The sequence below is a fragment of the Providencia sp. UF-183 genome, from assembly GCF_058246155.1.
Window position 1 is genome coordinate 57,672 of record NZ_JBSICD010000001.1, and the last position, 57,671, is coordinate 115,342.

The 57,671-nt window shown below is 39.4% G+C and carries 51 protein-coding genes (2 of these 51 cut by a window edge); 25 read left to right on the plus strand and 26 right to left on the minus strand.

What is annotated here, in order from left to right:
* The 3 genes from AC4IFT_RS00250 to AC4IFT_RS00260 all read right to left on the minus strand — a co-directional run.
* On the minus strand, positions 1 to 229 hold the beginning of the coding sequence (locus tag AC4IFT_RS00250) for an FTR1 family iron permease (protein ID WP_490734480.1). 620 nt of this gene lie to the left of the window's left edge; 229 of the gene's 849 nt are visible here — the first part of the coding sequence; it begins with the start codon at positions 227 to 229; its stop codon lies off the left edge, out of view.
* A gap of 11 nt (positions 230 to 240) precedes the next feature.
* Complete coding sequence (locus tag AC4IFT_RS00255) at positions 241 to 576, minus strand: cupredoxin domain-containing protein (protein ID WP_490734482.1); 336 nt, start codon at positions 574 to 576, stop codon at positions 241 to 243.
* 94 nt (positions 577 to 670) lie between these two features.
* Complete coding sequence (locus tag AC4IFT_RS00260; RefSeq protein WP_490734484.1) at positions 671 to 1,228, minus strand: iron transporter; 558 nt, start codon at positions 1,226 to 1,228, stop codon at positions 671 to 673.
* Between the two features lie 273 nt (positions 1,229 to 1,501).
* On the opposite strand from AC4IFT_RS00260, the gene AC4IFT_RS00265 reads away from it, so the two are divergent.
* The gene (locus AC4IFT_RS00265) at positions 1,502 to 2,431 is read left to right on the plus strand and encodes a DUF7916 family protein (RefSeq protein ID WP_490750333.1); all 930 of its coding nucleotides are present in this window, start codon (positions 1,502 to 1,504) and stop codon (positions 2,429 to 2,431) included.
* Between the two features lie 224 nt (positions 2,432 to 2,655).
* On the opposite strand, the gene AC4IFT_RS00270 is transcribed toward AC4IFT_RS00265, so the two are convergent.
* Positions 2,656 to 3,606 carry a hypothetical protein gene (locus AC4IFT_RS00270; RefSeq protein ID WP_490750334.1) on the minus strand — a complete coding sequence of 317 codons (951 nt, stop codon included), beginning with the start codon at positions 3,604 to 3,606 and terminating at the stop codon, positions 2,656 to 2,658.
* Positions 3,607 to 3,843: 237 nt separating this feature from the next.
* On the opposite strand from AC4IFT_RS00270, the gene rimO reads away from it, so the two are divergent.
* The gene (gene rimO / locus AC4IFT_RS00275) at positions 3,844 to 5,178 is read left to right on the plus strand and encodes a 30S ribosomal protein S12 methylthiotransferase RimO (protein ID WP_490734488.1); all 1,335 of its coding nucleotides are present in this window, start codon (positions 3,844 to 3,846) and stop codon (positions 5,176 to 5,178) included.
* Between the two features lie 213 nt (positions 5,179 to 5,391).
* Positions 5,392 to 6,030, plus strand: a complete 639-nt coding sequence (locus tag AC4IFT_RS00280; RefSeq protein WP_490734491.1) for a helix-turn-helix domain-containing protein — start codon at positions 5,392 to 5,394, stop codon at positions 6,028 to 6,030.
* A 582-nt stretch (positions 6,031 to 6,612) separates the two neighbouring features.
* Here the strand turns inward: AC4IFT_RS00280 and AC4IFT_RS00285 are convergent.
* A complete protein-coding gene (locus tag AC4IFT_RS00285; RefSeq protein WP_490734493.1) occupies positions 6,613 to 7,242 on the minus strand; it encodes a response regulator transcription factor in 630 nt (209 codons plus the stop codon).
* A 471-nt stretch (positions 7,243 to 7,713) separates the two neighbouring features.
* Here AC4IFT_RS00285 and AC4IFT_RS00290 point away from each other — a divergent pair, with 471 nt between their 5' ends.
* Positions 7,714 to 8,709: a LacI family DNA-binding transcriptional regulator gene (locus tag AC4IFT_RS00290; protein WP_490750335.1), complete on the plus strand. Its 996-nt coding sequence runs from the start codon at positions 7,714 to 7,716 to the stop codon at positions 8,707 to 8,709.
* A gap of 32 nt (positions 8,710 to 8,741) precedes the next feature.
* Here AC4IFT_RS00290 and AC4IFT_RS00295 read toward each other — a convergent pair whose 3' ends face one another.
* A complete protein-coding gene (locus tag AC4IFT_RS00295; RefSeq protein ID WP_490750336.1) occupies positions 8,742 to 10,199 on the minus strand; it encodes a glycoside hydrolase family 32 protein in 1,458 nt (485 codons plus the stop codon).
* A 161-nt stretch (positions 10,200 to 10,360) separates the two neighbouring features.
* Here AC4IFT_RS00295 and AC4IFT_RS00300 point away from each other — a divergent pair, with 161 nt between their 5' ends.
* The 3 genes from AC4IFT_RS00300 to purT all read left to right on the plus strand — a co-directional run bounded on the left by AC4IFT_RS00300 (position 10,361) and on the right by purT (position 13,709).
* Positions 10,361 to 11,308: a PfkB family carbohydrate kinase gene (locus tag AC4IFT_RS00300; RefSeq protein WP_490750337.1), complete on the plus strand. Its 948-nt coding sequence runs from the start codon at positions 10,361 to 10,363 to the stop codon at positions 11,306 to 11,308.
* A gap of 170 nt (positions 11,309 to 11,478) precedes the next feature.
* Positions 11,479 to 12,405: an EamA family transporter RarD gene (gene rarD, locus AC4IFT_RS00305; protein WP_490750338.1), complete on the plus strand. Its 927-nt coding sequence runs from the start codon at positions 11,479 to 11,481 to the stop codon at positions 12,403 to 12,405.
* Between the two features lie 125 nt (positions 12,406 to 12,530).
* Positions 12,531 to 13,709, plus strand: coding sequence for a formate-dependent phosphoribosylglycinamide formyltransferase (gene purT, locus AC4IFT_RS00310; RefSeq protein ID WP_490750339.1), 1,179 nt, complete (start codon positions 12,531 to 12,533; stop codon positions 13,707 to 13,709).
* A gap of 87 nt (positions 13,710 to 13,796) precedes the next feature.
* On the opposite strand, the gene AC4IFT_RS00315 is transcribed toward purT, so the two are convergent.
* The 7 genes from AC4IFT_RS00315 to AC4IFT_RS00345 form a co-directional block, all read right to left on the minus strand.
* A complete protein-coding gene (locus AC4IFT_RS00315; protein ID WP_490750340.1) occupies positions 13,797 to 16,364 on the minus strand; it encodes a fimbria/pilus outer membrane usher protein in 2,568 nt (855 codons plus the stop codon).
* 44 nt (positions 16,365 to 16,408) lie between these two features.
* Positions 16,409 to 17,158, minus strand: coding sequence for a fimbrial biogenesis chaperone (locus AC4IFT_RS00320; protein ID WP_490750341.1), 750 nt, complete (start codon positions 17,156 to 17,158; stop codon positions 16,409 to 16,411).
* Positions 17,145 to 17,873 (minus strand): fimbrial biogenesis chaperone, encoded by a 729-nt coding sequence (locus AC4IFT_RS00325; RefSeq protein ID WP_490734509.1) that lies wholly within the window; start codon positions 17,871 to 17,873, stop codon positions 17,145 to 17,147. Before AC4IFT_RS00325 ends, AC4IFT_RS00320 begins: the two co-directional genes overlap by 14 nt.
* A 21-nt stretch (positions 17,874 to 17,894) precedes the next feature.
* The gene (locus AC4IFT_RS00330; RefSeq protein ID WP_490750342.1) at positions 17,895 to 18,440 is read right to left on the minus strand and encodes a fimbrial protein; all 546 of its coding nucleotides are present in this window, start codon (positions 18,438 to 18,440) and stop codon (positions 17,895 to 17,897) included.
* 5 nt (positions 18,441 to 18,445) lie between these two features.
* Positions 18,446 to 19,000, minus strand: coding sequence for a fimbrial protein (locus tag AC4IFT_RS00335; RefSeq protein ID WP_490750343.1), 555 nt, complete (start codon positions 18,998 to 19,000; stop codon positions 18,446 to 18,448).
* Complete coding sequence (locus AC4IFT_RS00340; protein ID WP_490734519.1) at positions 18,984 to 19,661, minus strand: fimbrial biogenesis chaperone; 678 nt, start codon at positions 19,659 to 19,661, stop codon at positions 18,984 to 18,986. Before AC4IFT_RS00340 ends, AC4IFT_RS00335 begins: the two co-directional genes overlap by 17 nt.
* Before the next feature lie 72 nt (positions 19,662 to 19,733).
* Positions 19,734 to 20,282 (minus strand): fimbrial protein, encoded by a 549-nt coding sequence (locus AC4IFT_RS00345; protein WP_490734520.1) that lies wholly within the window; start codon positions 20,280 to 20,282, stop codon positions 19,734 to 19,736.
* 808 nt (positions 20,283 to 21,090) lie between these two features.
* Between AC4IFT_RS00345 and AC4IFT_RS00350 the strand changes: the two genes are divergently transcribed.
* From AC4IFT_RS00350 to yjiA, 8 genes are all read left to right on the plus strand, one after another.
* Positions 21,091 to 21,771 (plus strand): vWA domain-containing protein, encoded by a 681-nt coding sequence (locus AC4IFT_RS00350; RefSeq protein WP_490734522.1) that lies wholly within the window; start codon positions 21,091 to 21,093, stop codon positions 21,769 to 21,771.
* Between the two features lie 3 nt (positions 21,772 to 21,774).
* A complete protein-coding gene (locus tag AC4IFT_RS00355; protein ID WP_490734523.1) occupies positions 21,775 to 22,527 on the plus strand; it encodes a PP2C family serine/threonine-protein phosphatase in 753 nt (250 codons plus the stop codon).
* Positions 22,527 to 23,963 carry a DNA-binding protein gene (locus AC4IFT_RS00360; RefSeq protein ID WP_490734525.1) on the plus strand — a complete coding sequence of 479 codons (1,437 nt, stop codon included), beginning with the start codon at positions 22,527 to 22,529 and terminating at the stop codon, positions 23,961 to 23,963. Before AC4IFT_RS00355 ends, AC4IFT_RS00360 begins: the two co-directional genes overlap by 1 nt.
* Before the next feature lie 12 nt (positions 23,964 to 23,975).
* Complete coding sequence (locus tag AC4IFT_RS00365; protein ID WP_490750344.1) at positions 23,976 to 26,525, plus strand: TonB family protein; 2,550 nt, start codon at positions 23,976 to 23,978, stop codon at positions 26,523 to 26,525.
* Between the two features lie 13 nt (positions 26,526 to 26,538).
* A complete protein-coding gene (locus tag AC4IFT_RS00370) occupies positions 26,539 to 26,994 on the plus strand; it encodes a WG repeat-containing protein (protein ID WP_490734529.1) in 456 nt (151 codons plus the stop codon).
* Positions 26,995 to 27,414: 420 nt separating this feature from the next.
* Positions 27,415 to 29,568, plus strand: coding sequence for a carbon starvation CstA family protein (locus AC4IFT_RS00375; RefSeq protein WP_490734531.1), 2,154 nt, complete (start codon positions 27,415 to 27,417; stop codon positions 29,566 to 29,568).
* A 101-nt stretch (positions 29,569 to 29,669) separates the two neighbouring features.
* Entirely contained in the window at positions 29,670 to 29,873 is a 204-nt protein-coding gene (locus AC4IFT_RS00380; protein WP_004260586.1) for a YbdD/YjiX family protein, read from the plus strand.
* A 39-nt stretch (positions 29,874 to 29,912) separates the two neighbouring features.
* Entirely contained in the window at positions 29,913 to 30,875 is a 963-nt protein-coding gene (gene yjiA / locus AC4IFT_RS00385; RefSeq protein ID WP_490734533.1) for a GTPase, read from the plus strand.
* A 103-nt stretch (positions 30,876 to 30,978) separates the two neighbouring features.
* Here the strand turns inward: yjiA and AC4IFT_RS00390 are convergent, their stop codons facing one another.
* Together AC4IFT_RS00390 and AC4IFT_RS00395 are read right to left on the minus strand one after the other, a co-directional pair.
* Positions 30,979 to 32,298: an L-cysteine desulfidase family protein gene (locus AC4IFT_RS00390; RefSeq protein ID WP_490734535.1), complete on the minus strand. Its 1,320-nt coding sequence runs from the start codon at positions 32,296 to 32,298 to the stop codon at positions 30,979 to 30,981.
* 208 nt (positions 32,299 to 32,506) lie between these two features.
* On the minus strand, positions 32,507 to 33,853 hold the full coding sequence (locus tag AC4IFT_RS00395; protein ID WP_219246086.1) for an MATE family efflux transporter: 1,347 nt from the start codon (positions 33,851 to 33,853) through the stop codon (positions 32,507 to 32,509).
* A 199-nt stretch (positions 33,854 to 34,052) separates the two neighbouring features.
* Between AC4IFT_RS00395 and AC4IFT_RS00400 the strand changes: the two genes are divergently transcribed.
* The 3 genes from AC4IFT_RS00400 to AC4IFT_RS00410 all read left to right on the plus strand — a co-directional run bounded on the left by AC4IFT_RS00400 (position 34,053) and on the right by AC4IFT_RS00410 (position 36,553).
* On the plus strand, positions 34,053 to 34,949 hold the full coding sequence (locus AC4IFT_RS00400) for a diaminopimelate dehydrogenase (RefSeq protein ID WP_490734537.1): 897 nt from the start codon (positions 34,053 to 34,055) through the stop codon (positions 34,947 to 34,949).
* A gap of 166 nt (positions 34,950 to 35,115) precedes the next feature.
* On the plus strand, positions 35,116 to 35,853 hold the full coding sequence (locus AC4IFT_RS00405) for a hypothetical protein (protein WP_490734539.1): 738 nt from the start codon (positions 35,116 to 35,118) through the stop codon (positions 35,851 to 35,853).
* Between the two features lie 4 nt (positions 35,854 to 35,857).
* Entirely contained in the window at positions 35,858 to 36,553 is a 696-nt protein-coding gene (locus AC4IFT_RS00410; RefSeq protein ID WP_490750345.1) for a hypothetical protein, read from the plus strand.
* A gap of 50 nt (positions 36,554 to 36,603) precedes the next feature.
* On the opposite strand, the gene AC4IFT_RS00415 is transcribed toward AC4IFT_RS00410, so the two are convergent.
* Positions 36,604 to 37,431, minus strand: coding sequence for a phosphoenolpyruvate hydrolase family protein (locus tag AC4IFT_RS00415; RefSeq protein ID WP_490734543.1), 828 nt, complete (start codon positions 37,429 to 37,431; stop codon positions 36,604 to 36,606).
* Between the two features lie 11 nt (positions 37,432 to 37,442).
* Entirely contained in the window at positions 37,443 to 38,663 is a 1,221-nt protein-coding gene (locus AC4IFT_RS00420; RefSeq protein ID WP_490734545.1) for a Tm-1-like ATP-binding domain-containing protein, read from the minus strand.
* A 368-nt stretch (positions 38,664 to 39,031) separates the two neighbouring features.
* Here AC4IFT_RS00420 and AC4IFT_RS00425 point away from each other — a divergent pair, with 368 nt between their 5' ends.
* On the plus strand, positions 39,032 to 39,679 hold the full coding sequence (locus tag AC4IFT_RS00425) for a TetR/AcrR family transcriptional regulator (RefSeq protein WP_490750346.1): 648 nt from the start codon (positions 39,032 to 39,034) through the stop codon (positions 39,677 to 39,679).
* Between the two features lie 120 nt (positions 39,680 to 39,799).
* Entirely contained in the window at positions 39,800 to 40,840 is a 1,041-nt protein-coding gene (locus tag AC4IFT_RS00430) for an AbrB family transcriptional regulator (protein ID WP_490750347.1), read from the plus strand.
* A gap of 68 nt (positions 40,841 to 40,908) precedes the next feature.
* Here AC4IFT_RS00430 and AC4IFT_RS00435 read toward each other — a convergent pair whose 3' ends face one another.
* Complete coding sequence (locus AC4IFT_RS00435) at positions 40,909 to 41,259, minus strand: YacC family pilotin-like protein (RefSeq protein WP_353167189.1); 351 nt, start codon at positions 41,257 to 41,259, stop codon at positions 40,909 to 40,911.
* A 241-nt stretch (positions 41,260 to 41,500) separates the two neighbouring features.
* On the opposite strand from AC4IFT_RS00435, the gene cueO reads away from it, so the two are divergent.
* The 3 genes from cueO (at position 41,501) to AC4IFT_RS00450 (ending at position 45,270) form a co-directional block, all read left to right on the plus strand.
* Positions 41,501 to 43,150 (plus strand): multicopper oxidase CueO, encoded by a 1,650-nt coding sequence (gene cueO, locus AC4IFT_RS00440; RefSeq protein ID WP_490750348.1) that lies wholly within the window; start codon positions 41,501 to 41,503, stop codon positions 43,148 to 43,150.
* A gap of 127 nt (positions 43,151 to 43,277) precedes the next feature.
* Positions 43,278 to 43,814, plus strand: a complete 537-nt coding sequence (hpt, locus tag AC4IFT_RS00445; protein WP_219246096.1) for a hypoxanthine phosphoribosyltransferase — start codon at positions 43,278 to 43,280, stop codon at positions 43,812 to 43,814.
* A gap of 319 nt (positions 43,815 to 44,133) precedes the next feature.
* A complete protein-coding gene (locus AC4IFT_RS00450; protein WP_490734553.1) occupies positions 44,134 to 45,270 on the plus strand; it encodes a hypothetical protein in 1,137 nt (378 codons plus the stop codon).
* Positions 45,271 to 45,405: 135 nt separating this feature from the next.
* On the opposite strand, the gene AC4IFT_RS00455 is transcribed toward AC4IFT_RS00450, so the two are convergent.
* Together AC4IFT_RS00455 and can are read right to left on the minus strand one after the other, a co-directional pair.
* On the minus strand, positions 45,406 to 49,563 hold the full coding sequence (locus AC4IFT_RS00455; RefSeq protein ID WP_490750349.1) for a two-partner secretion domain-containing protein: 4,158 nt from the start codon (positions 49,561 to 49,563) through the stop codon (positions 45,406 to 45,408).
* A gap of 422 nt (positions 49,564 to 49,985) precedes the next feature.
* A complete protein-coding gene (gene can, locus AC4IFT_RS00460; protein ID WP_490734557.1) occupies positions 49,986 to 50,639 on the minus strand; it encodes a carbonate dehydratase in 654 nt (217 codons plus the stop codon).
* 257 nt (positions 50,640 to 50,896) lie between these two features.
* On the opposite strand from can, the gene AC4IFT_RS00465 reads away from it, so the two are divergent.
* Positions 50,897 to 51,835: an ABC transporter ATP-binding protein gene (locus tag AC4IFT_RS00465; RefSeq protein ID WP_490734559.1), complete on the plus strand. Its 939-nt coding sequence runs from the start codon at positions 50,897 to 50,899 to the stop codon at positions 51,833 to 51,835.
* Positions 51,835 to 52,605: an ABC transporter permease gene (locus AC4IFT_RS00470; RefSeq protein WP_490734561.1), complete on the plus strand. Its 771-nt coding sequence runs from the start codon at positions 51,835 to 51,837 to the stop codon at positions 52,603 to 52,605. The genes AC4IFT_RS00465 and AC4IFT_RS00470 overlap by 1 nt, the downstream gene beginning before the upstream one ends.
* A gap of 109 nt (positions 52,606 to 52,714) precedes the next feature.
* Here AC4IFT_RS00470 and panD read toward each other — a convergent pair whose 3' ends face one another.
* The 6 genes from panD to dksA form a co-directional block, all read right to left on the minus strand.
* Positions 52,715 to 53,095, minus strand: coding sequence for an aspartate 1-decarboxylase (gene panD, locus AC4IFT_RS00475; RefSeq protein ID WP_490734563.1), 381 nt, complete (start codon positions 53,093 to 53,095; stop codon positions 52,715 to 52,717).
* A 214-nt stretch (positions 53,096 to 53,309) separates the two neighbouring features.
* On the minus strand, positions 53,310 to 54,173 hold the full coding sequence (panC, locus tag AC4IFT_RS00480) for a pantoate--beta-alanine ligase (protein ID WP_490734565.1): 864 nt from the start codon (positions 54,171 to 54,173) through the stop codon (positions 53,310 to 53,312).
* Positions 54,174 to 54,200: 27 nt separating this feature from the next.
* Positions 54,201 to 54,992 carry a 3-methyl-2-oxobutanoate hydroxymethyltransferase gene (gene panB, locus AC4IFT_RS00485; protein WP_490734567.1) on the minus strand — a complete coding sequence of 264 codons (792 nt, stop codon included), beginning with the start codon at positions 54,990 to 54,992 and terminating at the stop codon, positions 54,201 to 54,203.
* A gap of 58 nt (positions 54,993 to 55,050) precedes the next feature.
* Positions 55,051 to 55,542: a 2-amino-4-hydroxy-6-hydroxymethyldihydropteridine diphosphokinase gene (gene folK, locus AC4IFT_RS00490; protein WP_490734569.1), complete on the minus strand. Its 492-nt coding sequence runs from the start codon at positions 55,540 to 55,542 to the stop codon at positions 55,051 to 55,053.
* Positions 55,543 to 55,556: 14 nt separating this feature from the next.
* Complete coding sequence (pcnB, locus tag AC4IFT_RS00495) at positions 55,557 to 57,179, minus strand: polynucleotide adenylyltransferase PcnB (RefSeq protein ID WP_490750350.1); 1,623 nt, start codon at positions 57,177 to 57,179, stop codon at positions 55,557 to 55,559.
* A gap of 453 nt (positions 57,180 to 57,632) precedes the next feature.
* Positions 57,633 to 57,671, minus strand: partial view of an RNA polymerase-binding protein DksA gene (gene dksA / locus AC4IFT_RS00500; RefSeq protein WP_004260494.1) — the 3' portion only. The gene runs 417 nt beyond the window's last position; 39 of the gene's 456 nt are visible here — the last part of the coding sequence; its start codon lies beyond the right edge, outside the window; the stop codon is at positions 57,633 to 57,635.

Genomic DNA, 57,671 nt, shown 5'->3' on the forward strand with positions numbered 1-57,671 from the left:
CCATGAAAATCATGAATAACGATTGGCCTGTATCATCAAGAACATTAAACACGCCATAGATAAGCAGGGCGAGTAAGATAGAGGTGATAACACCAAGCGCAACACCACCCCATAGAAATTTCATGCCATTACGCGCATCTGGGTGGCGTTTTATCCACGCATAGATAATCCCGATAACCAGTAGTGCCTCAAAACTTTCTCGCCAGACAACAAACAGAACTTGTCCCATATTTAACTCTTCTATTTAGCTACAATTTCGCCTTTAGGGCTAGAAAGATGGAAATCATCAAAGAAGGTATAGGTACCTGGTTTGAGAGGTGCAATGACAACTACAGAGCTGGCTCCCGGCGCTAACACTTTTTCTTTACGCAGTTGGATGCTTTCAAATTCGGCGGGTTCAGTCCCTGTATTGGTAATTTTAATTCTAATGATTGTTTTAGCGGGAACTTCAAGTACTCGCGGAATTAAATCGCCATTTTTCATTTCTAATTCAACGGTGTATTTTTCCGCCGCAAAAACAGATTGAGGTAAGAAAGCACAGGTGAAAACCAATAAAAAGCTCAGTAATATTTTCATTTTGGCTCAAGTCGTCCATTTATCAGCGCAAACAGAAAAAGGGCTTGTAGTGGGTTAGTATTGCCACAAAGCCCTTAACTCACATTAGATAAAACTAGTAGCTTCCTTTACGCCCTACACCTGCGTAGTCAAAGTCCCAAGAAACTTCAAACGGTTGGAACCAAGGTGCAACACCCGTTTCTTTATCAATGTGACGACCAAAGGCAACATCTTTATTATGTGAAGGTGGGTAAATTTTATAGGTCACACGATATTTACCATTACCATCTAACTTGATGTTTTCCCCATAATGAGGACCATCACTAGCTACCATAGGCATGAAAGTGCCTGTTTGAGTTTGTGGTTTATCGCCTAATTTCGTTACGGAGTATTCGATAGTGAGGTAAGGGATCCAATCGCCTTCCGCGAAGCCATTTGGATTATCCTCAACGGCATGGATGTCGGCTTCTAAGTGGACATCGGCTTTATCTGCCGCTAAGTGGGCCATCTTATGATGCCCTTCTTCAGTATCCATTGTAATGGGTTGTAAATAAACTCCTTGGATTTCCATTCCATTTTTAATGACTGGGTGGCCAAGCGGATATTCTTGAGAAAATGCAGAAATTGAAAACAACGCGAGACCCGAAACAGCAGCTTTGTAGGCGAGTTTCATTATTACGTCCTTACCATTATTTAAGTTAGAGTTGTAATGATAATCATTACTATTGCAGAATTACAAGAGGGTATTTCCGATAAGTCGTATTTTAAATATACGAACTGACTATTTTTTAATAAAAATCTAGGTGTTAGATAAAGTTATTATTCTTTAAAAAATAACTTTGCGCAGAATGTGCACTGTGAAGCGGTTTATTATTTATGACATGATATATTTCATTAAAGGAAATTATTTTACTGAGAAATCTGTTGATAAATAAAGGTGTTGCAAATGCAAAAACGTTATCTTGATTGTTCAGCTTCAGAGATTACAAATTTAAGTAAAAAGAATCTGTTGGAAGCAATAAAAGCCAGTGAAGGGCGATTACTTGTTTCTGAAACCATTGGAACTATACAGCCTGTGTTAATGACGGTAACGAATGCAGAACTTGCGGCCAGCCAAGGTGCGGATATTTTGCTGTTAAATGTTTTCGATGTTAATCAGCCAATTATGCAAGGTTTACCACAAGGGATCGCACCAGAAGAGATTATCCGCACATTGAAACATTTAACAGGGCGAGCAATAGGCGTTAATTTAGAACCTGTCCCTGCGGGGTTTAATAACCCAACACAAGATGCGCAGTGGAAAATGTCTGAAGGGCGTTTAGCCACTGTCAAAAATGCAATGAAATTAAAAGAAATGGGCGTGGATATTATTGTTCTGACGGGGAATCCGGGCAATGGTGTGACCAACCAAGAAATTAATCAAAGTTTAAAAGAATTAAAAGCGGTTGTAGGTAATGATGTCATTTTGATTACAGGAAAAATGCATGCTGCAGGTGTGTTAAATGCTTCAGCGGAGCAGCTTATTACTGAGGATGATATTCGCGCATTTATTGCCAGTGGTGCAGATATTATCTTGTTACCTGCACCTGGTACGGTTCCAGGAATTTCGTTGGAGTTTATCCAAAAAATGGTGAGCTATTGTCATTCCCAAGGAGTGATGACAATGACGGCGATTGGCACCTCACAAGAAGGTGCGGATATACAGACAATTCGTCAAATTGCCCTGATGTGTAAAATGGCAGGCACTGATTTGCATCATATTGGTGACTCTGGGTATAACGGAATTGCCTTACCTGAAAATATTTTGAATTATGGCATCGTCATTCGCGGTGTACGCCATACTTACGCACGAATTGCGCGCTCGATTAACCGCTAGATCCCTTTTTATTTCCGAGCAAATAAATGCTTATTTTTTTTGCTCGGAAAATCATTTTTATCGACAAAAATTTATACAATTCCCGCAATTCTTCAGGTAAAATTTCGCCCATTTTTTAAAACAATAAAAGAAGTGAGTTATGTCGCAAAATACTAATCCGGTGCCAAAAATTGGCTTCGTTTCACTCGGCTGCCCAAATGATGGAAATGCTACAGTTAAGATGATTATTTATTAATATCATCGGCATAGCTGATATTACCCTCGAATTCTGGATAAAGCCAAGTAAAGAATAGAATTAACCCAATGGCGATAACAAAAGTTGAAGTTATTAACAAAACTAAAGCCCATGAAGGCGGTAGAATTGTGGCCCAAAATGGCCATGACATAAATAAAATTCCTAAAATGGTGATTGTCAAAATAATGCCATATGTGTTTTCTGACCTTCTCTTTGATGGTGCAAATTCAAATGTTTTTGGATCTATATCGAGTTTAGTAAATACATGTTGGTTGATTTTTATGTCAGGAATTCTCGCGAGTCCTTTAAGAATTGCTTTGAGCATTAATTTTCTTTTTTCTACAGGAGTGAACGGGGAATAGTTAAGCCAGTTCTCGATGGGCAATTTATACTCTTCACTCTCATTTAAGGCGTTTTTATATTGAAAAACAAGACAGGCAGGCCGATATCTACCGCCTGTTTCAATATGAACAACGTACCCAGAACAAACATTTTCCCAGTATATTTCAACGTTCATGTTTGGATATGGGGCACAAGAAACGCGAAATCCGTCATCATCGACAGATAAATAACCAACAGTTTTATTAAATCGTTTTAGTAGAGTATAAAATGAAACTAATAGTGTGATCTCTATAGTAACAAAAAGAAACTTTCCAGAAATAACATTCCATAGGACAAGAGAAGTAAATGCACATATCAAAGTACAAAATAACCATATAAAATAGGTAAATGCTTGATTTCCATGTCCAATGACCGATTCTATAGGAAGCTTTAATTCATTAGGTAATGGATAGGTAATTGTTTCGAAGTGGATATAAGGACGACTATTGTTGCTAATACTATTATCACTTAGGCTATTAGTACTAAAAATAGTCCTGTCGTAGTTATAGTGGTTTCTATTTCTAGGTTTGTTTTTGTTTTTGCTCTTGTTTTTTTTCATTTTCTAAATGGCAAGTCGTTGTAATTAACTATTTTCAGTGTTTTTAAATGTTAACATAAGTTAAATTTTCTGGCTATAAAGACTAAAGTTGCTCATGATTTTGGCTTGAAATCTGCAAAAATCGAAAGATATAAATCGTTTAATTAAAATCATTTTTATCGACAAAAATTTATACAATTCCCGCAATTCTTCAGGTAAAATTTCGCCCATTTTTTAAAACAATAAAAGAAGTGAGTTATGTCGCAAAATACTAATCCGGTGCCAAAAATTGGCTTCGTTTCACTCGGCTGCCCAAAAAATCTGGTGGACTCAGAACGTATCTTAACTGAACTACGTACTGATGGTTATCAAGTTGTTCCAAGCTACGATGATGCTGATTTGGTCATTGTAAACACCTGTGGTTTTATCGATAGCGCGGTACAAGAATCGTTAGAAGCGATTGGCGAAGCGTTAAACGAAAACGGTAAAGTCATTGTGACAGGATGCCTGGGTGCAAAAGAGAATCAAATTCGTGAAGTTCATCCGAAAGTTTTGGAAATTACGGGGCCACACAGTTATGAGCAAGTGTTAAGCCATGTTCATCATTATGTTCCAAAACCTGAACATGATCCTTTTTTTAGTTTAGTGCCTGAGCAGGGCGTTAAGTTAACACCAAAACATTACGCTTATTTAAAAATATCAGAGGGTTGTAACCATCGTTGTACCTTCTGCATTATCCCTTCGATGCGGGGTGATTTGGATAGTCGCCCAATCGGCGATGTGTTAAATGAAGCGAAACGTTTAGTGGCTTCTGGCGTGAAGGAACTCTTGGTTATTTCACAAGATACCTCTGCTTATGGTGTAGACGTTAAGCATCGCACGGGTTTTTGGGATGGTCAGCCAGTAAAAACAAGCATGGTTGGTTTATGTGAGCAACTCGCTTCTATGGGGGTTTGGGTGCGTTTACATTATGTCTATCCTTATCCACATGTGGATGATGTTATTCCACTTATGGCAGAAGGTAAGGTTTTACCTTATTTAGACATTCCTTTGCAGCACGCAAGTCCAAAAATTTTAAAACTGATGAAACGCCCTGGGGCGGTGGAAAGAACGTTAGAGCGTATTAAGCGTTGGCGTGAAATTTGCCCTGAGTTAACACTGCGTTCTACCTTTATTGTGGGCTTTCCAGGTGAAACAGAAGAAGATTTCCAAATGTTGCTCGATTTCTTGACTGAGGCGAAATTGGATCGTGTAGGTTGTTTCAAATATAGCCCAGTGGAAGGCGCAAAAGCGAATGAGCTTGCAGATCAAGTTCCAGAAGACGTCAAAGAAGAACGTTATCATCGCTTTATGCAATTACAACAGCAAATTTCAACCCAACGACTGCAAGATAAAATCGGTCATAAAATTCTTGTTATTATTGATGAGGTTGATGACGAAGGTGCTGTGGGCCGCAGCATGGCGGATGCACCTGAAATTGACGGCATGGTGTATTTAAACGGTGAATTTGAGGTAAAAGCAGGGGATATCGTTAAAGTGACCGTTGAGCACGCCGATGAATATGATTTGTGGGGTTCTCTCGTTACCGAGTAATAAATAAGCACGCGTTATATCTTTTAGAGGCTACTTATTGTTTAATAAGTAGCCTCTTTTGGTTTCATTTTGAAAAGGTTTTCTGTTTTTATGCTTGAAATTGACGTAAATCAAACAATGGAAATCTATCAATAAATAAATTGATCTGGGATATAAAAATTAAATGACAACTTGACATAATCAGACAACTCTTATCGAAGAATAAGGATAATTATGTCGGCTCATTTATTATTTCCTACTACACCAATAAAAGAAAACACAGCTTATTTAGATGATAATGAGCTTCCCATTTCGTTAATCCGCGATACGATTTTAGCGGGGTTAGCAACACTTCATGATCTTAATGGTGATATTACCTTACTGAGTGTTCAAGGTGAGACACTATGGTTAAGCCAAAATGCACAAGACAATTTTGCTATAGCAAATTTTTTATTAGGCGAAATGAGTCCAAACGCTCAGGAACGGCTTTTTTCCGATCCTATCGAGTTGCATGGTAAATTTTATTATTTGGCGCCAGTATACTCATCATTCGGTGAATTACTGCTGATAGTGGCTTTATCAACCTCTGATATTCACAGCAATATTTTGCTCGCGCTTCTTCAAGCATTGGCTAGAGAGGCCAGCGAAAAGTTGAAGCTGCAATCTTATTTACAGCCACCAGTTTTGAGCAAACTTGAGGGCTCCTGTATTGCTGATATGAATATCCAGTCAGTTGAAAAGGCGCTTATCATTGAAGTAGCAAGAACCTGTAGAGGTAAAATTCAGCAAATGCACCAGATTTTGAACATGGGAAGAACAACTCTATGGCGAAAAATAAAACAATATGAGATTAATATTAAAGAATATAAGTAATAAAATTTGATATTTTTGGTGTGGCGAATGTAAAAAAAACGCTTCAGCGTATTTTTAGATGAAAATGTGTCATTTAAAATAGCTGAAGCATAAAAGGCTGACTAACATTTACTGCAAAGAACTGCCACAAGTGGCTATATTGAGATAAAGAGCAATGAAAAAGAGTGTACATTATCTTTCAATATTGCTTGCCAGTATGTTAATCGCAGCCTTAATTTTTTAGTTTAAGAGGAAGGATTTCAAAATAATGTATGGGGGTAGTGATACTTAGATTTTTACCATTGAGTACCTGACGGGGTTATACGGTATAAAAACATTACTCTATTTAACATAGTAAATAAACAATGTGATTATTACAACTGTAACCATTAATTAACTTAAGTACGTTTTATGCAATGATTGTGTAATTATAATAATTCTTATTTATGAAAATAAATGGGTATTGTGAAACTGATAGCACATTAACCTATAATTATCTAAATTCTTATGTATTAATATCTTTATGACAATTGAATATCTGACGGTTTAAAATTAAACCATCAGATATAATGACTGCTAAGTTGTGAAAACATGTAATATATATTACATATTCTTTGAATAGGTATTAATATAATCGTATTCTTGAATAAGTTGTGGGAGTGATTTTATACCTAGTTTTGTATAAATATTCGAGCGATGCACTTCAACAGTTCTCGGGGATAACGAAAGTTTTTCAGCGGTTTCTTTGCTTGTATTACCTTCTAGAATCATATCCATTATTTCCCTTTCCCTGACTGATAAACGCTCAAACTTATCAGATAGATAGGTATATTTTTTGTGGTTTTCATGTAAATCTAGGAATTGTTCTGTAGCGCTACCAATTGCATTAAGGATCTCAATATCCTTGAATGGATAAGGAAAAAAGTCATAAGCACCAGACTTAAAACTTTCTCTACAGAGGCTAACTGAAGGCTCCTCAGCAAGGACGATAAAAGGAACAATACCAAAAGTATTATTTATATTGGTTAATCGGCTAATACGATTTTCGTTATTGTTTAAAAATAATAAAATACATTCCCTCACATTACTTTCTGAAGGGTAAGTATAATTACTAATAAATGTATCTTCATTATTATAAAACTTAAACACGAAACCAAATGATTCCATCATTAATTTCAGTTTATTCTTAAAGACATTATCACTATCTATGATTACGTGAATGGTGTTATTCATCACCATACTCCTGTTGAACTGATTTGATATTCATATTAATTTGATAAAATAAGTAGATAAATATCGCTAAAAATAAATTTGGCAATAATGTTTTCTACAGAACGTTGTTTTTTTTATTAATGTATTACTGACCTTAATTTATATTAAAAGTATCATCTAGTTAAATTTAATATAAAAATGGAAACAATGGTTAAAGTTTGTGTCAATGCGTAAGAATCGATTAATCCAATGTAACAATTTAGGTGCTTTTACTTGTTTGACGAGTTTTTTTTGCCCGCAAATCAGATGGAAATTTTTATAATCTGGTTCAATAATATCTTAAATAGTCGGTCAAAAAAAGCCTGACTAGTATATTTTATACAATTTTGCTAAGTGAAAGTATCACGCACGGATTGTGTGAAGTTAAGGTGCTTTTTATGTCTGGCATGATAGAATTTAATTTCATCCACTGTGAACGAGTGAATATACTTAATGGCTTCTTTAAAAGATGTTGCTCAACTTGCTAACGTATCGTTAATGACAGTTTCTAGGGCAATAAATAGCCCTGAATTGTTAAAACCAGATACCTTGAAACAAGTACAAAAAGCAATTAACGAGCTCAACTATGTTCCTGATTTTTCCGCGCGAAAAATTAGAGGGAAAAGTTCTAAGGTTTCAACGGTTGGTGTGTTGGCGTTGGATACAGCCACAACGCCTTTTTCTGTTGAAATTATCTTGTCTATTGAGCAAACTGCAAGGCAATATGGTTGGAATAGCTTTGTTGTTAATATAACATCCAGTGAAGATAGTGATAGAGCGGTTCGCCAGTTATTATCACAACGGCCTGATGGTATTATTTTTACTACCATGGGGCTAAGGGAGGTCATTATCCCTGAATCGTTACACCAAAGCTTTTTGGTCTTAGCGAATTGTATTGATCATAATAAGTCGTTTCCAGCCTATATTCCTGATGATTTTAATGGGCAATATAAAGCTGTCATCCGCTTAATTGCTAAAGGTTACCGAAAGCCATTATGTTTATACATACCAAAAGAAACATTAGCAGGAAAAATACGCCGAGAAGCAGTGGAAACAGCGTGGAAAAATTCAAGTTTATCTCTCGATGATTTAAAACAATATCACCTTGAGTTTGGCGATGAGCACTATATTGATATTGTAGCTATAATTGATTCTCATTTTGATAATGGAAAGCCTGATTTTGATGTCATTATCTGTGGGAATGACCGTGTGGCATTTTTAGCCTATCAAATTTTGTTAAGTAGAGGCTTACATATTCCAAATGATATTGCGGTACTCGGTTACGATAATATGATAGGGGTTGGTGATTTGTTTTACCCACCTTTAAGCACAGTAGTATTACCACATTATCAGATAGGGCAACAAGCTGCGCTACATATAATAGAAGAGCGCCAACGACAAGATATTCAATACGTGGCATGTGATCTTCTTGAGCGCAGCTCGTTTTAATCCTATTGAAAATAGCTCATTAATGTCGCTGTTTATCTAATTGCTTTTTTGAGTGGCCAGTAAGTGGCTTTTTTCAAGAAAGCAGTCTGGTTTATTGTAAATAATTGCAGTGCACTTTTTCCTATATCAGGATATATGCGGCAACTAAAATTAATTTCGCCATCATTAATAAAAATTTCTAGGCATGAATTGTCAATAAATGCCTGAATTTTTAGTAAGTTAGTTTTTGGCAACGGCACACAACGACTATCACTAATGATATATTCAGGGTAGTGTCGCATTAAGGTTAATTGTCGGTTTTGGTTATCGATATAAAACTGCGCACCTGTTCCAATCCAAAAACCAAACTTTTCGGCTGAGGAGCTTTGTTCTAAATCCCAAATTAGTTCAATCTCACAAACAGAGGCATCTTCATTCAGCAAATATGTGGTGTTTTTGGGCAGGCAGGTTTGGGGGAAATGTTTGGCGGTTTGCCGTAATGTTTTTAATTCCTCAATGGGATTAGCAATAATTTTACCTTGATTAGATAACGTGAGTTCCCTAGGTACAGTAAAGCAGCCGGACCATCCATGTTGATTTGAAGGCATAGGGCTTTCCCACATATCCATCCAGGCAATAGCAATTCGGCGGCCATCTTTTGCTAAAAATGTTTGTGGTGCATAAAAATCCTGCCCAAAATCTAATTCAGTAAATTGTTGAGTAATTTGGTATGTGGAATTAGGGGACCAACGCCCAATTAAATAACCATTTTGATAGAGGTTCCGATATTGGCAATTTTTTGCTTTTTTTCCTTGGGGCGAAAATAAAGCGACAAATTGGTCTCCAAGGGGAAAAAAATCAGGGCATTCCCACATATAAACATCTTTATCATCAGTTTTAGCGAGCACTTGGTAATTGGGATCCCAATGGTATAAGTCTATTGAATTAAACAAGAGAATTTGCCCTTGATTCATTACATCTCGCGCTCCAACGACCATCCACCATTTATCATCTTGCCGCCATACTTTAGGGTCACGAAAATGCATATATCCTTCTGGGGCAGGAAGAATTATCCCTTTTTTTACGAAATGAATGCCATCATCACTAACGGCTAAGCACTGAGATTGTTGAATATTGTTATCATTACCTTCTTCTTCTAACCAAATATGCCCCGTGTAAAATAAATACAGTTTACCTTCGTGACTGACCGCAGAACCTGAGAAACAACCATCTCTGTCATACTCTTCACTTGGTGCAAGTGCTATCGGTTGGTGCTGCCAATGTACCATATCAGTACTTGTAGAATGACCCCAATGCATTGGCCCCCACATTGAACTGTATGGGTGATGTTGATAAAAAGCATGGTATAGACCTTGATGATAAATCAAGCCGTTAGGGTCGTTCATCCAACCTGCTTGAGGTGCTAAATGGTAGTGCGGATAAAATTGGGTATTTATCAATTTTGCATTATTTTCAATGAATTGATTTGCTTTTTTGATGTTTTTTTCCATGATGGCTCCTCAATCTTTTTCGTGAACAAATCGGAAATGGATAAACGGGGATCGATAATACGTGCGTTTTGTAGACGATCTCTTTATACTCTTAATGTTAACGTTAACAATGAAAGTTTACTAGCTTAAATTTTTTTGATTTAGAAATTAAGGGGAAAAAAATGAAAATCTGGGCACTGGGTGATGCAGTTGTTGATTTGATCCCATTAGATAATATGCAATATCAAGCTTGTGCAGGCGGTGCGCCTGTAAATGTCGCGGCTGGTGTTGCTCGGCTCGGCTGCCAAAGTGGATTTATCGGTAGGGTCGGTGAAGATGCATTTGGCCATTTTATGCAAAAAAGCTTATTTGACCTTGGCGTTGATACGCAATCAGTGGAGTTTGATGAACATTATCGAACTAGCACAGTATTAGTCTCGTTGCATGAAAATGGTGAGCGAGAATTTGCTTTTTTAGTTTCCCCTTCAGCTGATCAATTTTTAAGTTCTAGAAATTTACCTAAATTTGGTCGAGATATTTTGCATTTTTGTTCGTTAGCGCTTGTGCACCCAATTTGCCGAGCTTCGCTAACGGAAGGTGTAATTCAAATCAAGCAAGCGGGGGGGTTGTTAAGCTTTGATGTGAATATTCGCCCACAAATGTGGGAAGACCATGAGGAAATGCGCCAAGTTGTTGATACCTTTGCGAGACAAGCGGATATTTTAAAGCTTTCTGATGATGAATTACTTTGGTTAACAGGTGAAAGCTCATTTGATAAAGCCATTGAGAAATTACAAGATTATCCAGCGCAGTTAAAAGTTGTTACTCAAGGCTCACAAGGGTGCTATGTCGTGACGCATGAGTTCCACATGGCGGTTAGTGCTTATTTGGTTGAAAGTGTTGATACGACTGGAGCAGGGGATGCATTTATGGCTGGCTTACTTGCTGCGATTGAAAAATTTGGCATGGTAAATACGAAAGAAGAATTGATGACAATTATTTCTCAGGCTGCGGCGTGTGGGGCATTAGCTACAACCAAAAAAGGCGCGATTGCAGCAGCACCAACTCCACAAGAACTTGTTGAGTTCTTGCAGCTTCAGCCACCACTACATCAAAAAACGGTATTTTAATGCAAAGAATTCGCGTGCAAATAATAAGTGGTTGGGTCTGCCGCTTTTTATTTGCACATAATCTGGAATGAATCGATATAGAATGGGGGGCAGCGACATTTGATTTTCTTAAAATTGGCGTATGATGTGATGCTAATTTTACTTTATTAGACTTTCTTGTAGGTTAGATTATGTTTCTGCGTTCAGGAGTGGCTTTAGCTATTTTTTCCTATATTTTATGGGGGATAACGCCTTTATTCTATCGTTTACTCCCTGAGGCTGAGCCGCTAGAGCTTCTCGCAGAGCGCCTTATTTGGTCTATACCATTATTGTTTTTAATCCGCTTAGTCATTAAAAATAAATCAACGTGGAAACAAATTTGGGCGGATAAAAAATCAATCATTCTTTGTCTTTTTAGTTCGTCTGTAATGGCTATTTCATGGACGACATTCACATATGCACTGACTCATGGACAAGTGCTAGCCGCAAGTTTAGGTTATTTCATTAACCCATTATTTTCTATTTTATTGGGGGTTGTTTTTTTACGTGAAAGGTTAGTTTTTGCGGAAAAAATGGCCGTCACATTTATTTTGGCTGGGGTGGGGTATCAAATCTGGCAGTATGGTGAATTCCCAATTTTAGCATTAGTGATGGGAAGCGCCTTTGCTGTATATGGATTGATCCGTAAGTTTATTCGGTTTGATGTTATTAGCTCATTGTTTTTAGAAGCATTATGGTTGTTACCTGTCGCAGTGGGGATTACTTGGTGGTTATCGTCAAAAGGGTTGAGCGCAGTGGAGGCGGGGGATTGGCAGCTTCGCGCTTTGTACATGCTAGCAGCGCCAGTGACGATTATTCCATTACTCTTCTTTACCGCAGCGATTAAGCGGACATCACTTACAGTTATTGGTCTGGCTCAGTATATAGAGCCAACAATTCAATTTTTACTCGCCGTATTCTTATTTAATGAGTTATTTGATTGGGTCAAAGGAATTAGTTTTTCATTAATCTGGATTGGTTTGCTATTTTGTATTTTGGCGTTATTGCATAAGCAATATACTCAGTTTTCCCAGAAAGAGCCTTTTATTACAGGGCGGGATGAAACTCCTCAGAATTAGAAAATATTTCATTTAATTTCAAAACGCTATGTATTTTATCATGGCCTTTTTATTTCCCGAATAGCAAAGGCAAACGTTTGCGTATATAATCTTCAGCACTATTTTCGCATAGAAGGTCATCAATCATGGAACAGCTAGGAACCGCACTTTGTGCATCTGCAACGAAAGTTATGTTACTGGGCGCGGGAGAGCTAGGTAAGGAAGTTGCCATTGAATGCCAACGCTTAGGAATCGAGGTGATTGCGGTAGACCGCTATGAAAATGCACCTGCTATGCACATTGCTCATCGCAGCTATACCATAAATATGTTGGATAGCGAGGCATTGAAGCAACTCGTTGCCTTGGAAAAACCTGACTTTATTGTGCCTGAAATTGAAGCGATAGCGACAAAAACATTAGTTGAATTAGAAGATGCTGGGCAAAAGGTTGTGCCCTCAGCTAAAGCTGTTTTTTTAACAATGGACAGGGAAGGTATCCGTCGCCTTGCAGCTGAAACATTAGGTTTACCAACATCTGAATATCATTTCGTCGAAAATAAACCTGATTTTATTGAAGCTGCTGAAAAAATTGGTTTCCCATGTATCGTAAAGCCCGTCATGAGTTCATCAGGAAAAGGGCAAAGTGTTATTCGTTCAAATGCGGATTTAGAAAAAGCGTGGAATTATTCTCAAGAAGGGGGCCGTACAGGACAAGGCCGAGTTATTGTTGAGAAAATGGTTAACTTTGATTTCGAAATAACACTGTTAACGGTTAGTGCTGTCGATGGGATTCATTTTTGTGCTCCTGTAGGGCATCGCCAAGAAAAAGGTGATTACCGTGAATCTTGGCAGCCACAAATGATGAGCGAGAAAGCCTTGAGAAAGGCTCAAGATGTTGCAGCGAAAATTGTATCTGCGCTAGGGGGCTACGGCTTATTTGGGGTTGAATTATTTGTGTGTGGTGATGACATCATTTTTAATGAAGTTTCTCCACGCCCCCATGATACAGGAATGGTAACGCTGATTTCGCAAAACCTTTCTGAATTTGCTTTACATGTACGTGCATTCTTAGGTTTTCCAATTGGTCGAATTCGCCAATATGGGCCAAGTGCTTCAGCTGTTATTCTTCCTGAGCTTCACAGCCGAAATGTGGTGTTTTCTAATATTAAAGATGCACTAGGCTCTGATATTCAATTGCGTTTGTTTGGTAAACCTGAAATTGCAGGGACTCGGCGTTTAGGTGTTGCATTAGCCACTGCTGATTCGATTGAAACTGCGCTGGAAATGGCAAAAAAAGTGGCAGTGACAGTGACGGTATCTGGTTAGTTTTTCAGTATGAAAAAAGGGAATAGTTTCCTATTCCCTTTTCTTTCTGCTTATCTTTAATAAGAGTAATTTCTTCTATTGATCATCTTATTTACAGATGGCGCTTAATGCCCTTACAGGTGAGTCTTCTGTTACTGCAATCGATTCAAGTCCTGTATAGTTGATTGAACATTGGCCTGATTTATTACCCCATTTAATATCAATGCGGCCTGAGTCTGGTAATCCACTCATATAAAGCTGGCTATTAGAGCCTACAATCCCAGTATTGATATCCGCATCATTTTTATCATTAGAAACCAGAGTTGCGATTGCACCAAATGGTGGCATTTTACCTTCATGGCTGAGGTTAATAATGACCTGATAACCGATTTTTGTTTTAAATTGACGTTTAATGACCGCGCCTTCAGTAGGGTATACCATCATTGAAGTATCTTTAAAGGTCACATCATCAGGTAATGTATTTACGTTAACTGAGATTTGGTTTGCAGTATTACTCGATAACTGTGGAATAATAGCATTACCAAAGTAGTCAAACTTAGCACCTGAAGATAACGCAGTTCCCCTTGAACCATCGGCTGTAACAATCGCAATCGTATCCCCCATATTTGGTGATAATGAGATACCATTTGAGTGAGCGACAATTCCACCACTTAAACCCGTATTAATTGAACGGTTTGAGTCAGAATAGCTATAGCCAGCTGATACTGTTGAGGTATCGGCTGAGTAGGTCGCATTCAAACTCCCCCCATAATTATGATTGTTGTTGTCGTAGTTTTGGTATAAACCATAACTTAATTTACTATTTAGGGTGTTACCCGTTAAACCTGCTTGGTGTCTTGTATTACCGTGATTATCATGAGTTATACCATAACGTGCACTCATAGCCTGAGCCATTTCGCTATTGCTTAACATACTCATAGGGACGGAGATATCAAAAGTAATTACACGGTTTTGAGGCCATGACTTATTCTCATTCTTAACACGGTCAATAGTATAACCGATGCTGTAAGAGATCCCTTCAAAGTTGTTATTGTAACTCAAGCCTAATGTAGTGTTAGAACGCTGGTTCCCCCAGTACGAATTTTTTGCTGCTCTAAGTGAAAGGGAACCATAAGAGTCAAATGATTGGTTAATTGATGTTTGGAAACTATAGCGCTCCCTCGAGCCAGTCCATGGTGCTAAACCATCTTTAATGTCATAGCCTGAAATATTATAGTCAGCAAAGGAATAGAAGTTTTCCGACGTAAAACGTAACGCTGTTAAGTCAAATGATGTTCCTGTGGAGAGCATACTTTTTGAATAACGGACGCGGTAAGATTGGCCTTTAAGATTTTTGTTTGAAAAACGCGCATCTGAGTGAGTAACGTCACCGGATAATGCACCTAAAACGCCCAAAGATAGTCCTATCCCGCCAACAAATGAATTATAACCATTAGCAACTAATACACCACCGTAGGTGGTAATATTATGCGGCAAACCGATACTAAATGAACCTAAAGTGAATGTTTTCTTTGCTGAATCAACGGAGATCCCACCATTATAGCGTCCCGCTGCGATTTCATAGTTATAAGATCCTGGACGCTCCATAATTGGCAGTGATGAATATGCTTGTGTGAAAACAGTTTGTTTACCATTTTCCTCTTCAACTGTGATTTCCATATCCCCAGCTAAACCACTGGCAGGAATATCACGAATAACAAAGCGTCCCGGTGCAACAAAGGTCTGATATACAACACTACCATTCTGACGAACGGTCACTGTTGCATTAGAATTCGCAAAACCTTCAACAAGAGGGGCGAAACCTTGTAGACTATTTGGAGAAAGTCTTGGATTTGATTTTAAGCTTGCCCCTTTCATTGGAATGGCATCAAAAATATTTCCATCCGTTGAAACTTCACCAGCTCTTAACGTTGATTTAATTGCATTAATTGTTCGGTAAACATTTGTATTTGAAAAATCAGAGTTACTTGAGCTTGGCCCATTACTCATTTTATTTTGGTTATATAAGTAATTAGTTCTAAAGCGCCATGGACCAATATTGATCCCTGGGTTTAAATTGAGGAAAAATGAGTCTGACGTTGATGTTTTTGAGCCATTCTTACCTAGCTGACGATTTTGGTTATAGTTCATCACATAATTCATGACGAGTGCAGTTACACCATCATCACGTAGCTCAGGTGGAACATAACCAGAATAGTTTGGAACTAAAGCAATTTGTGGAATTGATAGACTAACCGTTAATATTTGCGGGTCGAATGTTGCCGTAGCATCTGTAATATAGTCAGATAAATTGGTAATTACTGCATCATCTGCGAGTGATTTAAATTTAGGCAAGACAGTGGTGTTCACACCAAAAGTTCTTAATTGAGCAACTGTAAAAGTGGGTACAACATTCCCATTTGATTGTTTTTCAAAAAGAATATGGTGCTCACCAGCAGACAGCATGTTAACTCTAATTGCAACATCATAAGTGCCAGGTGTTAGAGTGTTATTACTAGCAAAGTCATTTAAATCGATTTGTGATACGTCGATTCCACTACCATGCATTAATAAACCTGGGTCGAAATAGGATTCGGCATGTGCAAAAGATGGGGTCATTGCATAGCAACATGCAAAAACCTCTAATGCGATTATTTTTATTTTTATCCCTTTCACAACATCACCATTCTTCGTTTAGTTAATCAAGTTCCAAAAAAAGATTAATTTGATGATTCTTTATCAAGCCCCATCAAATACTCATTTGTAAATCGCCACTCAATTTTTCCAGTATTATTGTTCGGTAGCGTAATTTCTTTTGTTGAAAATGGGGGCAGTGTTATTTCTCTGTCGCCATTTTTAATGTTTGTACCTGCAACCTTTAAATACTCAAATGTAAAATAAAAAGGCGTCGGGTTTTCTAGTATCAATACATTATTTTTTCTTGTGACTTTGATATCTTTTGCTAACTTATCAGTTTTTAAGTCTTCAATCTTTTTAGGGCGGTAAAGCAATTTAAAATAGAAATTAGGTATGATATTTAACTGAACACTATTTTCTTTTTTGTTTTTATCTTCGCTGGGAATGCCTCTAATACCTATCCAAAAAATACTTTCTCTATCATCAGGGAGAGCCTTGTTGTTAACTTTGTTTCCTGTTCGGCGTATATTCCAAGATGTTTGTGTGTTTGCTTCCAGCATTTTTAATGGCGGCAAAATAACAAAAGGTACTATTTCGGATGCTTTATTTTCCTTAGGTAGTAATGATTCATGGTCAGTATTTGCTATCCAAGATTCCATTAGATAACTATTGTTGTTTCCATTTTTCAAATCAACACTAATCCCACCAGAATCACTTTCTTTATAGACATAGCGTTGAAGCGTAAAATCAAATCCTGTTGTATTATCTGCTAGTGTGGTATTTGAAAAGCATAAACCTAATAAAAAAAACGAAAGAAATTTATTTTTGAGCATTTTTAGTACCGTTCAAAGTTATTGGGGTGGTTTTTGTTTCTCCACCATAATCATTAATGATACTCCATTCTATTTTTGATACTTTTTTGGTTGTTTTTATGTCAAAAGTAGAAAATGGTGGAACCATTGGCGCCCGGTCGCTGTTATAAGGCACTCCATCAATCCTTATATTTACTAAGGTGTAATAATAAGGTGACGGGTTTTTTATCGTAATGATGTTGTTAGCCTGTGTTGCTGTCAGTTTGTCAATATATTCATTGACATGCCCTTGAATTCCATTTGGGCGATAAAACATTTTTATGACTATTTTTGTGGATAAATTAAATGTTGTACCAACTTGGTTACTATTATCATTACTATTTTTTTGTTTTGTCTCAGGAATAAAATTAACCATAAGATAAAACAAAGATTCTCTATCGTTTGGTAAGTTACCTAATGATTGAGGAATAATTTTCAGTGCGTTATTTGATTTTTCTTTTAAGGTTACAATTGGCGGTATAACCGTAAAGTTCTCACTTGTTGCACTTTCTGTTTCGATATTGGTAAAGATTAAACTTTGGACTAGATATTTTTTATCCGCAGTATTATTCGCTGTAATACTTTGACTTTTGTCGTCTTGTTTAAAAATCACTCTTGAATGGTCAAGAGAAACTGCTGCAAAAGTGCTCTGTGAGGCTAATAAAGTTATCAATAAAGACTTAATAAACTTTTTCATATTCATTTCCACTGTATATTATTAATCGGTGTAATATCCAATAGTTAATTTAGCAGAAAAATCACCATCATTTGGTTCACAATCAGCTTCTGCACAACGCAATCTTGCTTCGATCATTTTTATATCACTTGTGCCTTGTATATTGTCCCAAAGTACTGAAGCTGCGCTTGGCTTTATTGAGCTACTCTCATTGACACTGACTACTCGATTGTTATCAAGTAACTGAACACCAATGACATCATTTGGGTTATCATTGAAAATGTTATTGCGTCCAGCTAAAGTGTTTCCTGATGCAATATAGACAATCGCTGTATTTTGATCTGCAGTTGTGCAGTTTTTCAAACCAATGGGAAATTGTTTAACGACATTATCACTTTTTATGTCGCTAGTTGTGGTAATTCCAGATTGGTTACCGAATATAATTTCATTCGGGACATCTATTTCACACGTTTTTGATAAAAATAAAACAGAAAAATCATAGCGAACTGAATTACCATCATCTGCTGTAGACAGCGAAGATGCGGACATGATTAAAAAAGTCAGTAATGCCTGTTTTATTTTTTTCATGAACCTCAATCCTGATAATATTCAAAAGTGACCGCTGCATTTGAATCGCCTGGTGTTACATCACTATCTCGTTTAACAAGGCTAACTCTGTAATTAATTTCTATTGAATCGTTAGTTGTTGATGGAAACGTTGTAATGCTTTCATCATTAATCTGCTGACAATTTTGGTTGTTTTTATCGCAGGATTCAAGTAGAAAACCCGTTTTAGTTGTATCATTTAATCCAAAAAAAACGCCATTATCAAATTTAGTGGATGCTGCTGATTTAGATTTAATTTTAACAGTTCGTTCTGTTCCCGCAGGAAAATTTTTACACGCAATAGTATATGAAAAGCTTTCGGTACGAATAGGCTGTTTAATTGGCTTGCTATTAACATCTGATGCTACCAATATGCCGCTTTTATTAAAATCAATGTTTTTATCTAAATCGTTGTTATCATCAAATTCACAAGTCCCTTTGATAATTTTTGTTTTGAATTGAATTTGGCCATTTTGAGCTAAAAGTTGGCTAGAAAATACAGTAATACCCAAAACAAGTACTATTTTACTGAACAGTTCCATGGAACTCATCATATCCTCCAAGGTCATTAATGATAGCCCATTTGACAGAACCATTTTTATTTTGACTCGAGTAGTTCATTTCAGCAAAAGGTGCAATGACGTTATTTTGCTTATTTAGTTTTATAATTTTGTTATTAACATACAGGCCTGCTAAGTTAATATAATAAGGGGAGTCATTAACTAGCTTGACACCATTTGCTGTGCTCATTGTTTTTACACTACTAAAGGCGACAGATTGCTCCATAGAAAGATTGGCTGGGCGGTAGAAAATTTTAACCACATTTTCTAACCCTACTTTTACACCATCACTACCTTTATCTGACTCAGGTACATTTCTTGAGTGGAAATAGTACATAGACTCCCTATCTTTAGGGAATTTACTTGGTATCGCTTTTATTTTAATAATATTTTGTTGTTTAGGTGCGAGCTTAAAAATAGTTGGCGTTACAACAAAATAACCCTCTAATGCGGTTTTACTACTGAGCTGTTGTGTAATGAAGTTTGCAACTAAGTAAGACTTGTCATCTTCATTTCGAGCTGTTATTGAAGACGTATTGGTTTTTTCCTCAATGACAATACGTGTTTGGCTTAACCCAACACCAGCTTGAGATGCAAATGAAAAAGTCATTAATATAAAAGCTAAGGATTTTAATTTTATCATTTTTTATTTCCTTTATTGCAGGCAGTAAATTAATACTGCCTGCTCAACTAGCTAATTAACTAAAAGTAGTTATTAGTCGTATGCAACGCTGAACGTTACTGGAACATTTAATTGCTGTGCAGTAGCCTCAGTAGTTGTTGCGTACAGGCTTGCAATCATTGGAACGACGATGTCGCCAGTGCCGGTAATTTTCAGATCAGCGATTTCAGTTGCTTCATTCGGTGTCAGGTCAACTTTAGTGCCTTTAACTGCTTCTGCTTGTAATTTAACACCGATTTGTGATGCTTGAGCATCAGCAAACATATCAGAGTGACCCGTTAATACTTCACCAGAAGCTTGGATTGCGATAGAACCAGTTTGCTGATTGGTGCTGTCGTCGTAAGGTTTAGTACAGTTATTTAATACTAAAGAGAAGTTTTCACTTGAGATTGCAGCTGCAGTGCTCAGACCTTTAGTTTTATGTGTACCTAAGCTAATTAAATCTTTTGAAACACTAACGTCACAAGTTTCTGCAACTAAACGTGCGTTAAAGTTAACAGTTGCATCTTTAGCCGCGAAAGCTTGTGAAGAAAGAGCAACAACAGCTAAAGTACCGATGAAAGCAAGTTTATTTAATTTCATAATAATCATTCCTAAGTATGTGAGAGAACTAATCTTAATTTTTAAGGTTTATATCTTTTTTTTCATGCTATATATTAAGTTTTAATTAGTATTTTCAGAGTTTGAAAATTTATTATTTTATTGAAATAGGATAGAGGTAAATAATCTAGGTTATTTATTCTTTATTTATTTATAAAATAATTTTTTTATTAAAAACTTAATTTTTTGAATTTGGTCTGGCTATTTGCAAACTCTCGTTCGCTGTGTTCGTGAATAATATTAGTTGTACTCATATAAGTTGTCAAACTAGTGAAAAATAATTTTATTATACATTTTAATAGTTTTCAAAGTGTTATTTTCCATTAATATCAATGTATTGCGTTTTTTTTGTGTTCCTATTGTTAAACTTTTCTGATGTATTCAGTTTTTTATTCTGATTAATATCATAAATGGCTGCATATAAAGTTAAATGTACTAACATTAATACTTATTCATGTTTTGTCTCTGTTTTTAACACTTGAGGTGGGTATTGAGGGCAAATGTTACGAATAAATAATAGGTGTGAGTAAAATACGTATAAATGAGGTGTTTTTAATATATTTATTAATATTATTGACTTTTTAACTCTGAAGTCTATTTAGATTTGTCGTTATTTAAGTTTAAATACTTAGGATGATTCTTAATTAAAATTGAAATTTGGTTGAGAATAATTTAATAATATTCCTAAGACAATTCTTATTCAATGCCAATATTTCTTTTTTTTCTTAGTTTCATTAGAGGCGCTCTTCTGTATATTGGTACTTTCATTTAAATAAAAGAAAGGTATATCATGAGCCAACTTACCATTCCTGATGTTGCTTTAGTTGATAACAGCGAACAACGAACTCCCCTCGTCTTAGTATTAGATTGTTCAGGTAGTATGCACGGTGAGCCGATTAACGAACTAAATGCTGGCCTGCAACTGCTCGAAAAAGAACTCAAAAACGATGTTATTGCCGCCAAGCGTGTACGGATACTGGTCATTCAATATGGTGGAAATGACCAATGCTCTCTTATTGGCGACTGGTGTGATGCTATGGATTTTACCGCCCCTATATTAGAAGCAAACGGTACGACCCCTACAGGGCAAGCGGTCATGGTTGCATTAGATGAAATTGAAGCTGAAAAACAACGTTTCCGCCAAGCTGGTGTGGCTTATACACGACCTTGGTTATTTTTAATGTCAGATGGGGCTCCGACAGATTTATGGGAAGAATCAGCTCAAGTTTGCCGTCAGGCGCAAAAAGATCAAAAAGTGGCGATGTTCCCTATTATGGTTGATGGGGCAAGTGCACAAGTTATGGGCGAATTTAGTATTGCAGGCCTAAATGGCGTGAAAAAGTTGCAAGGATTGCAATTTAAAGAACTGTTTTTATGGTTAAGTGCCAGTATGCAAGTGGTTTCCCAATCGACACCTGGTGGTCAAGCACAACTTCCTTCAACAGATAGCTGGTCAACAGTGTCGGTGTAATCTATGAGCTGGTCAATTTATTGCGCATCAGTTCAAGGGCGCTCTCATCAGGAAAATAATCAGCCTTGCCAAGACGCTTGGTCTGTAGAACATACTACAAATGGCTTAGCGGCTTGTGTGTGCGATGGTGCAGGCTCTGCTCGTTATAGCGATGTAGGCTCACGTTATGTTTCAAGGTTATTTGTTCAGCGGGTATCTGAATTTGGTGATGTTGACTATTTAACTATAGAAGAAATACGACCTGTTATTTTTCGCACACTGAGTACTATTCGCGAACAACTGCTTTCCCTTGCAAATGATAAGCAGGGGGAATTAAAGGATTTTGCGTGTACGCTCGTTGCTGCATGGGTTGGCAAACGCCAAGGTTTTCTTTTTCATTTAGGTGATGGCGCGGCCATCGCTTCTTACCAGCAAGATGGCCAGCTAATTGATACAGTTTCGGTGCCTGAAAATGGGGAATATGCTAACCAAACATGGTTTTTAACCTCAAATGATTGGCAGGAACATTTACGCATTACACCTATCACCGAAAAAATAGAGCGGGTCATTTTAATGTCTGATGGCGTACAACCTTTTGCCATGAATAAGAAATGCGATGCCCTCTACCTTCCTTTTATTGAGCCAGTTACTCGATTTTTGCAGCAAAATGATGAGCATACAGGTAGTGAAGCCTTAAAAGGGACACTTGATGATCCTCGAACGTATTCCATTACAGGGGATGATAAAACCTTATTCGTAGCATTTAGGGAAATGTAATGACGGGGGGAAATAAGATAAAACTTGTCGATGGGCAAGGGCAAGTTATCCTGCTGGGTAAATTAATTAAAAGTGGTGGGGCGGGGAGCGTTTACCATATTGCATCAGCGAAGGGGCAAGTTGCTAAGCTTTACCACGACAAAATTGATAAAACGTTATATCGCCGAAAAACATCGGCAATGTTAGCGTTAAAACCAAACTTACCACCGATTACTGACACTGCCATTCCTGTTATTCAACTGGCATGGCCGATTAGCCAACTATTTAACCAGAAGAAACAGTTTGTCGGCTTTACCATGCCTGAGTTGGATGTGAATGCATCCATTGAGCTTGAATATATCTTGCAAGAAAGACAGGCGAGAGCAAATAACTTACCCGTTGGGTTAGGCGCCAAAATCCAACTTGCAACCAATTTAGCCATATTGGTTGACGCCATTCACCAACAAAATCACTTTATTATTGATATGAAACCCGTGAATTTACGTTTTTATCGGGAAAGCTTATATGTATCAATGCTAGATTGCGATGGCTTTAGTATTCAAGGAAAACAAGAACGTTTTGCTGCGGGGCAATTTACGGTCGATTACCTCGCCCCTGAATTCCAAAATGCGAAAAGTGTGCCCCAATCGCAAGAATCCGAGCAAGACCGATTTGCTTTAGCGGTGATTTTATTTCAATTATTGAATTTTGGTATTCATCCATTCTCTGGTCGCCCTTTACATAACCAAGTACCAAATGATTTACCTAGCCGAATTGCAGGGAAATATTATGCGTATGGGGTAAAGGCGCATCAAGGTATTAGCCCTGTCCCAACCAGCGGGCATACTTTCTTACCCGATGATATTCGACAATTGTTTGATAAAGCGTTTAATGGTGCGCCAGACCAAAGGCCGAGCGCAGCGCAGTGGGTGCAGTGTTTACGCCCTTACGCGTTGCGTAGTCAGAAAAGGATGGTGGTATGCAGCAAAAATAATGAACACCAATATTTTTCTGGGTTGAAATGCGCTGCTTGTGAACGGGTTAAGCAATTAAAAGTTGCCAGCGAAGCGCTGCAAAAAACACGGCAACAGCAAAATATACAGAAAGTGCAGGTTAGAGGGCAAACTCAAACCCGTCGAGTTGTTCGCCCACAACCCATACCACCAATCACCTTTACACCGCCTGCGTGGTTTGCAGCCATCAAAAGGGTGCATATTTACACATTCCTTGCCATCGCTATTCCTTTATTGATGGCATTTATTGTTAGTAGTATTACGCAAAATATGAAACCGGAAACATTATCGCCTACGGCTTTTTATCAATATTGGGCGCAGGAGGCGTTTGAGTCTGATGTGGCGCTGAGTATTATCACGCTGGTTAGCATATTGGGTCTAAGCCTATTTTTCTGGGTGGGGCTCTTTTTACCCATCAAGTCAATTTTGACTAAGAAACCCTAAGGAGGGATGGCGTTGAAAATAAAACTAAGCCCACTCCTTCTGTTACCGTTGGCGTTCTTATTAGCGGTACCTGCGCTGCCTTTTTTCTTTGGCTATGGCGTGTTTATTGCGTTATTCGAACTGGGGGAACTCATTTGGCCAATTGCTTTAAATGTCAGCGATAACTTATTTCTTACCGTGATGTGGTTATTTGGGCTGGTGTTTATTATTGCCTTATCGATAGGTGCAGTTCGCTTTCAAGAGAGGCAGTATTGGGGCGCAGCAGTTATAACGTTGGCGGTATTTAGCATCACTACACTGTTAAATATCCCGTTAAGTGCCGAATCAAACCAACGTTGGCGGGCACAAACACTCATTGAACAGCGTGATTGGCAGCTATTTCAGAATGAACAAAACACCGCAGTGAGTGGTGTGCTATCAGGGATCTTATATAACAATGAAGCTAATATAGAAATTGAAGAACGATACCATGAGTTGCAAGCACGTATTGATAAGATGGATAAACTGGCCGAATTGGCACCACAAAGCGTAGCAATGCGTGAAATCTGGCAACCTTTATTACAAGCGAATACGATGGTGCCAAATGATCAAATTAGCCAGTTAGAAAAGGCGAGCCAATATTTACCGCAAGATGGTGCGCTCGCCTTTGCTGTTGGCTTGCTTAAATTACGCCAAACCGACACAGCGGAAGAGAGCCTGACTTTTTTTATGCGTGCTATTGCAGCACAGCCGAATAACCCCACTTATTGGAAAGGTTTGGGGCTTGCGTATAGTTTAATAAAAAGCCAAGTTGATAATAGCGATGTAAATTTAAAGCACGCATATGCTGCACTTATTTTTGCACAATATCTGAACCTCAGTGATAAATGGTCAGAATCTCCCTCTCAATTATTTGATGCGCAAAGTACCGCAATGTTTGCGAAAGAAATCCAGCACCTTTCTGCCGCTGAACGCCAAAACTTTTTAATCTTACAAGCAAGAAGCAACATACAGGTATTAGATTGGTTTAGAGAACCTGCGGATGAGCAAACACAAATATTAGCAAAACAGCCATTGTCCATTAAAGGGATATATGGAGTTGTTGAGCTATCCACGTACTATGACCTAAGTGATCCTCGTTACCCTGGGAAAATGACGATCAATACAGAGGGAACGGCCATTGTCCCTAGCTCTATTAACGAGGTGCGTTACCCTTCCGTTAAATATGATGTTGATAATGTTTCAGCAATCGTGGCCGTGGATGTGAATGAGGACGGTGCGCCTGGATTTACCTTAATCGACACCACCAGTGGCGTAAAAAAATACGATACCGCAGCTGAATATGCTGTGAGCCAATTACGCTTTACCCCTTCAACGCAACCGGCTCGCCACCTTGTGAGTGTTGGCTTTAAAAGCACAGTGAAAAGCTTAGATGATTACGCGCAAGAAGTCGGGCTTTTAGTGGAAAGTGCCAGTAAGGCTTTAGCAAGGCATAATGAAAAATCATTTGGATATGTGCTTAAAAGGCTCCTGAACTATGTGAATAATACAGTTCCTGCTAAATATACCCGCAGCTCAAGTTCATCTTATGAATATTACCAGCAGCAGCAGGAGATCTCAAAAGAGATACGTGCAACGCTGCTACAAGCAGACAGCCGCACTAAGTCTAATGGTGAGGCGTGGGAAAGTAATACGCTAAGACTTCGCGCTTTATTGTTAAAGCACCCTAATAATATTGAAGTGCTGAGCACAACGGCAAGAATGGAATTAATGCACTTTAATGCCGCGCGAACTTTATTAACTGAAAATAAAGCATCTGCAATAAGAGATGGTTTTGTTGATGATGAGCAGCATTGGCGTGATTTACTGTTGAGTGCGCGGGGGCATTATCTGAAAATAATCACCATTAACCCAAACCGTATTGACGCGTGGTTTGCTTGGGGAGTGACAATGATAGATGAAAACCCTGAGCTGGCAGCAGGTGCATTTGCATTAATGCATTATAATGCGGATAAAAGTGTGGATCAGCGTCTGATGGCGGCGCAATCCCGTTTCTTTTTATTTGGTTTGCCCGATGAAACCAAAGAGCGGGTGAATATTATTAATGCACGTATGGCGCAGTTGTATAGTAAAGGTGAATTGCCCACATCAGCAACGGAGCAGGAGCGCCAAGCATTTGAAGAGCAAAAGGTATTGGCTGAAAACGTAATGCCAGCGGTGATACCATTTGCCTTAACCCCTCGCACTTCGCCTATGCGCAATGAAAACTTAGCTGACCCTGTAGCTGTGAGTGTTGATGCGGCCGCTTTTGGCATCCAAGAAAAGACATTACAACTGCCTGTTATTTCTCAGGAATCGATAGGTAAAATGCAAGGCGAAGCCATTTTGAAAATTGATGTACCAAAAGGGGGCGTGCCAAGCTCAGTGATGTTACAGAAGAGTAGTGGTGTGGATTATTTTGATGATAGCTTAATTTCAGCTGCTTATCAGTGGCGGTTTAATTCAGCATCTCAAAATAAAGTGTTATTAATCCCAGTGATTTTTAACCAACCCAGTGACGCTTCGTTAAATTATCAGCCATAAAGGAATAGGGAATATGATGAACCAATATAAAATGGCAGGGATGCTTGCCATATTTTGCTCAACACCATTATTTGCACAAAATCTTGATCAACAATACAGCTTATGGGTTGATGACCAAAAAAGCCAAATTCGTTGTTTTGAAGCCGAATCATCTTTTCAATATTGCTTACGTGAGTCAGATGATGGCGAGTTAATTGTTGCTGATAAACATAACCAAGAAGTGTATCGAATTTATTATTTTGATAACTGGCCGGACGAAGCCCAAGAAGGGGTCTACCGCATTCGTAAGGGAGATAAAATTGGCTTTGCGGATGCCACGACAGGGAAGGTTGTTATTGAGGCAACCTATGATTGTGCTTACCCTTTTGAAGAGGGAAAGGCTAAAGTTGGCGTAGGGTGTAAGACGCAAACGGATGGCGAACACCGTTGGTGGGTTGGTGGGGATTGGACAACAATTACACGGCCATAGGGGTTCTACGTGCTTGGATACCCTTTTTAAGGGTATTCAAGGCGTTTTTTACGAAGTCTGTGATATTTATTTACAATTAAATCGACTTTAACCATATTATTTATATTACTTAACTTATTGAAAACCAGTTGTTATTGTTATGTAGATCACAGTTTTTACCCTGTTAAACCTTCCTCAAAACCATTCACGGCAAAATTCAAACCGCTTAATTCTGTATGGCACCGCTTAGCGCAACTTTAGTCATTTGCAGAGTGTAATTTCTTACCATAGACACCATGGCAGAGCTCAAATTTTCGATTTAACACAGTTCAACCACTGCCAATTAAAAAAACATCAATGACAAGCAGCGCTACGATGCTGCTAGCGTGATGGCAAATACAAAATCAATGGCATGTTCGTTTTACCTCAGAAGGGTGTTCTATGAACAAAAATGGTATTTTAAAGCACGTTCCGTGGATGATCCTTGGGATTATCGGCGCAATTTGTTTAGGGGTTGTTGCGCTAAGACGCGGCGAGCACATTAGTGCGCTGTGGATAGTCGTCGCATCCGTGGCGGTTTATCTTATTGCTTATCGTTACTACAGCTTATATATCGCGAAAAAAGTGATGAAGCTGGATGAAACTCGTGCAACTCCAGCTGTCATTAATAATGATGGCTTAAACTATGTTCCAACCAATAAAAACGTTCTGTTTGGTCACCACTTTGCGGCAATCGCAGGGGCGGGGCCATTAGTAGGACCTGTACTGGCAGCGCAAGTGGGGTATTTACCCGGTACGCTGTGGTTACTGGCGGGGGTTGTATTAGCCGGTGCGGTGCAAGACTTTATGGTGCTGTTTATTTCATCACGCCGTAATGGGGCATCATTAGGGGAAATCGTTAAAGAAGAGTTGGGCCCAATTCCGGGAACGCTCGCACTCTTTGGCTGTTTCCTGATTATGATCATTATCCTTGCGGTATTAGCACTTATTGTCGTCAAAGCCTTGGCAGAAAGCCCATGGGGTGTATTCACCGTGGTATCAACGGTACCAATTGCCTTGTTTATGGGGATATACATGCGATATCTCCGGCCGGGGCGTGTTGGTGAGGTTTCTGTCATCGGTATCGTGTTGCTGGTAGCATCGATTTGGTTCGGTGGCGTTATCGCTCACGACCCATACTGGGGCCCAGCACTGACATTTAAAGACACCACGATCACTTATGCTCTGGTTGGCTATGCATTTGTTTCTGCACTGTTACCTGTATGGTTGATCTTGGCGCCGCGTGATTATCTGGCAACCTTCTTGAAAATTGGGGTTATCGTTGGGTTAGCGATTGGTATCGTTATCCTGAACCCTGAATTAAAAATGCCTGCAGTAACGCAATTCGTTGATGGCTCAGGTCCAGTTTGGAAAGGCACGCTATTCCCATTCTTGTTCATTACCATTGCATGTGGTGCGGTTTCGGGTTTCCACGCTTTAATTTCTTCGGGAACAACTCCGAAATTGTTAGCAAACGAAAAAGATGCACGTTACATCGGTTACGGTGCAATGTTAATGGAATCTTTCGTTGCGATTATGGCGCTGGTTGCTGCATCCATTATCGAGCCGGGCTTGTACTTCGCGATGAATACCCCGCCAGCGGCGTTAGGTATTACAATGCCTAACTTGCATGAGCTAGGTGGCCCAGATGGTGCGGCTATCATGGCTCAACTGAAAGATGTTTCTGTTCACGCAGCGGCAACGGTCAGCTCATGGGGCTTCGTAATTTCACCTGAACAAATCATGCAAACGGCGAAAGACATCGGTGAACCGTCTGTTCTAAACCGTGCGGGTGGTGCGCCAACATTAGCAGTTGGTATCGCATTCGTATTCCACGAAATCATGCCTGCGGCAAATATGGGCTTCTGGTATCACTTTGGTATTCTGTTTGAAGCACTATTTATCTTAACCGCATTGGATGCAGGAACTCGTTCTGGCCGCTTTATGCTGCAAGACTTGCTGGGTAACTTCGTTCCATTCTTGAAGAAAACGGATTCATTAGTTGCGGGGATTATTGGTACGGCAGGTTGTGTCGGTTTATGGGGTTACTTACTGTATCAAGGCGTGGTTGACCCACTGGGCGGCGTTAAGAGCCTATGGCCACTGTTCGGTATCTCGAACCAAATGTTAGCCGCAGTTGCGTTAATCTTAAGTACAGTTGTCCTGATTAAGATGAAACGTAGCAAATACATCATGGTCACCGTGTTACCTGCAGTATGGTTATTGATTTGTACCACTTGGGCGTTAGGACTGAAATTATTCAGTGATAACCCGCAGCTTGAAGGCTTCCTGTACTTAGCGAAATCTTATAAAGAGAAGATTGCGGCAGGCGGTGCTGAGCTGACAGCGCAAGAAATCACTAACATGAATCACATTATCATCAACAACTACACCAATGCGGGTCTGAGTATCCTATTCTTAGTGGTTGTCTACGGTATCATTTTCTATGGTATCCGTGTGGGAATGAAAGCATACAAAAATCCAGAACGTACAGACAAAGAAACACCGTATGTGCCTGTACCGAAAGAGGGCGTGAAAGTTTCATCTTCACATTAGTGACCATTCGACACCATCGAGCCGCTAAGGTGGCTCGGTAACTGAACGGTAGCCCTACATTGTGTGCGCATGATGTAGGGCATTTGTATTTGGAGAGGCAGATGTTTGGTAATCTTGGAAAAACAGGCAAATACTTAGGGCAAGCAGCGCGTATGCTGATTGGCATTCCTGATTATGATACTTATGTCCAACACATGAGTGATAACCACCCTGATAAGCCCGTCATGACTTACAAAGAATTTTTTCGTGAAAGGCAAGATGCGCGATATGGTGGAAGTGGAAAAGGCGGGTTCCGCTGCTGTTAACGATGATTGCAGTAAAACAATGGTGCAAAGAGGATAATAATGAAACCAATTAATGTCACAATCCTAACCGGTTTTCTTGGTGCAGGTAAAACAACGCTCCTTAGCCATATTCTTCATGCAGAACATGGACATAAAATTGCAGTCATTGAAAATGAATTTGGTGAGGTTCCCATTGATAACGCCATTATTGGTGACAGAGCCACACAAATCACCACGTTGAGCAACGGGTGCATCTGTTGTTCGCGTTCCGCTGAATTAGAAAATGCGTTATTAGACTTATTAGATGGCCTCGACAGTGGCAAATTGGATTTTGACCGTTTAGTGATTGAATGCACTGGAATGGCAGACCCCGGCCCTATCACGCAAACATTTTTCTCCCATGATGTGTTATGCGAACGGTTTTTATTGGATGGCATCATTACGCTGGTGGATGCGGTTCATGCTGAAAAACAATTGAATGATTTTGCGATTGCTCAAGCACAAATCGGCTATGCAGACCGAATTTTATTAACAAAAACTGACATCAACCCAGATAACGACGCCCTGTTAGAACGATTGCAACGTATTAATGCCAGAGCGCCAATTTATCCGGTTATTCATGGCGATATTAACTTACAGCTTTTATTAGACATCGAAGGTTTTTTATTAGATTCACAACTGAAGGTGAATAAACCGACTTTCCGCTTTGCACCAAAACAGCAAAATGAAGTGGAGTCTATTGTTGTGGAGTTTGATTACCCTGTTGAATTAATGGAAGTTTCACAGGTAATGGAAGATTTACTGCTCGGTTTTGCTGATAATTTATTGCGTTACAAAGGCATTTTATCCATCAAAGATGAACCAAAACGTTTGTTATTCCAAGGGGTTCAACGCCTTTACAGTGCTGATTGGGATACGGATTGGCAAGACGGCGAAACCCGCCGCAGCGTATTAGTGTTTATCGGCGTGAAACTACCCGAAGAGATTATTCGCGAAAAATTCGCAGCCTTAGAAGTGAAATAGGTAGTCATTTAAAAGAGACAAGCCCTAGTCACATACACAAGGCAAGTATGTGACTAGGGTCGGCAAGTGTAGCCAACAACGCTACGTCGTTAAGGGCGAAGAATTAACGTGCTTTTGACGCCATAATCTCAATAATCTGTACATCTGTATGCCTCATCGACCCTGCGGCCAATGAACACAAATTGGCAATCGACTGGTCAACATCATCTGACACAATACCGTCCGAGCCTCTCACACAGCTATTATCTAAAGCCATCAGTACCGCTTTATAAGCCGCACTGGCGCTGGTGGAGACTTTCATCGCACAACTGTTTGATGCACCGTCACAAATCATCCCACTGACATCGCCAATCATACTGGAAATCGCCATTGCAACCACTTCATAGCGTGACTCCAATAACCATGCAATCCCTGCGGCGGCGCCCATCGCGGCGGTGGTTGCAGCACACAGCGCAGATAGTGCAGGTAATTGATTATGAATATAAATCGCCATTAGGTGGGATAACATCAATGCGCGAGCTAGTTGTTCTTCAGAGGATTGCAGGTAATCCGCCGTCACGACAACAGGCATGGTTGCGGCGATACCTTGGTTGCCAGAACCTGAGTTGCTCATCGCGGGTAAAACGGCCCCTCCCATACGAGCATCGGATGCGGCAGAGGTGCGGATCATAATTTCGGACATTAAGTCTTTCGATAATAAACCGCGGTCGCGCTGAGTTTGCAATGTTTTCCCGATATGTAAGCCATACACATTGCGCAAGCCTTCTTGGGAAAGGGCTTCATTTAGCTGGGCAGCTTCTAAAATAAAACGAATATCGCCTAATGGGGCTTCTGTCGCAAATTGGTAGACAGCCTTTGCGGTAACGGGGGGCAAGGGAATATCCGCAGCGCAATCAACGGGAGTATCGTCTAGAGATTTTCTTGATAAGGTATCAAACACCGTTTCATTATTATGAATTATCTTCACAATATTGGTGTGTGAACCTGTGATGATCACTGTCGCTGAACCTGTTTGGGTATATACCGTTGCTTCGGAATAGATAACGTCTTCGCAAGGGTGTTTGATATCAACAGTTACTAGGCCTTGCGCTAGCATTGTTTTACTCAAAGCAATCGCGTCAGTTGAAGCAGATTTAAGTACCTCTAAACCCGCATCCGCATCGCCGCCAACCGCACCTAAAGCGGCAGCGATAGGTAACCCTACCATGCCTGTACCCGGCACCGTGACACCCATACCATTTTTCATCAGGTTAGGAGAGACAAAGGCACAAACGCGCGTGACGTCACCGTCAAGGAAGGACGCTGCTTTTGCTGCTGCGTAAGCCAATGAAATCGGCTCGGTACAACCTAAAGCTGGCTTAACTTCTTGTTTTACCGCATTGATAAAATATTGCCAAAGTAATGGTTGTGATTGCGCATGCATGGCAGGTCCCCTTAATGAAATCTTTTTTGATTTTATTATTTTAAACAACCCGTTGGAGAAAAACTTCACTAAGTTTGGGGATATACTTGTGCGAGAGAGAAAAAAAATCTCCAAAACTGGAGATAAAAATAAAATATTTTCGAGTTTGCGCTTCGTCACAAAAATCCTGCCTATAAAATAGCGCAGGACATTGTGATTGTTTTACGGGTTAGCTTTCCACATCGAGGCGTTTACTTTGCCATTTCCGTGAGCGCCAGCGCCATGCATTAGTCAAGCCGCGCAACCATTCATCGGCGAAGAAACCGAGCCAAATTCCCAGCAAGCCCATTTCCATTTTGATCCCTAAGAAATAGCCGAGGGGGATCGCCACGCCCCACATAAAGATAATAGCGGTGCATAATGGGAAGCGGGCATCTCCAGATGCACGTAACGCATTCACCATCACAATATTAATGGTACGCCCTGGCTCTAAAAATACCGAGAGTAAAAAGAGCGGTAATAAAAGCTCGATAATACCGTGGTCATCAGTGATGTTGTTAAGGATAGGGTCACGAAGCAACCAGAAAGCAATAACGACACCGATAGTGACATAAAAGCCCATTTTTAAGCTTTTAATTCCGCGAATATAGGCATCTTGGAAGCGTTTCGCACCAACCAAATGGCCAACCATGATCTCATTACCAATACTGACGGAAATACCGAATAACATAATAAAGAGTGATAATTGGAAATACAGGGTTTGTGCCGCAAGAGCTGTTTCGCCCATTAAACCAATAAAGGCAGATGCCGTCATAAAGTGTAAAATCCACACCAAGTTTTCCCCCGCAGAAGGTAAACCAATGTGTAAAATTTTACCGAGCATTTTACGTGACCAATGAATTAACATCATTGGGACAAACTTAATACGTAACCCGTAGAATAATAAGCAGAAAAGCAAAATTACAGCGACGACACGCCCAACGACAGTAGACCAAGCCACACCCTCTAAACCATATTGTGGCAACCCGAAGAAACCATAAAGTACAATGATATTGCCGACAACAGTAATCAGGTTGGCAATCAATGTTACCCACATGGCGGGTTGTGCTTTGCCATAAACCCGTAAGCAAGCCGCTAAAATAATGGAAATTGCTTCAGGAATTAAACAAATACCTAGAATACGTAAATAAGTATAACCATCCGCCATTAAATGGGATGGCATATTCATGATTTTTAGAATGGTATAGCCAAAGAATACCGCGACCAATGCACTGGAAAAACCAAGAATAAAGTTAAAGGCAATAGAGATATGAATCGCTTGGCTGGCTTTTTCACGGCGGCCTGCCCCTAAATATTGTGCGATAACAACACTGCATCCCACACTGATAAAGTTAAAAATAGTAATAAAAAGATCAAAAACTTGGTTGCCCACCCCCATCGCAGCAAGGTAAGCCGTCGATACATGGCTAACCATGTAAGTGTTAATTAATAATGTGGCCAAATGCAGAAAAATATCGATAAAAATTGGCCAACTGAGCGAAAAGAGTGACCGCTCAGTCACATCAGACTGATGCATTGAGAACCTTTATATATTTATGAGAATTAAGAATAGTCGCTTGAACTGCGAATTCTACATGGAATTCATTAATGAAAATAGGGTTAAAATGCCCTCAATTTCGTAAAGTGAATGTTTTGTTTACTTTTAATTAATCTGTTAAATTTAATTTCGCTATAAATTATTTAATAAGCAACATCAGAACTGTATAGGAGTAAAAATGACAAAAATTAAAGCAGCAATAGTGGGATACGGGAATATCGGCCGTTATGCACTAGAAGCTGTTCTGGCCGCTGATGATTTTGAGCTTGTCGGAATTGTTCGTCGCAATACACAAGACATCCCTGCTGAACTTGCCTCGTACAAAGTCGTCGATGATATTGAAAAACTAGGGAAAGTGGATGTTGCACTCCTGTGCTCACCAACCCGTGCAATAGGCCCACTTGCGGCAAAAATTCTTGCATTAGGTATTAATACCGTTGATAGCTTTGATGTGCATTCAGATATTGTAGCGCTGAAAAGAAGCCTAAATGATGTTGCAAAACAACATAATAGCGTTGCTGTCGTCTCTGCAGGTTGGGATCCAGGTTCAGATTCTATCATGCGTACTTTAATGCTTGCGATGGCGCCAAAAGGGGTGACTTACACCAATTTTGGGCCAGGTATGAGCATGGGGCACAGTGTTGCGGCAAAAGCAATTGACGGCGTGAAAGATGCGTTATCAGTGACTATTCCATTAGGAACTGGTGTGCACCGTCGTATGGTATATATTGAATTAGATGCGGGGGCAAAATTTGATGATGTTGCTCAAGCGATTAAAGCGGATAGCTATTTTGCCTCTGATGAAACCCACATTCGTCAGGTCGATAGTATTGACGCATTAAAAGATGTTGGGCACGGTGTACACATGACGCACAAAGGTGTGTCGGGTGCGACACATAACCAATTGTTCGAGTATTCAATGCGTATCAATAACCCTGCGTTAACGTCACAATTTATGGTGTCAGCTGCACGCGCTTCAATGAAGCAGGCGGCGGGTGCTTATACAGTGATTGAAATCCCACCAGTGAATTTCCTGCAAGGTGATTTAGACACGTTGATTGCCAAACTCGTCTAATTACGCTTTTATTTGTGGCATGATCCCTTAAGGTCATGCCATCTTGTCGATATTTCTTACACTTTACCTTCGATTTACTTCGCCATTCGGATTTTGGCCATTGTTTATTTCTTTCGTTATCAAGTAGCTTATTAAAAAAGCACTATTGATAATGTGGAGTGATCTCATGGCGAAGCCGTCAGGGAATGAGCAATTAAAAGAACAACAAAATAAAAACCAAGGTTTTTTCCCAAAACAGCCTTCAGTAAAAAGTGTAAAAGAAAGTTCGCATTCTTTTAGCCTTATTCGTGCGTTTTCCAAGATAGTTAACTACGGTTTCTCTCTTTTTTATGTCGGTTTTATTTTATCTGTTTGGTTTTTCCCTGAGTACTACACGGTCGAAATTATTTATAACCTGACGTTAATTCTCATTTTTGAATTTATTTTAGTTCACTCTGGCGTCTTTATGGCGGTATTTCGTGATTGGCGAGTATTAACTTTATTTGCGCTTTTTTATGGTTTATTCGCGCTGGCAATTAATATGTCAGTCTTAGGGGACTCGCCGTTGATCCTGTATTTATATAGTGCGACAGTCGCGAACCGAATGTTATTTGGTTTAACCAGCCGCAGTGAACAAGAACGCAGTGAAAATATGGGCTATTCAGCGTTAATGGCACTCAATTTTATGTTCTGTATTTTCCTCGTATTGATTTTATCTTTCCTTGTGCCTTATGGCGGGTTAACACCTGAATATTTACGCTCTATTGATTATTACGCCAGTATTTCCACTGGCGGAGAGTTCCCGGACAGGCCTCATGTCGCTTTTGCGTTTGGAGTACTCTATTTTGGGTTACCTGTTTTTATGGCCTGTTTAATGAATTTCTTGTGCAAGGGGCACTCTATTTACCGAGAAAAAGGAAAGTAAGTTTGTGGCAAGGAAGATAAAAAACAAAAAAAATGCCAATAAGCGATCGGGATTATCCATCGTAAAAGGGAAACGCCATTTTATTGCATCAGATAAACCGCAAGGTGTTATGCACTTTCTACCTTCGTTGGTGGATCACGGCTTAACTGTTTTTTATATCGGTTTTTTATTGTCTTTGTGGTTTGCCCCTGATTGGTCGGGCGTTGAAGTGGTTTACAATATGGTATTGATCCTGCTATTTGAGTTTATTTTAGTGCATATGGGCACAATGATGGCGGTACTTCAGCGTGGTTTTTTCTTCATTTTTGTGGCCGCTATTTTAGGGGGCGTAGCCTATATTTTTCATACGACGCAAATTAACTCTTCCGCTATCCTTTATATTTATGCAGCGACATTAATTAATCGAATTATTATTGGGCGTCAACAAGGGAGTGAGTTTGATAGTTTTAATGCCTTCGATGAAGGGATTGCTAAATTACGTCATTATGTTTCGTGTTTTATTATTGCTGTGTTTTTAACGCGCTATTTGCCTGAAGGGGGGCTGACGGAGCAATACCTTGAAGATAATCACTATTATGGCCTATTAAAAATGACAGGGATGACGGAAAAACCGCTTATGATTATTCAATTCGGTGTCTTGTATTATTCCACATCATTACTTTGGGTATTGTGGCGTTTTTTAAACCCCAAAAAGAAATAAAAAAAGCGCCTATCGAAATAGGCGCCCGGTGTTGGCAAAAAATAAAAAAATTAACGTGTTATTGATTTAAATTGCTGTGTAGTCTTTGTTAGTGCGACTTCGGTAGGCAAACGTTCCATTGAACTTGCGCCATAAAAACCATGGCAGTCAGGGCAGTTAGCTAAAATATATTCGGCATCTTCAGGGGTTGCGATAGGGCCGCCGTGGCACAGGACAATGACGTCATCACGCACTGCTTTAGCCGCTTTTGCCCATTCATTAATGAGTGGTACGCAATCTTTTAGTGTCAGTGCTGTTTCGGCACCAATATTCCCGCCCGTTGTTAAGCCCATATGTGGCACGATGATATCTGCACCAGCCTTGGTCATTGCAACGGCATCATCAGCGCTGAAAACATACGGTGTGGTTAACAGATCTTTTTCATGCGCCATGCGGATCATATCCACTTCTAGGCCATAACCCATTCCTGTCTCTTCCAGATTAGCGCGGAAGTTGCCATCAATCAGGCCTACCGTTGGGAAGTTTTGTACACCTGCAAAGCCCGTTGCTTTGATGTCATCTAAAAACTTATCAAATTGGCAGAATGGGTCGGTGCCATTTACACCTGCAAGAACAGGGGTTTGCTTAACGACAGGCAAAACTTCTTTTGCCATGTCCATGACGATTTCATTCGCATTGCCGTAAGCCAATAAGCCTGCTAGTGAGCCACGACCTGCCATACGGTAACGGCCGGAGTTATAGATAACGATTAAGTCAATGCCGCCAGCTTCTTCACACTTTGCCGATAAACCCGTACCTGCACCACCGCCGATAATAGGTTCTCCACGAGCAATCATGTCTCTGAATTTTTTTAATAACTCTGCGCGGTTATGTTTCATATTAACCTCTATTATTTGTTCAAAATTTCCTGGTGTAGCTGAATAACCTGTTCACAAAAATCATGGGAATTTATGTGGTGAGGACTCAAAATAAGCTGTCTTTTTTCTGTTGTTATGAGGTTTTCTGTCAGTGCATCGATAAACGCTTGGTCTGCGATAGGATCCCAGAATGGTGCGCCTTCGATATCTAATGCGGAAAACCCTGATGTTGGAACAATAAAACGAACTTCGCCATCACAGCGATTTAATTTCTCAGCAATCCAACGACCCATTTGTTGGTTTTCTTCTTTGGTCGTTCTCATCAATGTGACTTGTGCATTGTGATGGTAAAATAAGCGGTCTTGGTATTTTTCAGGCACCGTAGTTGGTCGCCCAAAATTCACCATATCCAATGCACCACACGACATAACACAAGGTGTTTGTGTACGTTGAATGGCGCCAAATCGGTCTTCGTCGCACGCTAAAACGCCACCAAATAAATAGTCACACACTTCTGTTGTCGTCATATCCAGTACGGAATGCAGTAGCTGGCTATCAATCAGTTTTTCCATTGCTTTACCGCCGCTGCCTGTTGCATGAAAGACGAGACAGTCATATTGTTCTTCTAATTGTGCGGTAAGTTGTTGAACGCAAGGCGTTGTCACACCAAACATGGTTAGGGCAATGGCGGGTTTGATATCAATATTTTCGTCATCTTCTTGGTTAAACCAGACAGCGCCTGCGATTTGATTTGCTGCGTTTTTCAAAACTTTACGCGAAATAATGTTTAAGCCCGAAACATCGGTGACTGAGTACATCATGGAGATATCACTCGCACCGATATAACCTGAGATATCCCCTGACGCCATAGTGGAAACCATTAACTTAGGGATACCCACAGGCAGTACTTGCATTGCAGGAGTAATTAATGCGGTTCCACCTGAGCCACCTAAGCCAAGGATTGCCGCAACATCAGTTTGCGCTGCAAGGTAAAGGCTAAAAGCGTGTGCCATCGCCTCAATCGCCTTGCCACGGTCTCCACAAAAAACCGCATCTACACCAAGAGGGTGAAAACTAGCGACGGTATGTGCGCTGACATCAGCCTCTTTTTCTAATTGTGTTGGTTGAGTCGTTAAATCAACGGTGCGAACAGCTAACCCAGCGCTTTTAATTAATTCACTGACATAAAATAGTTCAGCGCTTTTAGTATCCAGCGTTGTGGCGATATAGATAAAACCAGGGTGCTTTTTCATATAAAAATCCTTTCAGATTAGAGTTCGCGTTGAATTTTTCACCTTAATGAGACTATAGTATCATTTTTGACGTTTGTAAAATGAGACTGCAGTCTCATTTGTTGGTTTGTTGTCACACTGATTAGTTGCTAATATGCATATCTTGTTGATAAAACATCATAAATATTAATTAACATCGGTATATATAATGCATCATTAAAATATTAAATTTGTGATAGGGATAACTTATTTGATTGTATATACAGGTTAGTTTGAGATATGTATCTTTTAATTGTATGTTATTCAGTAGGTATACTTATTTCCGCTTGTGCTTTCTAAGTATTATTGACTAAACTTGTTGTAAGAAACAGTATTTTAAGGACAATTAAATGCCGAAAACTAATCCAGCCTCAGAATATAAAGGGACGCGAAAACGGACTTATGTATTATTGGTTACCACGGCTTTAGAGTTATTTGAAAAAGGCGCGATGCCTTCTGTTTCTGAATTGGCGCTCGAGGCGGGTGTTTCCCGCGCTACCGCATATCGGTATTTTCCGACTCAAAGTGATTTAATCACAGCAACTGTCAATGAAAGTTTAGGGCCAATTTTAACGTGGCGCCCACAAAGTGAAAAAACAGAAGAGCGTATTGATGAGCTACTGACGTTTGCTTTTCCACGCATGTTTGAACATGAAGGCGCTTTAAGGGCGGCATTGCAAGCTTCATTACAACAATGGGCGCAAGGGCGTTCTGCTCCGCAAGAGGTCAAAAGTAAGCAATTTGAGCGGGGAAACCGTAAAGATATCCTTGCGATGGTCACTACGCCGATGAAATCGGAATATCCGCAAGAAATTGTTGATAAGGTCATCAAAGCATTTTCGGTTATTTATGGGTCAGAGATTTTCTTAGTGCTAAAAGATATTTGGAAAATGGATAATCTGCAGGTCATAGAATTAGCGCAATGGATGGCAAAAGCGATAATGAACCAAGCCGTTGCAGATAATACCAAACGTCAAAATAAGCAAATCAAAAACTAATAAATGATAGAACCGCAGTGAATAATCACTATCATAATAAATAAAGCAAAACGAAGGTCATCTGGCACTAATAATATGATATAAATTAAGGTTATAAATAGTCTTAATGGTTAATGTCGTATGATGAAATTACTCAAGATGATCGTTGGGATCGCTGTTTGCGCGGTGATTGGTGGTGGATTAACTTACCTTGGTGTTCCACTCGCACTGATGTTTGGTCCCATTATCGCGGTTATTATTTTTCATCGTTTTGGCATTTCCTTCGCAATTCCTAAACATACAATCTCTTTTGTTCAAGTGACATTAGGTACTTCGGTTGGCTTGATGTTTAATCAGGTTTCACTGAATGAAGCTGATAACTTATTTTTATTATTATTGATGTTAGTTGTGTGTTTGGCTGTACAATTTTCGTTTAGTTTTTTTTGGTTTTACCGCAAAGTGGGTTGGACGAAACAAGAAGCCATGTTGGGCTCAGTGCCTGGTGCAATGGCGGCCATTTTAGCCTTAACTGATCATACCCATACACCACCACAGAAGATTGTTATCTCCCACACTATTCGCCTTATCATATTGATTTTATTAGCAGGGATTGTCGTTGGGAGTGATGGTGATCCGCAGCCGCTCATTGAGTTTCCTTCATTAACATTGACAGCCACAATGTGGCTATTGCTGATTGTCGCCGTTGGGGTGATAGCGGGTTTGATCTTACAGCGCTTCAGAGTTCCTGCACCTTATATGCTAACTTCATTAGCGGCGGCAACACTAATACAAAGTTGGGTTGATATTCCATTAAATTTTCCGTTAATGCTGACTGAATTAAGTATGGTATTAATTGGGATGAACATCGGTAACCACTTTGTTGTTTTTCCGCTTTCATCATTAATTAAAAATATTTATTCCTCCGCACAAGTGGTCGTCATCAATATTATTTTAACGTTCTTGATTACGGTATTTGCAGCTTGGTTAACAGGGTATGATATTTCGGTATTATTGCTCGCTTGGGCGCCGGGAAGTATGGAAGCGATGACCTTTGCAGCAATTACGATGAATTTAGATGCAGGGTTTGTGATGTCGAACCATATTATTCGCATGGTGATCATCCAGAGTATTCCATCCGTTGTTTTATTTTGGCAGGAAAGCAGAGCAAAGAAACTAAAATAGCGATATCAAGATGGAGAAGAAAACATGCAATAAGGTATTAGCATGTTTTCTTGATGTTACTGATAGGATTATTTTACGTAGGCAAACAAGCCGAGAGAATCCCTAGCTAATGACTGGCACTTAAATTCTTGTGTAAGTGGTATTCCCTTTAAGTCATTGTAACTTTCTTTGTTTAACTGAGTCATTTTCTCAGAGTTGTAGTTGCTCAAATCCCACTTGTTGCTTTTCGCAAAATAGACGATAGCGCGTTCAATTTCTCTATCGGGAATTTGTGAGTACCCACAGTCATATTTTAGGTAGATAAAAACAGCCGTCAGATCAGCCAGATCTTCAGCTTCGTTGGGGGCAAGAGCTCTGGCAGAATTGGTTATCCCTAACAGAGTCATTAAGCATGACATCATTAATATAAATTTGCGCATTCTTTATTCTATCGGGTTTCTATGTCAAGTAACGTTAGCATAAGAATAGAATTGTTAGTCAACTATATTTTTCTTAAATGAATGTAATAAACCCATAATTAATGAGTGGGTTTATTGACCTTCCTGTAAGGGGAGGCTTTATCATTTGTTTTATTAAACCATGTTTTGCAGAGAAAGGGTAATTTCCCTCAATATACTCTGTCACTGATTATTGATTTGATAAACAAAAGGAAGGTTATCAATGTTACGTCGCGATTTTTTAAAATTAAGTGCTATCACATATGCTGCAAGTGCGCTGCCTATTTGGAGCCGCATCGCGGTAGCCGCTGAAAACTATCCCACATTGGCTATCCCGCCGCTATTAGAGCCTGATGTGCAGGGCAACATTCAATTGGCGATTAAGCAAGGCACATCCCAATTTGTTCCCGGTAAAAAAACCACCACGTGGGGATATAACGGTGATTTACTCGGCCCTGCGATTAGCTTAAAAAATGGCCAGAGCGTTAATATCAACATTGTGAATCAGTTGGCAGAAGATACCACCGTTCACTGGCATGGTTTAGAAATTTCAGGCGAACAGGATGGCGGGCCCCAAGCGATTATTCAACCGGGCGCAACACGCAAAGTTAATTTTACGATAGATCAAAGCGAAGCAACCTGTTGGTTCCATCCGCATACTCACGGTAAAACGGGCTACCAAGTGGCTATGGGGCTGGCGGGGTTAGTCCTGATTAAAGATGAAAATAGCGAAAAACACGGTTTGCCAAGCAACTGGGGTGTAGATGATATCCCTGTGATTTTGCAAGATAAGCGTTTGAAAGATGATGGGCAAATCGATTATCAACTCGATGTGATGAGCGCTGCGGTAGGTTGGTTTGGTGACTTTATGCTTACTAACGGCGCGGTTTACCCGAAACATGTTGCGCCAAAAGGTTGGATCCGCCTACGGTTACTCAATGGTTGTAACGCACGTAGTTTGAATATTTCAACCAGTGATGGTCGTAAAATGTACGTTGTTGCCAGTGATGGTGGCTTACTTGCTGAACCGGTTGCATTGACTGAATTACCGATTTTAATGGGGGAGCGTTTTGAGGTATTAATTGATGCTTCAGATGGTCATGCGTTTGATTTAGTTACATTACCTGTAGGGCAAATGGGGATGACTATCGCACCATTTGACCAACCTCTGCCTGTTCTTCGTATTGAAACCACATTAACAAATGGCGAAGGAAAACTACCTTCAACTCTTGCTGCAATCTCCGCACTCCCATCTTTAGCAGGGTTAAATCGCCGTCGTTTCCATTTGATGATGGATATGCGTTTAGATATGCAAGGCATGATGATGCTACGTGAAAAATATGGCGCACAAGCGATGGGGAACATGGGCGGTCATGGCGCGATGATGGGTAATATGGATCATGGTGCGATGATGAACAGTGGAACCATGAACCATGGGAATATGAGTCAAGGCAACATGAACCACGGTAACATGAGTGGTGGTATGGGCAATGGTGGTCATTGTGGTACGGGTGCAGGTGATTTAGATATTCATAACGCCAATACGATTAATGGACAAGTGTTCTCAATGACCCATCCTGCATTCGATGCACCAATGAACCGCCAAGAAATTTGGGTAGTTTCCGGGCGTGGTGACATGATGCTGCATCCATTCCACGTACACGGAACGCGATTCCGTATTTTGAAAGAAAATGGGCAAGCCGTTGAACCGCATCGCCAAGGCTGGAAAGATATTGTTAAAGTTGAAGGGCAGGTGAGTGAAATTTTAGTGGAATTTAAACACCCTGCGACGAAAGAACACCCCTATATGGCGCATTGCCATTTACTTGAACATGAAGATACGGGAATGATGCTTGGTTTTACAGTGAGTTAATCGAAAGTTTCCACTTTAGGACAAAATGCAGCATTAAATGTTAGTGCTGCATTTTCCTTTATTAGTATCTACGCCTCGCCTATGGTAAAATTACGCGCTTTCCATTCCTTTAGATGCGTAATTGAAGATGAAACATACCCTTGAAGTCATGATCTCTGAAGAAGAGATTGCTCAACGAATCAGTGAATTAGCTGAAAAAATCAGTGCTCATTACCAGCCCCTTGAAGGCGATTTAGTCCTTGTTGGTCTATTAAAGGGCTCATTTATTTTTATGGCTGATTTATGCCGTAAAATTAATGTCCCGCATGAAGTCGACTTTATGACTGTTTCGAGCTACGGCAATGCAATGACATCAAGCCGTGATGTCAAAATCGTCAAAGATTTAGATGAAGATATTCGTGGAAAACACGTTTTAATTGTTGAAGACATTATCGACTCAGGTAATACCTTAAATAAAGTTCGCGAAATTTTTGAATTGCGTGGCCCTAAATCGGTGGCGATTTGTACTTTGCTGGATAAACCATCACGCCGCGAAGTGGATGTACCAGTCGAATGGATTGGATACTCAATCGAAGATAAATTTGTTGTCGGTTATGGTATTGACTACGCGCAACAGTATCGTCACCTTCCGTACATTGGGCATGTGACTTTACTCGAAGAGTAGTTAAACAAATAGCCTATTTAGAAGGTTGGGGACAATATTATTGCCCAACCTTTTTTAGTTAAATACTATAATTAATTGAATAAAATTTATTTCTATTTGTTTGGTAATGTAATTCACTATATTTAAATGTCATATCATTATTTAAGGTATCGAGTAAATTCACTAGTTTAAATGCCTTCTAGACTTTATCTATGAATGATTGTTTGTTACAAATTTTAATCGCCTTTTCCTTTCATTATTCCATCATTACACCTATGCTGAGTTAATTAATTAAAATATTGCATTAAGTAATAATGCTTGAAATTGTGAAAATAATAACATGATGAAAAAAACACTATTGTTTGCAACTTTATTTGCTGTATATATGCAAGGTTATGCAATTGAACTGAAAGTACCTATTGGAGCAAGAGGTTACTTGGGGGAGGTTACGCCACCGGTTTCATCAGCGACAGGATATTTGTACACTTTAGCGGATCATAAGGCTGATACCGCAAATTATCGAATAACTTTGTCTACATCGGGAACTATAGATACTTTGCCTTATTTTGATGAAATTGGGACATCAGGGATTCAATTCCGTAACACAACTGAGCCTGATAGTGGTTTCATCGTGCTAACTATAAACGGAAACTTAAATGCATCATTTTTACTAAATGACAACAAAACAATGAAATACGTCTCTTCTGGGGTCATTAATGGGAAAAGTGTTAACTTAAATGGGCTATATGTTTTCACTGGCAATGGCACAAAATCTGGAACAATTTGGGGAATTGAGCCGAAAGCAGGTAAAACGAAATTTTTTGCGAGCACGGGTTCCTCCGCTAACAAGACTAACCCTGCCATGTTTACAGTCTCAAGCTATTCAGCTTATGCAGTTGGTGGCGGATTGAAGGCTGGGGTATATGAACTTGCTCCGGGAATAATTGATGTAACGTTTTTCACCTACGCAAATGGGGGATCTTATGCGACTCCTGCTCTCTTTGATAGATATAGCAATGTAACAATCACTGCCCTAAAAAGCTGTAAACTGACACCTTCTACACAAACGAATATCCAATATCCGACACAGTTAAGCCAGAATTACCCGACACCGAAAAACCTTGCGAGCGAACAAGCTGTTGTGCAAGTGAGTTGCTATGACGCTGGGAAAGAAGGGTTCTTAACATTGGGGCCATTAAATCCAAGAGTGGCAGGAAGCACAACGGGGATGGAACTCACGAGTTCAGAAAATAATGGTGGTGATTTGCCTTATATTGCAACATCTGCGACTAGCCAAGGTGATAGCGTGTGTAACGCAAACTCATCTGATGCAATTCCTTATTTAGGTAGCCAATCAATTTCAACAATACCGGGTAAAGACTTTACGAAATCGCTCTTTTTTAACCTTTGTGCGAACGGCAATATTAAACCTGGGAAGTATACCGGTGCGATTAATGTGTCTGTTTTAGTGGAGTAGTGAAGGATAACAGTAGGCACTTTCTTACGCTCGACATAATGATTTAAGGCTTAATATGCATCAGAAACAACATAAAAAGGACAGCTTATTTGCTGTCCTTTTGTTTATGGTGATTTTAACTAACAAATAACGGTCTTAGTTTGTCTGGATAATGACATTGTTACCTAAAATTTTACCTGAGCTATTCGATAAGCTTGGTGTTGTTACTTTTGTTGTATTCCTTGAATTGATTGTCCCGTAGCTATTGTTAATGGAACGGTCAGCTTTTGCTGTTAAATCAAGGCCTGCTTTGATTAAACCACTATAGTTAGAAATCGTATTTGCTGTAGCATTCAGATTTCCTGCACTGTTTATTTGTGCGTAGTTGTTGATGATATCATTGGATACGTTAATATTAATGTCAGCTTCATTTGCCATTGGGAATACGGCATTAGTTTGAATAATACCTGAAGTATTGTTCAACTGAGTCCCTTTGATTTTGATACTACCATCTTGAGCAATAATCCCGCCAGTTTGGTTAATTAACCCTAGTCTACTTGCATTAGAGCTAAATTTAGCAGAATCGGTATTACTGACATAGTCTGCATTCATTACAATATTATTATCAGCTTTGATTAAACCACTGGTATTTTTCAAATATTTGGAGATAAAGGTTAGGTCAAAACCCTTGATATACCCAGTTTGGTTTGATAAATCCTCAATACGGAAAGTTGACTTTCCAGCGCCTGATGAAATAACTCCACCATTGTATAGGCTTGGTGATGTGATATTAAGGAGCCTTGCGCTACTAATAACAGAATAAGCATCATTGATAATGGATTTATTTGCAGTAATGTCCATTCGACCTGTTTCTGATAGGATCTTGGCGAATCTATTTTCTAAAGTGTCAGTGTTAATTGTTACTCTTCGTTTGGCTCTAAGAGTGCTTGACGGTTTATTTTGAAGGTCTGTTCCTGTGAAGCTAAAGTCTCTACCAGCAGTTACTTTTGAATCTTCAAGAATTAGCTTATTTGCATTGATATTAATATCTTGACCTGAAATCAAACGGTCTTGACCCCATTTACTATAATAGCCATTCCAACTAATTACTGCTCCGGTAGTATTAATGTTAATATCTCCAGCTTCTGTTTTAATTAAGCCGGCACTTAAATGTATTACATCGGAAGTGTTGATATTCACATTATTCTTAGCTTGAATAAGCGCGTTATAACGGTTCAATAGCGTTTCTGAAGAAGTAAGATTAACATCTCCACCTGTAGAGATAATGGTGCCGTAATCATTGTTAATTGATTTTTGGCCTGTAGAAGTAATGTCAATATTCCCTTTTGATTTAATGGTTGCTGAGTTTCCGAAAGCGCTAGCATTAACAACTAAACCATTATTCCCTGCATCAATCAGGCCTTTGTTATTCATAATGCCTTCTGAACCATTAGAAGACACTTTGATTTTATCCGCACTTAACTTCCCTGTAGATGCAATAGTTACTCCATAAGTAGGATGTGAGCTATAGGATAAATTAGAGAGTACATTACCATCAGCATCAAATAAGCTATTTCCTGTTGCGATATTGATTTCTTTCGCTTCTACATTTCCATTAATGAGAACAGAACGCGCAATTAAATCTACAGCATCATTCGATGTTAGATTTTTATTAATGGTTATTTGGCCTTTACTCACGTTATAGCCAATTAAATTACCCGCTACAACTAGAGGTGTGCCAGTGACAAATGCGCCACGTTCTGCATTAATAAACCCACAGTTATTACAAGTAATACCTGATGCATTAGCGACAATAACTTGTGCTGCATTACCAGCCACTTCCATCATGCCATTAATGCTACTGATGTTGTTGGCAACAACTTCATTTAAAATAACTTTAGCTGTACTTCCACCTGCTAAATTACTGTTGCCAAAAATATTGCCACCTAATTGAGTGGTTGACTGAACATCGCTATTATTGAAAATAACGCCTTTTTCACCGACATTAAAGCTTTGGTAGGTATTATGAGAAATACCTTTATCTGACGGTTTTTTAATGTGAATGATATTCAAGCCGTCAGGTTTGTAAATAATTCCTGTACCATCTAAGCTATAGGTTTCATTTTTGTTGTAAGTCATCACAAAAGGGGTATAAAGCTCAGTGACATTACCTGATTTTAGTTTGCCATCTATGTTATTGATAGATTCAGAAGCTCTGATTATTAATTTTCCATCAGCACTAATTTGGCCTTTATAGTTACTAACTTCTTTAGTGTTGAATTCAATGCTACCATTACTGTTTAATTCGCCAGTATGATTATCAAATTTATTGGTGAGGTTGAACTCCATTCCTCCACCAGTGGCTAAGCGCTCTTCTATCGCACTTTTAAATAGACCGTTGTAATTGGATACAGTATCGCCTGTAACAGTAATGCTGCCATCTACTGCTTCTATTCCACCTATTTTATTTGTTAAACCATATTTAGAGGCTAAGCGGCCAAAGTTACTAGAATAAGTATTAGACAGTTGTTTAACATTTAAAATTATATCGTTATTAGCACGAATGTAACCACTATTGTTATTTAAAGAATTAGCGGTCACATTCAGTTTAGTTGCATCAATAAAACCTTGCTCATTACTGATAGAGTTTGATGTGATATTTAGAGTGTCTCCCGTAATCATTCCACCTTTATTATCAAGTGTGTCTGCCTTGATATTTGAAACATAGGTTGGGATTGGTGGTGTATTCGGCTTGTTAGTTGGGGATATGATTTTCCCTGTATTTGTTAATTTTGCCGTTGTGATATTTAATCCACGACCACTGCTAATAACTGAATTTGCATCATTGATGATATATTGAGATGCAGTGATATCAGATTTAGCATTAGTTGCAGTAATTGATGATGATTTGTTAACGATTGCACTCGCATCTAGTTCGATGCGACGCTTAGCGGTAATGACGGTATTTGTATTTTCAACAGTAGAGGTTGTTTTGATGTTGACATCTCGACCAGACTCAATTTTAGCCGATTCACTAATAATTCTGCCCGCAGTAATATTAACATCACGTCCAGCAATGATTCGATCTTCTGGGGTGGTATTATAGCCACGCTTCCACTGGTAAACTGTACCTCTAGCATCAATATTGACATCACCTGTTTCTGCTTTGATTAAGCCTGTACCATTTTGAATATCATTAGCTTTAATATTAACATTATTTTTAGCGCTGATTAGGCTATTGTTATCATTGAGTACGGTAAATGCGGTGGTTAGGTTTATATCACCATTCGTAGAGACTAACTTTCCTAGTCTATTATCAAAGGTAACATAACCACTATTGCCATTTGTAGTTTGTATGGCCAAATCTTTTTTGGCACTAACTAATGCGGAGTTTTGGAAAGTGTTAGCATTGATATCGATATTGCCTGCTGATTCAATTTTATTATTTTCATTAGCAACGTACCCTGCTGAGCTGATCGATAATCCTTTGCCTCCTGAGGATATAATGCCTTTATTGCGAACACCAACGCCTGCTTCAGTGGATGTTAAGGTGATTTTATCGGCATACATTCCACCTAACGCTGAAACGTCAATACCCACAGTTGGCCGATTGCCTGTTCCTGCTACGCTAGATGCTGCATTCCCGTCAGCATCAACAAAGTTATTGCCTGTCAGTATTTTTAATTCTTTCGTTTTTATCTGACCATTAATAACGGAGGATCGCGAAATAAGTTCAGTTGGCGAGTCAGAATCCAAGCTTTTATTAACAATAATTTGGCCTTTAGCCACGTTATATCCAAGGAGGTCACCATTGGCGACAATTGGCTTGCCAGTAGTTAGTGTGGTGCTCTCTGTATTAATGAATCCGCAAGAGTTACAGGTGATACCTGATGGGTTAGCAACAATAACTTTGGCTTTGTCTCCCGCGACTTCAACCATTCCATTCAACGTTGTTGCATTGTTGGAGTTAACTTCATTAATAATAACTTTCGCAGTTCCGTTTGCTAAGTTAAGGTTTCCATTGATAACACCACCTAACTGAGTATTGGTGTTGTCTTTGCTGTTATTAAGAATAACACCCTTGTTATCAACATCAAATTTGCTGTAAATATTATGTGAAACGCCTTTATCGCTTGCTTTGTTAATATGCACAATAGTAGGGCCATTATTTTGATTCATAACGCCCGCGCCATTGGTATTGATAATTTCAGCATGTGAAACTGAGGTAAAACCAAGAATTACAGAAATACAGAGAAAAACAGGATTTAGCTTTAACGTAGGTACTTGTGACCCACTTTTAATAGATTGACTCATCGTTATATCCCTAAATATGATATTTTATTTAAGAAGAATTAATATTCCATTATGACCATTGGATTATGCTCAAATAAAAAAATAAAAATATTTAAATATACTTAATCAATTTAAGGTTTTATTGATGAGTGGTAAGTTTCTTTAATAATTCAAATATAGGTTTAAATATATGTTTGATTGTTTTTATTGTTTTAAATCAACATGTAATGAAAACGCACCTTTAGAGTTTTTATGTGTTATTACTTATTATTAAACAATCTATTTTGTACTCATATTAATTGTGAGAGTTAAGGTTTTTTAAATTGTATTTACTTTTATTTTGGCAGGAAAGTTAAATTTTATTAAATATGGTTTTCACTCTATTCTGGATTAAAAATAATAAAAAAAGCCCTATGTAAAAGGGCTTTTTATCACGTATTAATTTATTTTTTTTGAGTTAATGTAGAAATAGACTCTCTGTAGCAAAGCTCAAGTTTTTCTCGGCTATCAGCGGTAATATGTAAATCTTGAAGGCGGCCATTGTTGATACCATATACCCAACCATGGATCATCACTTTTTGACCACGTTTCCATGCGGATTGCATGATGGTGGAGTGGCCCAGATTATAAACTTGCTCTACCACGTTTAATTCACATAAACGATCCAGTCGTTCACAAGGCTTTAATTCACCAAGCATTGAACTGTGTCGATACCAAATATCACGAATATGTAATAACCAGTTATTAATAAGGCCTAATTCTGTGTTATCTACTGCTGCTTCAATACCACCGCAACCATAATGGCCGCAAATAATGATGTGCTCAACTTGTAGTACATCAACAGCATATTGAATGACAGATAAACAGTTAAGGTCAGTATGGATAACTAAGTTTGCAACGTTACGGTGAACGAATAGATCGCCCGGTGCAGCATTGATTAATTTTTCAGCGGGGACTCGACTGTCTGAACAGCCAATCCACAAGAATCTTGGCTTTTGTGCTTTAGATAATTCTTTGAAGAATTCAGGATCTTGTTCTTTTACAGAGGCTGACCATGCTTCATTGTTAGCAAACAGCTCTTCGATTTTTCTCATCATGACTTATAGCCTAGTTGTGTTACTGTGCGATAAAATCTTATACAACATTTATTGATTAATTAATAATTAGTTATACTAATTACAACATTGATATAATGAACCACTCATTTAGACAAGACAACCCTCAATTAGTAACATATTGAATTATCTTATAGAAATCTATTATCACTTTTCTGCATAACATAGAGCAGAAAAAAGTGGCATCATAAGCGTATATTGCCTCCAAATCGTCCTAAGAATAAAGGGTTTTTTTATATATGACGTATGCACTTGAGTTATCGCAGTTAACAAAAACCTATTCAGGTGGCGTTAAGGCTCTGCGAGGAATCGATTTACATGTTGAAGATGGTGATTTTTATGCATTGTTAGGCCCAAATGGCGCAGGAAAATCAACGACTATCGGTATTATCAGCTCATTGGTGAATAAAACCAGTGGCTCAGTTAAAGTATTTGGTTATGACCTAGAAAAACAAGTTGTACAAGCAAAACAACAACTGGGATTAGTTCCTCAGGAATTTAACTTCAATCCATTTGAGACTGTTTTGCAGATTGTCCTGAATCAGGCTGGTTATTATGGTGTACCTCGTTCTGTCGCTGTACAACGCGCAGAGCAATATTTGACGCAGCTAGACTTGTGGGAGAAACGCGACGAACGTGCTCGTAATTTATCAGGCGGGATGAAACGCCGGTTAATGATCGCTCGTGCGTTAATGCACCAGCCAAAATTATTGATTTTGGATGAGCCTACTGCGGGAGTTGATATTGAATTGCGCCGTTCAATGTGGTCATTTTTAAAGAATTTAAATGCGCAAGGCACAACAATTATTTTAACGACACACTATTTAGAAGAAGCAGAAATGCTGTGCCGTAATATCGGTATTATTCAACATGGTGAGTTAGTTGAAAATACCAGTATGAAACAATTACTGAGCAAATTAGAATCAGAAACCTTTATCTTTGATTTAATGCCCAAAAGTCCTATCCCGCAATTACTGGGTTATGAGTCACGCTTGATAGATACATCGACCCTAGAAGTTGATGTAAAAAGGGAACAAGGGCTAAATAGCGTTTTTAGTCAGTTAAATGAACAAGGTATCCAAATTTTAAGTATGCGTAATAAGGCAAATCGTTTGGAAGAGCTGTTTGTCAGCTTAGTGAAAAAAGAAAACAATGCGACCGAAAAGGAGATTGTATAATGTTCTCACTGTACTGGGTTGCATTAAAAACAATTTGGATAAAAGAAGTGACCCGTTTTGGGCGAATTTGGGTACAAACTTTACTGCCTCCAGTGATTACCATGTCATTATATTTTGTGATTTTTGGTAATTTAATTGGCTCTCGAATTGGTGAGATGGGAGGGGTGGATTATATGCAATTTATCGTCCCTGGCCTGATTATGATGGCGGTAATTACCAATTCATACTCCAATGTTTGCTCATCATTTTTTGGTTCTAAATTCCAAAAAAATATCGAGGAGCTACTCGTAGCACCAGTCCCAACCCATATCATTATTGCTGGTTTTGTTGGCGGAGGGGTCGCTAGAGGAGTTTTAGTTGGCTTCCTTGTCACATTAGTTTCACTGTTTTTTATTCCGTTACAAGTACATTCATGGCTTATGGTCATCATAACACTACTATTAACGGCAATAGTGTTTTCGCTAGCAGGGTTATTAAATGCGATTTTTGCAAAAACGTTTGATGATATAAGTATTGTCCCTACCTTTGTTTTAACTCCATTAACCTATTTAGGTGGAGTATTTTATTCACTCTCATTATTACCTCCTTTTTGGCAGGCGGTTTCTAAACTCAACCCAATTGTGTATATGATTAGTGGCTTTCGTTATGGCTTCTTAGGTATTGCTGATGTATCGATAGCAGTCACATTGGGTGTTTTAATGATTTTCTTAGTAGTCTTCTATTTATTGACATGGTATTTAATTGAACAAGGAAGGGGCTTGCGTAGCTAGTTTTAATGGCTGTATCGGTTTAATTTAAATACAAAAAAGCTGCTTTAGAATAGGCCAAATAGGACTTATTAAAGCAGCTTTTTATTGGTGTTTAGGTTGACTTAATTCGTTAAGCCACTTGCACAGGAACGGCTTTAGCAATTCGGCTCATCACGTTATTTTCATCAAAATAAGCGACTTTTGGCTTATGAAGTCGAGCATTTTCATCTTCCATCTGTACGTAAGAACAAATGATTAATTTATCGCCAACGGCAGCGCGACGTGCAGCGGCACCATTAACAGAAATAATTTTTGAACCACGCTCGCCAGATATAGCATAAGTTGAAAAACGCTCTCCGTTATCAACGTTATAAATATCAATAGCTTCATATTCAAGGATACCCGCGGCATCCATAAAATCTTGGTCGATAGCGCAAGAACCTTCGTAATGCAGGTCTGCTTGGGTGACCGTGACTCGGTGGAGTTTGCCTTGTAACATTCTTCTTAACATTTTTTTCTTCCTCATTCGGTTCACAGCGTTGTTGGTGACGTTATTTTGCCTTAGTCACATACTTATGTATGCTCCTAGGGACTCAATAACTTACCGCCTAGCTGTGAATCGAATGCGTTTGAAAAATGATAGCTATTCGATTGACAGCGTTATCACTAACACTATGAACACGGTAATTGCAATGTGTTGTTTTATTGTTATAAGTGACTTATTTTTATGCAATATCGCGTTGCAGGTCAACTTGCAAATTGTCAATCAAACGAGTTTGACCTAACCATGCCGCCATTAAAATTACTGCACGTTTACTTGTGTCATTGAGCGCTAATAAACTATCCGCATCACGAATAAACAGTTCATCAGGGGTAAAGCCAACTTCACGTAAGCGGTCATTCATCTCAATAATAATACCGTCAGAGGAATTTGGCTCAAGCACCAATTTTTCTCCTGCTTGTTGCATAATTTGATACAGCATTGGCGCTATCTTTAGCTCATCAGCAGATAAATTATTGTTACGTGAACTCAGTGCAAGGCCATTTTTGGCTCTCACAGTTGGCACGCTGATAATTTGGGTATCAAAAGATAAGTCATTAACTAATTTGCGAATTAATTGCAGTTGTTGGTAATCTTTTTCACCAAATAATGCAATTTCAGGCTGAATAAGATTAAACAACTTAGTGATGACTGTTGCCACACCTCTAAAATGGCCAGGACGGCTCGCACCTTCTAACATGGTTGATAACTCAGGCACTTCAACAAAAGTCTGCTTCTCCATTCCTTCGGGGTAGAATTCTTGAGGGGATGGTGCAAAAATTAAATTTACGCCTTTGCGTTTGAGTTTTTCACAGTCTTCTTGCAATGTACGCGGGTAATTAGCTAAGTCAGACTGCCTATCAAATTGCATTGGGTTAACAAAAATACTGGCAATAACAATGTCAGCTTGCTGTTTGGCTTGGTCAATCAAGGTTAAGTGACCATCGTGCAGATTTCCCATGGTTGGGACCAGCGCGATGCGTTTACCTTCTTGCTTCCAGCGGCGAATTTCGCGGCGAAGTATTAGCGCCGTTTCAACGATAAGCATAAAAAATAATCCTTATATGTTAGCTAATTAGGAAAATGAATGCGCTTCGGCTGGGTAAATGCCTTCTTCCACTTCTTGAACGTATAAGCGGATGGCGTCATGCATGTTTCCTGCCTGAGCTAGAAAGTTTTTTGCAAATTTCGGCGGGCGGGCCGTGATACCTAATGCATCATGCATTACCAGAATTTGCCCATCTGTCCCATTCCCTGCGCCAATACCAATAACAGGTAATAACAGCTCTTCAGTGACATGATTAGCTAAAGAGGTTGGCACACATTCAAGTACTAATAGTTGTATACCTGCATTTTCGAGGGCAATCGCATCTTTTACCATCTGATTAGCCGTCACTTCGTCACGACCTTGTACTTTGTACCCACCCAACACATTAACGGCTTGTGGTGTTAACCCTAAATGACCACAAACTGGCACAGAACGTTCAGTCAGCATTTTAACTGTATCGCATAACCAGCTACCGCCTTCAATTTTGACCATGTTTGCCCCTGCTTGCATGAGAATTGCCGCATTAGCGCAGGCTTGTTCTGGGGTGGCGTAACTCATAAAAGGCATATCTGCGATGATAAAGGCATTTGCTGCCCCTTTACGTACGCAGCGAGTATGGTAGGCAATTTGTTCAACAGTAACGGGTAAGGTGCTGGTTTCACCTTGGATAGTCATACCTAATGAGTCACCAACAAGCATCACTTGAATTCCTTGCTCATAAAATAATTGAGCGAAGCTTGCATCGTAGGCGGTCATGGTTGCAAATTTGCGTTTGTCTTTTTTAAACTGACATAAATCAGCCAGAGAAATTGGTTTCATTATAATAACCTCCGGAAATGATCTCCCAACGACCACACCTCAGAAGAGGTTGATTATTTTAGGCGTCAATATCCCAAAATAGTAAGCCGTTACGCGGGACGTGTGTGAGTCTTTCAGATAGCAACTCGCCATCTGGAAAAACAAGAGTAGGGGCGATATCGTTGAGCGGATACAACATAAATTCACGCTCTTTCAGCCCATAGTGTGGAACTGTTAATCGTGGCGTATTAATAACACGATTACCAAAAAGCATGATATCGAGATCGAGGGTTCTAGGCCCCCAGCGCTCGTCTTTGCGTACACGGCCAAGGTCGAGTTCGATTTGCTGGGTATGGTTGAGCAACTCTTCGGGTTCAAGAGATGTTTCAAGGAGGACAGCCAGATTTAAAAAGTCTGGCTGATCCTGTGGGCCCAAAGGCTTCGTACGGTAAATAGGTGAGGTGGAAATAACACGGCTATCAGGGATAGCGTCTAAGGCTGCAATAGCTTGTTGAGCCTGCTTTAGGGGCTCACCAAGGTTACTTCCTACTGCAATATAGACTTGTTCCATAACGCACTCTCTATTTATGACGACTTATTCGGTTTACGCGCCCCAGAATGAGAGGAACGTTGTGGGCGAGGACGGCGACGAGTCGGCGCATTACCTAACTCTGAAATCATCTCACGCTGTTTAATGTTGTTGGCTTGCTGAAAATCCGCCCACCATAATGCCAACTCTTGAAGTTCATTTCGATGTTCGACATTGGCTCTAAGCTCTAATAAATCAAAGGCTGCACGGAATTTTGGGTGCTCCATTAATTTATTGGCACGGCGACCTTGACGGCGCGGTAAACGTAATTGTAATAACCAAATATCGCGCATTGTCGTGGTAATACGTTTAGGGATAGCAATTGAACGGCATTGCTCATCTAAAATATCATTCATGGCAAGAGCGAAAGCATCATAATAGGCAAGCCCACCTTCTTGAGACAGCTTCTCAGCGTGCTCAGTGACGGGATACCATAACATAGCAGCAAATAAAAATGCAGGGTTTACACGCTTATCATTTTTAAGCCTAAAGTCAGTATTTTTGAGTACTTGCTCAATGATTTTTTCCATTGGCGAATCGCCATTTTCACTGAAACGGCTCGCAACAACAGGGAATAATTGCTCAAACAAGCCAAATTTTTTGAGCATTTTATACGTTGAATAACCTTGACCTGCTTGCAGCAGTTTTAGAGACTCTTCAAATAACCTAGCGGAAGGTATTTCCCGAAGCAAAGGTGCAAGTTGGTAGATAGGATCGGCTGTTTTTGGCTCGATAGTCATATCCAGCTTACACGCAAAGCGTACAGCCCTTAGCATTCTAACTGGGTCTTCACGATAACGAGTCTCAGGATCGCCAATCAGACGAATAATACCTGCTTTAAGATCGGCCAAGCCATTGACGTAGTCACGCAAAGTAAAATCATCAATGTTGTAATACAAACTGTTAACCGTAAAGTCGCGGCGGATCGCATCTTCTTCAATGGAGCCGAAGATGTTATCGCGTAGCAGCATGCCATTTTGTGCTTGTGCAGATAGGTTTTTATCGTCAGAGGCATTTTGGTCATGGTGACCACGGAACGTGGCAACTTCAATGATTTCAGGGCCAAACATGATGTGCGCTAAACGGAATCGACGGCCAACAAGGCGGCAGTTGCGAAATAGCTTACGAATTTGCTCTGGTGTCGCGTTTGTCGTGATATCAAAGTCTTTAGGTTTTTGACCTAAGAGTAAATCACGGACACCACCGCCAACTAAATAGGCTTCGTAGCCACTTTTATTTAAGCGGTAGAGGACTTTCAGCGCATTGTCGCTGATGTCACTACGAGAAATTGGGTGTTCAGAACGCGGAATAACAGTAATGTTTTCGTTATTTTCGGTTGTCATTGTCGGGTGTTTCTCAGGTGTAGAATCGGCACGTTGAGATTGACGAACCGTTTTTTTAATAGGCGCTGTTCTTGGCGTTTGTTTAGAATTCCGAGTGTTAGGTGATGTTTGCACCGTGTCGGAGTGAGTGACTGGCCTTTTACCGGCTGCCGTGGTATCTCGCTGAGTATGCGCATGCTGCAACGCATCTTCACCATTCGGCGCAGTTGTATTGCGAGATAAAATGTTACGGCAGAAATTTGCTACTCGGTTAAAAATAGTACACCTCGATGTCATTACCAATATTCAATAAACAAAATAAGCGGCTAATCATAGCTCACTGAAGTTTCTTTGAGAATGGTTAAACGAATAAAAGTCACCTCTAATCATTTTTTTTATCAATAAAAATCATTCGAAAAATAAAAAATAACGTTCCAAATCTCGCGAACTATGGCTTGGAATGCCTTATATTAAAGGGTTTTCACGCAATGATATTGTGCTTTATTTAAATTATGATCTGAAAAATGCACAATAAAATCCGATAAAAAAATTTACTGAAAAGCTGTGTTTTTATTGAATGCCTAACCGTACCTTTGTTTGCTTACCATTAATTTTATCAAAAATGATAGCAAAAATAAGTGATTAATAAAGATTACTTATAGGAGGAATTAACATCGGAGAGATTTTTGCGGAGTGTAACCCTTATAACGGCGCACGTGATATGCGCCGTTCAGGACTCCATCTGAGCAATTAGCCTGCCATTTGCTTTTCGCGAATTTCAGCTAACGT

Coding starts and splice junctions, on each gene's coding strand:
- AC4IFT_RS00255 (WP_490734482.1), bottom strand. CDS start 576: ATGAAAATATTACTGAGCTTTTTATTGGTTTTCACCTGTGCTTTCTTA.
- AC4IFT_RS00260 (WP_490734484.1), bottom strand. CDS start 1,228: ATGAAACTCGCCTACAAAGCTGCTGTTTCGGGTCTCGCGTTGTTTTCA.
- AC4IFT_RS00265 (WP_490750333.1), top strand. CDS start 1,502: ATGCAAAAACGTTATCTTGATTGTTCAGCTTCAGAGATTACAAATTTA.
- AC4IFT_RS00270 (WP_490750334.1), bottom strand. CDS start 3,606: ATGAAAAAAAACAAGAGCAAAAACAAAAACAAACCTAGAAATAGAAAC.
- rimO (WP_490734488.1), top strand. CDS start 3,844: ATGTCGCAAAATACTAATCCGGTGCCAAAAATTGGCTTCGTTTCACTC.
- AC4IFT_RS00280 (WP_490734491.1), top strand. CDS start 5,392: ATGTCGGCTCATTTATTATTTCCTACTACACCAATAAAAGAAAACACA.
- AC4IFT_RS00285 (WP_490734493.1), bottom strand. CDS start 7,242: ATGAATAACACCATTCACGTAATCATAGATAGTGATAATGTCTTTAAG.
- AC4IFT_RS00290 (WP_490750335.1), top strand. CDS start 7,714: ATGGCTTCTTTAAAAGATGTTGCTCAACTTGCTAACGTATCGTTAATG.
- AC4IFT_RS00295 (WP_490750336.1), bottom strand. CDS start 10,199: ATGGAAAAAAACATCAAAAAAGCAAATCAATTCATTGAAAATAATGCA.
- AC4IFT_RS00300 (WP_490750337.1), top strand. CDS start 10,361: ATGAAAATCTGGGCACTGGGTGATGCAGTTGTTGATTTGATCCCATTA.
- rarD (WP_490750338.1), top strand. CDS start 11,479: ATGTTTCTGCGTTCAGGAGTGGCTTTAGCTATTTTTTCCTATATTTTA.
- purT (WP_490750339.1), top strand. CDS start 12,531: ATGGAACAGCTAGGAACCGCACTTTGTGCATCTGCAACGAAAGTTATG.
- AC4IFT_RS00320 (WP_490750341.1), bottom strand. CDS start 17,158: ATGCTCAAAAATAAATTTCTTTCGTTTTTTTTATTAGGTTTATGCTTT.
- AC4IFT_RS00325 (WP_490734509.1), bottom strand. CDS start 17,873: ATGAAAAAGTTTATTAAGTCTTTATTGATAACTTTATTAGCCTCACAG.
- AC4IFT_RS00330 (WP_490750342.1), bottom strand. CDS start 18,440: ATGAAAAAAATAAAACAGGCATTACTGACTTTTTTAATCATGTCCGCA.
- AC4IFT_RS00335 (WP_490750343.1), bottom strand. CDS start 19,000: ATGGAACTGTTCAGTAAAATAGTACTTGTTTTGGGTATTACTGTATTT.
- AC4IFT_RS00340 (WP_490734519.1), bottom strand. CDS start 19,661: ATGATAAAATTAAAATCCTTAGCTTTTATATTAATGACTTTTTCATTT.
- AC4IFT_RS00345 (WP_490734520.1), bottom strand. CDS start 20,282: ATGAAATTAAATAAACTTGCTTTCATCGGTACTTTAGCTGTTGTTGCT.
- AC4IFT_RS00350 (WP_490734522.1), top strand. CDS start 21,091: ATGAGCCAACTTACCATTCCTGATGTTGCTTTAGTTGATAACAGCGAA.
- AC4IFT_RS00355 (WP_490734523.1), top strand. CDS start 21,775: ATGAGCTGGTCAATTTATTGCGCATCAGTTCAAGGGCGCTCTCATCAG.
- AC4IFT_RS00360 (WP_490734525.1), top strand. CDS start 22,527: ATGACGGGGGGAAATAAGATAAAACTTGTCGATGGGCAAGGGCAAGTT.
- AC4IFT_RS00370 (WP_490734529.1), top strand. CDS start 26,539: ATGATGAACCAATATAAAATGGCAGGGATGCTTGCCATATTTTGCTCA.
- AC4IFT_RS00375 (WP_490734531.1), top strand. CDS start 27,415: ATGAACAAAAATGGTATTTTAAAGCACGTTCCGTGGATGATCCTTGGG.
- AC4IFT_RS00380 (WP_004260586.1), top strand. CDS start 29,670: ATGTTTGGTAATCTTGGAAAAACAGGCAAATACTTAGGGCAAGCAGCG.
- yjiA (WP_490734533.1), top strand. CDS start 29,913: ATGAAACCAATTAATGTCACAATCCTAACCGGTTTTCTTGGTGCAGGT.
- AC4IFT_RS00390 (WP_490734535.1), bottom strand. CDS start 32,298: ATGCATGCGCAATCACAACCATTACTTTGGCAATATTTTATCAATGCG.
- AC4IFT_RS00395 (WP_219246086.1), bottom strand. CDS start 33,853: ATGCATCAGTCTGATGTGACTGAGCGGTCACTCTTTTCGCTCAGTTGG.
- AC4IFT_RS00400 (WP_490734537.1), top strand. CDS start 34,053: ATGACAAAAATTAAAGCAGCAATAGTGGGATACGGGAATATCGGCCGT.
- AC4IFT_RS00405 (WP_490734539.1), top strand. CDS start 35,116: ATGGCGAAGCCGTCAGGGAATGAGCAATTAAAAGAACAACAAAATAAA.
- AC4IFT_RS00415 (WP_490734543.1), bottom strand. CDS start 37,431: ATGAAACATAACCGCGCAGAGTTATTAAAAAAATTCAGAGACATGATT.
- AC4IFT_RS00420 (WP_490734545.1), bottom strand. CDS start 38,663: ATGAAAAAGCACCCTGGTTTTATCTATATCGCCACAACGCTGGATACT.
- AC4IFT_RS00425 (WP_490750346.1), top strand. CDS start 39,032: ATGCCGAAAACTAATCCAGCCTCAGAATATAAAGGGACGCGAAAACGG.
- AC4IFT_RS00430 (WP_490750347.1), top strand. CDS start 39,800: ATGATGAAATTACTCAAGATGATCGTTGGGATCGCTGTTTGCGCGGTG.
- AC4IFT_RS00435 (WP_353167189.1), bottom strand. CDS start 41,259: ATGCGCAAATTTATATTAATGATGTCATGCTTAATGACTCTGTTAGGG.
- cueO (WP_490750348.1), top strand. CDS start 41,501: ATGTTACGTCGCGATTTTTTAAAATTAAGTGCTATCACATATGCTGCA.
- hpt (WP_219246096.1), top strand. CDS start 43,278: ATGAAACATACCCTTGAAGTCATGATCTCTGAAGAAGAGATTGCTCAA.
- AC4IFT_RS00450 (WP_490734553.1), top strand. CDS start 44,134: ATGATGAAAAAAACACTATTGTTTGCAACTTTATTTGCTGTATATATG.
- AC4IFT_RS00455 (WP_490750349.1), bottom strand. CDS start 49,563: ATGAGTCAATCTATTAAAAGTGGGTCACAAGTACCTACGTTAAAGCTA.
- can (WP_490734557.1), bottom strand. CDS start 50,639: ATGATGAGAAAAATCGAAGAGCTGTTTGCTAACAATGAAGCATGGTCA.
- AC4IFT_RS00465 (WP_490734559.1), top strand. CDS start 50,897: ATGACGTATGCACTTGAGTTATCGCAGTTAACAAAAACCTATTCAGGT.
- AC4IFT_RS00470 (WP_490734561.1), top strand. CDS start 51,835: ATGTTCTCACTGTACTGGGTTGCATTAAAAACAATTTGGATAAAAGAA.
- panD (WP_490734563.1), bottom strand. CDS start 53,095: ATGTTAAGAAGAATGTTACAAGGCAAACTCCACCGAGTCACGGTCACC.
- panC (WP_490734565.1), bottom strand. CDS start 54,173: ATGCTTATCGTTGAAACGGCGCTAATACTTCGCCGCGAAATTCGCCGC.
- panB (WP_490734567.1), bottom strand. CDS start 54,992: ATGAAACCAATTTCTCTGGCTGATTTATGTCAGTTTAAAAAAGACAAA.
- folK (WP_490734569.1), bottom strand. CDS start 55,542: ATGGAACAAGTCTATATTGCAGTAGGAAGTAACCTTGGTGAGCCCCTA.
- pcnB (WP_490750350.1), bottom strand. CDS start 57,179: ATGACATCGAGGTGTACTATTTTTAACCGAGTAGCAAATTTCTGCCGT.